Genomic DNA, 57,671 nt, shown 5'->3' with positions numbered 1-57,671 from the left:
AAATGAAGTTAATGACGCTTGGATTTTTAATGGAAGATCCCTATGTACAAAAGGCTGTAAGGTTGCAAACTCCTTTTTATTTAGCATATCCAAAATGTGAGGCAACAAGGAGTATCAAGCAAATCTTGTATTCTTATACGCCTGAGTGGGGACAAACTCATCAAGCTCCAATAAAAGGTATTAAAGGATTTTTTGAAAAAATATTATCACTTGGCAAAATGACATAGAGGTGTTGATTTGATGTCATCAAAATGGCGCCATCAAGCGATTTTGGGATTGTCCGCATTTCTGCTAACCTTTTTGTTCTCTATGTTTAATAACACTTGGATAACCGCTTTATTATGGGCAGCTATCGGGTTTCTACTCTTTTTCATATTGGGAAGTGTCATACGGCTCGTAATCCATCAATCTATTTCGAAGCAGCAATTAAATACAAGAGAATGTTTGAAAGTAGAAAAAACTCCAGAAGTGGAGACTCTCGCGAACGATAACATTGAGAATCCGATGAATGACACATCATTTCATGCTGTCCCACTAGATGCTTTACATGGGGGAGAAAAAACAAAAACGAAAGCACCTTGAAAAATAAGAATGGTAGATTTCTAGTATTTTGCACAAAGCAAATCAAGGGGGGATAGGCTTTGGAACCTTTAGTGAATGATCCCATTCCTCATTACCCATTATGGAGAAAGTATCGGGAAAATCTTGACTTTATTTCACAGGATCATTTAGTTAGGCAATACAGTTATTTAGTAGAGCAGATGGCTAATCGTATGAGCTCATGTATTCCTCAGCAGATTATTTCTAAGGAAGATTTAATGGGACTTGGTTATATCGGACTAATAGAAGCGATCAAGAAATTTGATTATAAAAAGGGATACCAATTTGAGACATTTGGGTTATGGCGAATTAAAGGGGCTATGCTCGATGGCATTCGAAAAATGGATTGGGTGCCTCGTGGTATAAGAGAAAAAGCCAAAAAAATGAATGCTGCTATAAGTCAACTAGAACAAAAATTAATGAGAACACCGACGGAAACAGAATTAAGTCAATTTTTAGAGATGTCCCTAGATGAAGTGGACCAAGTAATGTCTGTTTTAGCTTTATCCACTCTGCTTTCACTGGATGAACCAGTGAACACCAATGATGAAGATAGCAAACAACAAAGTCGTATTGATCAAATTAAGGATGAAACCATCGAGCCACAGGAGAAGGAATTGCAAAAGTCCGAATTCCGTGAACTGATTGCTGAATGTATCGACAAAATGCCTGAAAAAGAAAGGCTAGTGATCACTTTAATCTATTACGAGGGATTGTCACAAGTGGAAATATCCGAAGTCTTAAATCTGACGAAAGGGAGAATTTCTCAAATTCATTCGAAAGCCATTCTTCGTATGCGAAAGTTTTTAGAAGAAAAAGGATATTCCTTAGATTCGTTTATGTAACATTTGATCATCAATCATAGTGGAGTTTTTTAGGTTCATTTTTATGAAAATAAAAGATAACTTAACTAAAATCGTAGATTTTATTTTGAATCCTTTCGCGGAATCATATATAATTTCGGATAGGGAAACACCTTTTTTGGCTTTTCCTTACATAATTACATATGGTTAGGAGTAATAGAATGGAAAAAGTACTTATTTTCGGTCATAAAAATCCGGACACAGATTCTATTTGTTCAGCAATTGCTTATGCAGATTTGAAAAAACAGCTTGGCATGGATGTGGAGCCTGTCCGTCTTGGACAAATAAATGGTGAAACACAATATGCACTAAACAAATTTAATGCAGAAGCACCTCGCCTAGTAGAAAAAGTGGCAACAGAAGTGAACTCTGTCATCTTAGTTGACCATAATGAGCGTCAGCAAAGTGCGGATGATATTACTGAAGTTCGTGTTTTAGAAGTCATTGACCATCACCGTATTGCGAATTTTGAAACGAGTGATCCTTTATATTACCGCTGTGAACCAGTTGGCTGTACAGCAACTATTCTAAATAAAATGTATAAAGAACATGGCAAGGAAATTAAGAAAGAGATTGCAGGTCTTATGTTATCTGCTATTATTTCTGATTCATTATTATTTAAATCTCCAACTTGCACAGAAGAAGATGTTGCTGCAGCTCGTGAGTTGGCAGAAATCGCTGGTGTAGATGCGGAAAAATACGGGCTTGAAATGTTAAAAGCAGGTGCAGATTTAAGCGACAAATCTGTTGCAGAATTATTAAGCCTTGATGCAAAAGAATTTGATATGGCTGGAAATAAAGTAGAGATTGCTCAGGTAAATGCGGTTGATACAGATGAAATCCTTTCAAGAAAAGAAGAATTAGAAGCTGCGATCAACGAAAAAATTGCCGAAAAGAATTTAGATTTATTCTTATTAGTTGTTACTGATATTTTAAATAATGATTCCATTGGATTAGCTTTAGGTAGCAAAGCAGCTGCTGTAGAGAAAGCATACAATGTTACTCTGACAGATCATACTGCATTACTGAAAGGTGTCGTTTCAAGAAAGAAACAAATTGTACCAGTACTAACAGAAGCTTTTACTCAAGGGGTTTAATGGTTTCATGAAAAATCGTCCATAATCACTACGGTGATTTGGGCGGTTTTTTTTCCTTTCATTTAAAGAAACTCACTTTTTTGACTGATTAAGAAAACATGAACGATTCAAGTAAATCGGACTTCCCTCTTATGAATATTTTTCTAATCCTTTAATACCGATTAGGCTTTTTCCTATTTACATTCCATGAATGGTCATTATGAATCCTTTCACTTTTATATTTGTAAAGCAATGTCACCCAAAAAAAAAGGAAGGAAAGCTTTCTTTCTAATTGAAATGAGAGGAATGACTAATAATAAAAGCGGAAAAACGAATGGAGGTTATTTGATGAATCGTTGTGGCTGGGTAAATCAAGATCCGTTGTATATCCATTATCATGATCATGAATGGGGTGTTCCCGTATATGATGATCGTTTGTTGTTTGAGTATTTAAGTCTTGAAGGGGCACAGGCAGGCCTAAGCTGGTATACTATTTTAAAAAAGCGGGAGAATTATCGGAAGGCTTTCGATAACTTCGATCCAGAAAAAATTGTGATGTATGATGAAAAGAAAGTGGAAGAATTATTACATAATGAAGGTATTGTTCGAAATAAATTGAAGATTCATGCGGTTATTTCCAACGCAAAAGCTTTTCTAAAGGTAGTTGAGGAATTTGGGTCCTTTCAATCCTATATTTGGTCATTTGTGGGTGGAAAGCCGATCATTAACCATTATAAAGATTTAACTGAGGTTCCGGCTACCACGGAAATAAGTGATAAAATGAGCAAAGATTTAAAAAAACGTGGCTTTAAGTTTGTCGGTTCAACGATTTGTTATGCATTTATGCAAGCTGTTGGGATGGTTAATGATCATCTTGAGTCTTGTGATTTTAAATATACGGATGCAATGAAATAAAGCTCAGAAGATAAAAGCAAGATTCGAACTTGCATTTTATCTTCTTTATTTTATTAACCATTGTTCTTTTGAAATTGAACCATAAATTCACTGAATGCTTTACAAGCTTCATATGGAACGGCATTATACGTTGATGCACGGCATCCACCAATGGATCGATGGCCATTTACGCCAACAAAGCCTTCTTTTTTCGCTTCAGATAAAAATTTCTTCTCCAGTTCTTCCGATTGAAGATTGAAAGTTATATTCATCAGTGAACGACTATCAGTGCCAGCGTGGCCGATATAGAATCCATTACTTTGATCAATCACATCGTAAATAAGTTTTGCTTTCTCTTCATTTCGTTTAGCAATTTCTTGGATACCGCCTTGTTCCTGAACCCAGCCAAGAACCTCACCAAGCATGTAAATACCGAATGTTGGAGGGGTGTTATATAGGGAGTTGTTATTCACATGGGTACTGTATTTTAGCATTGTCGGAATATTGGTATTGGCTTGTTCCAACAATTCCTTTCGTATAATCACAACCGTTACACCAGACGGACCAAGGTTTTTTTGGGCCCCAGCATAGATTAATGCAAATTTGCTCACATCGATGGGCCTTGAGAGAATATCACTGGACATGTCTGCAATTAATGGTACATTTTCAGTGTTAGGAAAAACTTTCCATTGTGTTCCATAAATCGTGTTATTCGAAGTAATATGTAAATAGGCGTCAGACTGATCAAATATTAGATCAGATAATTTTGGAATTGTCCGGTATTTATCCTCCTTGCTTGACGCAGCTTGATAGGCTTCCCCAAATAATTTGGCCTCTTTAAAAGCTTTTTCTGACCAAGATCCAGTCATGACATAACTAGCCTTTTTACCACTTTGTAAAAAATTCATAGGAATCATTGAAAATTGGAGACTTGCTCCTCCTTGAAGAAAAAGAATTTCATAATTATAAGGAATCGATAATAATTCTTTCAAACGGGATTTTGCTACATTATGAACTTCTTCATAAGCAGCACTTCGATGGCTCAATTCCATTACTGACATCCCAGTCCCACGAAAATTGACAAGCTCTGCCTGCGCTTTTTCTAGGACAGATAATGGAAGGGCAGAGGGACCAGCATTAAAATTGTATGTCCGTTGAACGTCAAGTTTCATTGTTCTTCTCACTCCCAAAATTTTTCGTTTATATGAATATATCACATTTTTAAAGAATTGCGACAAAAATGTTTTAATGCTTTAATAAAAAAAAGCCCAGCATGAAAAAATACTGGACTGATTTTTATCATCTATTTAAAATTTTTAATTTGCAGGTCCTTCAAGGAGAAAATCCTTTTTGGGTAAGGTTATAATTTTTCCGCCGATTTGGACGTGAACGGTATCGTTGAAAATGGCTTTAACGATTCCTTTAAGTGAAATCGTGGAATTTACAGAGATTTTTTTTGATTCGGATTGATTGGCCATGTGAATCAACACCTTTCGAATAGATAACCTATATAAATTTACATTATAATATTCGGAAAAATATTTTAATATCCTTCTTTCCCATATAGGTTTTTCAAAAAAATGAAATACAGCTCATGTATTCATCATTTTAATGAAATTGGGTAAAAAAAGAGTTTATTATAACATGAACTATAGTTCAAGTATGACATGGGATAACAAACAATGTCAATAAAAATGTGAATTATGGTTCATATTTTTTGTATATGGTATTATTAGGATGAGGTGGTCATATGACAGAGCGTGAAGACCTGCTCGTCGGTAATTTTCCCATTGTTCCTAAGCAGAAAAGAGCACAACAAAAAAGGAAGGCTCTTTTAGAAAGTGGAAGAATTTTATTTATTGATAAGGGATATGAACAAACGACGGCAAAAGATATTGCCGCACACGCAGGAGTAGCTACGGGAACCTTTTATCGATATTTTTCAGATAAACGACAGCTATTAATGTCTTTATTGGAGGATAGAATAGAAGAATTTTTCCCTCCTGAGCCGAGTTGGTCAACGCCTGATCCTGTATCGTTATTAGCTAAGATGTTAGAAGAACATGGAAAACGTTTAAATAAATTGGGCCTTCACAGGGTCTTACAGGAATTATTACCAAAAGATCCTGAATTAGCAGAGGCAATAAGTGCAGCCAGGAGGAAAATTCAAACTAGAATATATTCCGGATTGAAACAAGCATTTGAAAAGGGATGGACTTGGAAAGATTTAGACTTTGATACCGTTTCATGGTCTATCATGACTTTAGTGGAAAATGCCCATGAAAAAGAGGTTCAAGGCGGGGGACATGTAGATTATTACCAGTTAGCAAAAGTGATATGTAGGATGGTTTTTCCACCTGAGGTTCATAAAGAATAACGTTCATAAAATAAATAAGCGAAGGTGCCCATTATCTGATTAAGGGCACCATTTTCATTAATCATAGAATTTTTTTAAAAGATGAACACATGAGTTGTGAAACCAAATAATCATGTTCTCTTCGTTTTTCGATTTCCAGCCTAATATCGTGATTTCGACAATAAACTTTATAGCAAACACCATGGGCACTAAGTAATGCTTTTTCCATTTCATTCGTGTAATTCAATTTTAAATTTTGGATAATAAATCCCTCCTGAATTTTTCTTAACAATTTGTTAAGTTGGGATTTATCTTACCATTTCATACGTTTACAAAACAAAGCCGAAATAAAGGTATATCCTATCACTACTTTAGCAGATGATGTTTCTCGTTATATTAGCTTTTTCATACTTAAAATAACAGCCAAATCCTTCCAATAAAACCTTGTTTGATTGTTGAAAGTTAATAAAAATGGAGAAAAATAATTTAAAAACCATATTTTATTGACAATATAGGGTAGGGGGGTATACTATACAAGTGTAAGGGTAAAATAAAAAATGAATTAAAATTTAATGGATTGGAGGAACCGCAAATGGGCAGCTCCATGAAAGAAGTACAACTACCCGTAGCCGGCATGACTTGCGCGGCTTGTGCTAAAAGAATTGAAAAGGGGTTAAATAAATTAGAAGGCGTTCACGACGCAAATGTGAATTTAGCCTTAGAAGAAGCTATTATCAAGTATGACCCAGAATCAATCAATATAGAAGCGTTTGTTAAAAAAATCAATGATCTTGGATATCGGGTTGTGACGGAAAAAACGGAGTTTGACATATTTGGGATGACTTGTGCCGCATGTGCATCAAGAATTGAAAAAGTTCTGAACAAGATGGACGGAGTAACAAACGCGACAGTCAATTTGGCACTTGAATCAGCAACAATAGAATACACTCCTTCGCAAGTAACCATTCCGGACATGGTGAAAAAGATTGAGAAGCTTGGTTATAAAGCGAAAGTTAAGCAAGAGAAAACAGTGGACATTGCTGATCATCGCCAAAAAGAAATGGAAGAACAAAAAGGGAAATTTATTTTTTCACTAATACTTTCAATCCCGCTTTTGTGGGCAATGGTAAGCCATTTTGAGTTTACCTCCTTTATCTATCTTCCAGAAATGTTTATGAATCCATGGGTTCAATGGGCACTGGCAACCCCTGTTCAGTTTATTGTTGGAAAACAGTTTTATGTTGGCGCATTTAAAGCATTACGAAATGGTAGTGCTAACATGGATGTATTAGTATCCCTAGGAACATCAGCTGCTTATTTCTATAGCGTCTATTTATTAATTAGTTCCATCGGTACGGATTCGCATATGGTGGAACTTTATTTTGAAACAAGTTCGGTTTTGATTACATTAATCATTTTAGGAAAATTGTTAGAATCACGAGCGAAAGGACGTTCGTCTGAAGCCATTAAGAAGTTAATGGGTCTTCAGGCAAAGACAGCAACGGTCATTCGTGATGGGAAAGAATTAGAGGTTTCACTCGAAGAAGTTGAAGTAGGGGACTTTATCTATGTTAAACCAGGGGAAAAAGTGCCGGTTGATGGGGAAATCATCGAAGGACGCTCTGCGATTGATGAGTCCATGTTGACGGGAGAAAGTGTTCCAATTGATAAATCCGTTGGAGATCATGTTATTGGTGCCACGATAAACAAAAACGGCTTTTTAAAAATCAAAGCAACAAAAGTAGGCAAGGATACGGCTTTGGCACAAATCATTAAAGTAGTAGAAGAAGCGCAGGGCTCTAAAGCACCTATTCAACGGCTAGCAGATCGAATTTCAGGGATTTTTGTACCGATTGTCGTAGGAATCGCTGTCATAACTTTCTTGATTTGGTTTATCTGGATTAATCCTGGAAATTTCGGAGAAGCATTGGAAAAAATGATTGCTGTCCTTGTGATCGCTTGTCCTTGTGCTTTAGGTCTTGCCACACCGACTTCCATTATGGCAGGATCCGGTCGTGCTGCAGAAGCCGGGGTATTATTTAAAGGTGGCGAGCATTTAGAGCTGACCCATCGAATTAATACGATTGTTTTAGATAAAACAGGAACAGTTACTAATGGGAAACCTGTGTTAACAGACGTTTTTGTAGAAGAAAATTGGGATGAGAAAACATTTCTCAAGCTAGTAGGTTCCGCTGAAAAGCAATCCGAACACCCATTAGCCGAAGCGATTGTTAGTGGGATTAAGGAAAAAAATATTTCTCTCACAGATGCATCAGAATTTGAGGCAATTCCAGGGTATGGAATTAAAGCTTTCATTAATGGGGAAGAAATACTAATTGGTACAAGAAAATTAATGAATAAATATGGTGTTTCATTCGAATCCTCCGTAAAAAAAATGGAGGAACTTGAGGAAAGCGGAAAAACAGTCATGCTTGTGGCAATTAACGCGGAATTTGCAGGTATGATTGCTGTTGCAGATACGGTAAAAGAAACATCAAAAGCAGCCATAAAGAAATTAAAGGATATGGGACTTGAAGTGATTATGATGACCGGTGACAATATCCGAACAGCTAAAACTATTGCACAAGAAGTGGGGATTGAAATTGTCATCGCAGAGGTACTGCCGGAAGGAAAAGCGGAAGAAGTGAAAAAGCTTCAAAAACTAGGTAAAAGAGTAGCCATGGTGGGGGATGGTATCAATGATGCACCAGCTTTGGCGGTTGCTGATATCGGTATGGCAATTGGAACTGGAACAGACATCGCAATGGAAACGGCGGATATTACCCTAATGCGCGGGGATTTAAATAGTATTTATGATGCTATCTATATGAGTAAAAAGACAATTCGAAATATTAAACAAAATTTATTCTGGGCATTTGGTTACAATACATTGGGTATTCCAATTGCAGCAATGGGATTTCTTGCACCATGGCTTGCCGGTGCGGCAATGGCTTTCAGTTCAGTATCGGTGGTGTTAAATGCATTAAGATTACAAAAGATAAAGCTTTAATCCATTCCTTTTATGAAAAACAGAGGAAAACGACATTGAATATAGGAGGTGAAGATTAAATGAAAAAGTGGGTAATTTCAGCTGTTATATACGTACTTGTCGTGGTGGGGGGATTTACAGCTTATGACGGGTATTTTGCCAAAGAAGTGGCCAACAGTGATTCAGCAAGTCAAAAGACTCACGAAACATCTGAACATGGACATGAATCAAGAGATTCAAAGGATAGTGAAGTGAAGCCATCCCTCTTTTACAAAGATGGATTGATCACCATCACATTAGAAGACCAATACGGAAAACCAGTTGATAATCTTCTAATAAATCATGAAAAGCTACTACATTTAATTTTAGTAAATGAACATTTAGATCAGTACTATCATTTGCATCCAGAAAAAACAGGGAAGGGAAGGTTTGAAATTCTCCTTGAATTAGAGGAGGGCGACTATAAAGCCTTTATCGATATTCAACCGGAAAAACTTAGCTATCATGTCAACCCACTTCTTTTCTCAGTAGGAAAACATAAGCGATCTCATGATCATCATCCACTCCTTGTAGATCAAACTTTAACGAAAACAATAGATGGTAAAACTGTGGAATTGTCTGTAAGCTCTCTTAATGCAGGGGAACCTGTTACACTTTCCTTTAAAATGGATGAAACAACCTTGGAACCTTATTTGGGGGCAACCGGTCATGTTGTCATATTAGATAAAGATGCCAAGCATTACTTGCACGTACATCCGATTAATACCGAGAAACCGATTTTTGAAACGGAATTTCATCAGCCAGGGATTTATAAAATTTGGGCTGAATTTAAACAAGAAGGAAAAGTTCGTGTATTTCCTTTTATTATCGAAATAAAATAATAGAATTACGATGAGGGTACGAGGCTATGATATAATGAAGCAAAGGAGGCATTGGGATGTCTTTCAATGAAGAAGAAGTATTGGATGAATCCTGCTGTACAACAGCAGCAAACCAACGGAAAAGCCATCATTCTACACAGACGAAGAAGAATCTAATAACAAGACTTAATAGAATTGAAGGTCAGATTCGCGGTATTAAAGGCTTAATTGAAAAAGACACTTATTGTGATGATGTTATCCACCAAATTGCCTCAACGCAATCGGCTTTAAATAGTGTGGCAAAAATCCTCCTTGAGGGACATTTAAAAAGCTGTGTTGTCGAAAGGATTCAAGAGGGCGATTTGGAAGTTATTGATGAAGTATTAGTTACTATACAAAAGTTAATAAAAAAATAAGGGGGAAACAAATATGGAACATGTAACTTTAAATGTAAAAGGAATGTCTTGTAATCATTGTGTGAAGGCAATTGAAAGCAGTGTAGGAGAACTTGATGGAGTAAAGAATGTCTCTGTAAATCTAGAAAAAGGACAAGTGGAAATTGAATTTGATTCAAGTGTTGTTACTTTAAGTACCATTAAGGAAACGATCGATGACCAAGGTTATGATGTAGAGTAATTAAAAACACTCAGGTGTGCTCACCTGAGTGTTTTATTACGTAAACAAAGTGTAATCTCCATTATTGATCGAGCGATGTATAAGAATTTGACGGTGATAGATGATTGGTTTCCGGAACTTTTATCAAAATGATCGCCCCAATGATAAATAATACAATTAAACTGAATACACCGCTATTGGTGTTTCCAGTCATTTGAGCTGTGAGCCCTACTAAAAACGGTCCCAAGATGGCAGCAAATTTATAAAAGATACTGTAAAAACCAAAGAATTCATTGGCATTTTCTTTTGGAACTAGTTTGGCAAAATAAGAACGACTTAGTGCTTGAATACCTCCTTGGGATGAAGCGACAAGCATGGCTAATATCCAGAAATCCAAAGTTGTTTTTAGGAAATAAGCATAAGTACATATGATGATATAGATGAAAATACCAACAAGAAGCATATTTTTCCCTTTGTATTTATCAGCCAATCTTCCATAAAGGTAGGCAAAAGGGGCGGCAACCAATTGTGTTACAAACAAAATGATTAATAGATTGGTTGAATCGATTCCTAAATCTGAGCCGTAAGCAGTAGACATCGTGATAATGGTGTGAACTCCATCGATATAAAAAAAATAAGCTAGTAGAAATAAAAATAATGGACGGTATAGTTTAATTTTTTTTATGGTTCTAAACAGCTGTTTGAAACTGTTAGAGACCGGGTTTGACACTCGAGCTTTATAATATACTTGATTCACATTTTTTAACATAGGAATGGTAAATAATCCCCACCAAAGGGCTGTAATGGCAAAGGCAATTTGGCTTGCAACTGTAACGGAGAGGGGAAAAATGTTCTGTTGAGCGAAAATGATTAATGTAATCCCAAGAATAAAAGGGATCGTACTACCAATGTAGCCCATAGAAAAACCAATTGATGAGATTTTGTTCATCCGATCTTCACTAGTGACATCCACTAAAAAAGCGTCATAAAATATGTTTGTACCACCAAATCCGATTACAGTCAAAATATAACAGATTAATAGAAACAACCATTGATTACTTGGCACAATCGCCAGCATGAAGGTGAAGATAATCCCTAACGCAAAGAAAAAGGTGAAAAACCGCTTCTTAAACCCTTTAAAGTCAGCAATACTACCTAATACAGGTGCACAAATGGAAATTAACAATGTAGCAAACGAATTTGCATAACCCCAATAAGCTGTTGAAGCAGATCCCGCCAATCCAGCTTCTGACGCGGCAGCCTTAAAGTATAATGGAAATACAGCCGTCGTTATAAGAAGTGAATAGGCAGAGTTGGCCCAATCATAAAACACCCAGCTTTTTTCTTGTTTGGACATCCGTCTCATAAAATTCCCCCCAATATGGATTATCATTTATCTTTTTTGTCTTCAATTAATAAAAAGTCAAATAAGCCATCAACTTCTTTTTCGGCTTATTTTCCACTAGGTAGCCAACCATTCAATAGCATTAGCTGGGTTTTCAATCTTGTTATTACCAATTTAACCATTCGGATGATTAAAGTTTGAGAAAAAAGAACTATCTATTTCCATTGTACTATAAGCAAATATGAATTGTTTCTTTATTTTTTAAATTTTCTAAAGGGGTGTAAAGTTGGGAATTTTATAATATTAATTCTAGAAAATGTCCAAAAAAACCATAGAGTATCTCCCTATATGCTACAATTAAAGAAGAAAGGTAATGTTAAATGGGGGAAGTTTCATGGAAGGAAAATGGTTGATTGCAGATCGGGATTTAAATGAACGTGAGGGGTTAAAGTGGCTGCTCAAAACATCCTCAATTCCAGTTACGAGCATTTTTATGGCATCAGATTTCCAGGAATTTCGTCATGTTTTTGAGAGAGAAGTACCACATATCGTGTTAATCGAACTTGATATGATCGGAAAAGAGGATTGGTCCAATTTTTGTGACCTAATACAAATCTATGAACCTATTCTCCTTTTAACAAGTGCCGAAGCAACATTTGAAAAGGCACGCTTAGCGGTTGATTTGCAGGCTTTAGATTTAATGATTAAGCCTTTTTCTGCAAAAAGAGTGAAGACTGCATTACAAAAGGCTTCTAGAAAACTAACAGTTACTCATTCACAGAAAAAAAGTATTTATTCAAATTCGTATAAAGAGAGGTCTTTTGAATCACTTTTTTTACCAGGTGCGGCTATAGAGGAAAATTACTTTGTTGCAGCATGCAAGACTGAAAGTATTGATGCTCTTCGTACGCTTTATTCATTTTTGTCAGAATATCCTTTTAAAGATGTACGAGGAATTTTTGGTTTGAATGATATGGTTATTTTACTATTCACGGAGCATTGTAGTAATGTAACGGAGCAATGTCAAAAAGCGTTAAGGCGCTGGGAGGAAGAGTACTCTGAACCGCTTGCTATCGTTGTACAAATAGACAAATCTTCCAAGATGACCTTATATGAAAAATACAAAGAAACACGAAAAATGTTGGAAATAACCTATTACAAAGGTTACCGACAAGTCGTAGCATTTAACGAATCACCAAAATGGGTTCAGCGAGACCCATTTCTGGCGCCACCTGAACAGCAAGCCTGGATTGAAATGCTTCATAATTTTAGTTTGGACGAAATAAAGGACTGGCTTTATGATGAGTTTCTACAATTAACAATGCCTTATCCTGACCCGGGGTTAGTTCGAATTAGATTAACCAGCATACTGGCTCAAGTCCGAAGATTCATGAAAACGTATCATTTGGATGAAAATCTTGCTTATGAGAAGGAATACCATCATATCTTCAATTCCATTTTATACGACACGGTCCTTTATCGTACCGTTCAAAATTTCATTTTGTTTTTACAAAATATCTTTGAAGGGGCCAAGTCCAATATTCGAAATGTCACACAAGATCCCATTGAACGTGGAATTATGTATATTGAGGCGAATTATTCAAAAAGCAATTTGAAACTCAAGGATGTTGCCGAATACGTGGAACGGAATCCTTCTTACTTTAGTCATCTTTTAATGTCTAAAACAGGTCTCAGTTTTAAAGATGTTTTGACTAAAATAAGGATGAAGGAAGCTAAAAAACTATTAATCGAAACAAGTAAGCCGATTAAAGAAATCTCTAAACTTGTTGGTTATCAAAATTCAAATTATTTTAGTCGGATGTTTAAAGAAACGACCGGAATTTCGCCAAAAGAATTTCGGTTACAAAAAATGAATCCTTGAAATATATAAGAAATTCCTAACCATCTTGGTCAATGACGTTTAGTCTTCTCCCTTACACAACCGCTTTCAGGTGTGTGTTGTATAGATAGCAGAAATCCACTTTGAAGTGTAACTCAATACGAGACGCTTACACTTTACACTTCTCGATGGCGAAAATATATGTTCTTTTCTAGAGAAAATGACCCATTACTCTATAAGGGTCTTTTTTTTGTCCATTCCATATGGACAAATCGAGATTTTTGTCCACGAGCCGTGTATGAGACCATCTTTGAATTTGATGAAAAGTGCCTACACCATTCTGAACATAGTTGAATTAACTATATTAAGCTATGAGGTTATATGGAATAGGTGTATGTATAGGGGAACTATCCATTTAGATTATTGTTTTTTCTTTGTTGAAAGGGGAGGGAATATATGGATATAGATTTTTTGAGAAAAGAGTTAAAAAAAATTCATATCCGAAATGTGCCTAATGCGGATGTAGAAGTAGTGAATGACAGTTCATTAAAGATGATAGGTAAAGGACGACAGGGAGCGGTATTTGCAGTTACGGATGATATTTGTGTAAAGGTATTCGGTAATGAGGAGGATTGTGAAAGAGAATATCAAGCCCTTTCCATGGGGAAACATACAAATCTTTTTCCAAAAGTCCATGATAAAGGAAAGCTCCATATTGCCATGGATATGATTAAGGGTGTAGATTTACGGGAATATCTACAATCACAGCCGTTGACACCGGAGCTGTCAGCTAAATTAATTGAGATGTTATTGACGTTTAAAGAAATAGGATTTGAACGGATCGATCACCATAAACGCCAAATTTATTTATTGGAAGACGGTAATTTAAAGGTGATTGATGTGGCAAGGACGATTTGGCGTGATAGGGTATATCCATATCCACGGAAATTATTGAATTCTTTTGGGGAAGAAATAAAGCAACAATTTCTCTCTCACGTTAAAGAACTGAATCCCAAATTATATGATGAGTGGCTTCATTATATACGGATGGAGGAGCTGTCTAGACAAATTTGTCAAGTATTAATGAATGAATCTACTAAAAAACAAAATCTAGATAAATTATGCGAGAAGTTATTAATTAGAGACAATGAAAAGGAATATATTAAACATCTTCATGGACTAGTGCATAAAGTTTTTAAAGAAGAATGGGTTAAAATGATGATACTTAAAGGAATGGACCCTGAGAAAGTGATGCAAAAAATAGATGAACACTGGGATTCATTAAAAAGAGAGGAACTACAACCATCTAAGAAAATACGAGAGACTAAAAAGAGCAAAGTTAAACTGAGAGAGGCGAACCATGTAGGAGTACCAAAAAAACGGTATGAGGGGGCAGTTGTTGGAATAAAAATGAAACCTCGTCGTTTTTATTAAGATGAGAATGAAAAAATGTGGATTATATAATAAGTGAGGTGAGACTGACTTGAAAATACTCGTTATTTGGCGTCTGCTCACAGTAGGCGGGGTAAACGCTGGATGGCGGAACCGTGCCATATATTTTAAAAAACATGGAATTGAACTTGAATTTCTATATACCACTGACCATGGTGGTTACCATATTATGGAGGATGTAGCAAAAGTTTATTTAACGAAGGACGATAAGAAAATTATTAAAATTATAAAACGGAACAATTATGATGCGATTATTGTAGTGGATACAAGTGCTGCATATAAGTGGATTCGGAAAGCCAAGTATAAAGGTCCTGTCATTATTGAAGCACGCACACCGGAATTAATAAAACTACAACCTCATCTTAAGTCTTTTAAAGGCATTACCCCTCAATTGATTATTGTTCCATCAGAATACCAAAAACGGCTTGTATCTATCCTTGTAGAAGGAATACCGATTAAGGTTATTTACAATGGGGTTGATACCTCATTTTATCGGGCAGTTCCCGCTGATGAGATTGATTATTCAAATGAACCTTTCTTACCAAGCGATAAGAAAATTATTGGCTGGATTGGCCGAGTTGATAAAAGAAAAAATTGGCCAATGCTCGTAGAGGTGGCTAAAAAAATCAAAAGTGAACGAGATGATGTGGAGATTTGGTTAATAGGTGGTGCACAAAGTGTTCAGCGAGACGAATTCGCTGAAGTATGGAGACAGGAAGAACTTACTGATATTATAAAGTGGTTTCCGGTTATTCCATATCAGCAAATGCCCCATGTTTATGCAAAAATCCGCGAATCTGGTGGATGTACTTTAGCAACGACAAAATCAGAATCATTCGGAAATACTTTTATTGAATCGATGGTGAGCGGTGTACCTGTTGTAGCCTCCAGAATTAGACCGATTACTGAATTGGTAGTACATGGAGAAACTGGGCTGCTATATCGCGGTCAAAATGTCGATGATGCGGTAAAGCAACTATATAAAATTATTGATGATCCTATATTACATCAAAGTATGTCAGAGGCTGCTATTAAACGTGTACATGAAAAATTTGCCATCCATGAAGTTGCAGAGCAATATGTCCAGTTACTCTTTAACATTATCGAACAATTCAGGAATCAGGTTGGTGAGGTGACAGAGAATGATTCAGCCAACGGATTATCAAATGAAGCTTGATGGGAAATCGAATAATCATTTAATTACATTTAGTGATGGTCATGATTATGCGGTTAAATTTTTTCAGCCCCAATGTAATAAGTCATTGGTGAATGAATGGGTAGGTTATTGTTTGGGGAGGTATCTTGGTTTACCAGTTCCTTTTGGCCGAATAGTAGAAATTCCTCCAGACTTTTCCCCCCAAATCCCCGAACTGGCAGAGATAAACTACACAAAGTATCAATTTGCTTCACGTTATATTCCTAACTGCTTAAATGGGCATCAGGTGTTGGATGTTCAACAGATTGTGAATGAATCATCATTAGCTGGAATCATTGTATTTGATTATTGGGTAGGTAATTTGGATCGGACTAGAAAAAATATATTATTGAGGGAAGAACAGCCTAACACCTATTACTTGTGGATTATTGACCAGGCAGAAATATTTGGAGGGTTTGATTGGAGGATAGAGGATTTAGAAAATTTGCCCTCAAATATCATTTCAAGCGCGACCCACAGACTTATTGCAAAGCATGTAAAAGATGAGGAGCAATTTTTTGCGCAATTGGAGCTGATCCAAACGCTTCCTATTTTATTAATGGAAGAAATTGTTACCTTGATTCCTGAGGAATGGAATGTTTCGAAAGAAGAGAGAAAGGCAATCGTTACGGCACTTATCATCAGGCGTAACAAAGTTTTACCTAAATTAATTGAGATGTTTATCCAGAAAGTATATCGACCATTACATGGGATAGAAGGATCATCATAGTTAGGTGTTGATGAATAAAATTGCTGAAAGGCAGATTGGTAAAACAGAAAAATTAGTATTAAGATTAGCCGGTCTTTGAAGCCTGCAGACATGAAGTCTGGGGCTTTCTTTTAAGAAAAATGTATATTTTCGGCTTTAAGAAATTTCAAGCCCCATCTTCAGAATGACGAACACCCTTTGTTCTCTGTCTTACGATCTGTCAACATTGACTTTCCTCTCCACTCCTCGTGTTTCTGTTTTCTCATTTGTTGATCACCATACGAGAGCATCCGCATCGCACGACCGAAAGCCATAGCTTTTGGAGGAGGACAAACGCAGCTAACCAGGCGTTTTCACTTTTCTAAGAACGAGGTTTCTTTTATTTGCATATAAAGAATTAAGGAGTTAAGTGGAAGGGAGACAGATTATGAGAGTCCGAAAGGCCATTATTCCAGCCGCAGGTCTTGGTACGCGCTTTTTGCCCGCTACAAAAGCGCAACCAAAGGAAATGCTGGTTATCGTTGATAAACCCGCGATACAATACATTGTTGAAGAAGCAGTTGATTCTGGAATTGAGGAGATTATTATTATTACCGGTAGAGGGAAAAGGTCGATCGAGGATCATTTTGATAAATCCTACGAGCTGGAAGATACCCTCTTAAAAAGAAATAAAGTGAAAGAATTAGAGGAAGTTCAAAAAATATGTGATTTGGCAAATATCTATTATATTCGTCAAAAAGAACCAAAGGGGCTTGGTCATGCAATCCTTTGCGCCAAAAGTTTTATTGGGGACGAGCCATTTGCTGTATTGTTAGGTGATGATATTGTCATGTCTGAAACCCCATGCTTAAAACAGTTGATAGATGTATATGAATTTTATCATTCTTCAGTATTAGCCGTTCAAGAAGTACCTAAAAAGGAAGTCAGTAAATACGGCATTATCGAACCAAAAGGAGCTATGATCGAACCAAATTTATATCATGTCAATTCTTTAATAGAAAAACCGAAAGAAGAAACAGCTCCATCAAGACTAGCAATCATGGGAAGATATGTATTAAGATCAGAGATTTTTCATATATTAGAGAACCTTCCATACGGAAAAAACGGTGAACTACAGCTGACAGACGCTATCAATGAATTAAATAAACAACAATCTGTCCTTGCCTACAATTTCCAAGGCAAGCGTTTTGATGTTGGAAATAAAACCGGTTACATTCAAGCAACGATTGATATCGCCCTGCAAAGACCAGACACTCACAATGAAATTTATGAATTCTTGAAAGGGATAACAAAAAATTTACAATAGATGTTTGGCCCTATATAATGATATAACGCTAAAGTGTCCATTCTTCATTTGGACATTTTGGCGTTTGGCTCTTATTTAATGGTGTATTTTCCAATTATTGCTTGGGAAAGCGCAGGATTAGACATATTTCGTCTATGTGGTTATATTGGCTAATGTAATTGTTGGAATGTCTATGAATAAGTTATATATACTTAAGTAGATGAAAGGAGTAGTTATCCATGAGTAATCCGGTTATTGTATATACTACGAATGATTGTATTGAATGTTTGATTGTAAAAAAAGTCCTTTCTGAGGAAGGAATTGATTTTGAAACACGTAATATTGCTGAAAATCCGCAGTATCAAAAGGAAGTGGAGAAGTACGGTTTTCTCGGAGTACCTGTTACTGTTTTGGGAGATAAGGCCGTCAAAGGAGTTAACAATGAACTAAAGGAATTAATCAATCTGGCCAAATGCCAAATGGACGCTTAACACGTACTTTTTCTTCAAGGAAAATGATAACTATAAAAATATGAAATGCTACATAGTTCTTTACAATTCTAGTTTTTAGGTTTAACATTGTAATTAATTGAATATGTTTAATTACTACTAGGGGTGCCCTGTGATCGGGCTGAGAGAAAACGAGAACGTTTTTAACCCTTTGGACCTGATCTGGGTAATTCCAGCGTAGGAAAGTAGACCATGTGAAATTTGACGGTTTCTCATTCTAAATATCCAGGTCCATTTATTGGACCTGGTTTTTTTATAGTTAAAACGAATATTTTCGACAACGATAATGTTCAAGCGTAAGCACTTTAGCGCCTCGTGTCCTCCGCTCACACCCTATGATCAGTCAACAGTGAAAAGCAAATAGATTTTCGTGTTATCGTTCTCTCGGTCGGAGCGCACCACAAGATAGCTTTGTATAAAAGCATTCCATGACTTAAAGCGGTTGCTTAGGAGGAGGCCATACGCCTAACCACTGTGCTTGCGCTTTTCTTATGATTTTTTTAGAAATGGGGAGGTTCTATTGGATAAAAAAGTTTTATCAGAAACTTTACAAAAAGTAAGAGAGGTAAACCCGTTAGTACATAATATCACGAATGTGGTTGTGACAAATTTTACAGCAAATGGATTGTTGGCGTTAGGGGCTTCACCGGTAATGGCCTATGCGGCTGAGGAAGTGAAAGAAATGGCACAGCTTGCTAGTTCACTCGTTTTGAATATTGGGACTTTAAACCCGCAAACAGTTGAATCGATGATTTTGGCAGGAAAGGCCGCGAATGAAAAAGAAATACCTGTTCTTTTTGATCCAGTGGGAGCTGGAGCCACCAACTACAGGACAGCAACTGCCAGGAAAATTATGAATGAGGTAAAAGTCTCTATTGTTAGAGGAAATGCGGCTGAAATTGCAAATATTGTTGGGGAAAACTGGAAGATAAAAGGGGTGGACGCAGGAGATACCAGTGGGGATGTGGTTAATCTTGCCATTAAAGCTGCTCAAATATTAAATTGCGTTGTGGTCATTACGGGAAAGGATGACGTCATAACCGATGGCACTACAACCTTTCTAGTATCCAATGGCCACCAATTATTAACAAAAGTAACTGGAGCAGGATGTTTATTAACTTCTGTCATTGGGGCATTTGCTGGTGTGGAGAAAGACTTGCTACTTGCCTCAACGGCCGCTTTAGCCTTTTATGGCATTGCAGCGGAAAAGGCAGCTAATATTACAGCGAAACATGGTCCGGGTAGTTTTCAAATCGAACTAATCAATCAGCTGGCGATGGTTACACCGGAAGAAATCACTCAATTAGCGGTTTATGAAAAATTACAAGGAGCTGAGTTAAATGTATAAGGCATTAACAATTGCTGGTTCCGACAGTGGTGGCGGCGCGGGAATCCAGGCGGACCTAAAAACATTTCAGGAGTTAGAAGTTTTCGGTATGTCTGCGTTAACCGCAGTAACTGCTCAAAATACATTAGGTGTTCACGGAGTTTATCCAATGACAGTGGAGGCAGTTTCTCAACAGATCAAAGCTATTGGTGAGGACATGGGTACGGATGCTATTAAAACTGGAATGTTGTTTAATGCTGAAATCATAGAAGCTGTCTCTGAACTTCTAGTAACCTATCAATGGAAAAATGTGGTGGTAGATCCCGTTATGATTGCTAAAGGTGGCGCCTCTTTACTTCAACAAGATGCCATTTCCGCTTTGAAAAAATATTTATTACCTCGTGCCTTGGTAATCACACCTAATATTCCAGAGGCTGAGGTGTTGACCGGTATGTCCATTCGAACTGTGCACGATAAACGAGAAGCGGCGATGAGACTGTTTGATTTAGGGGTGAAAAATATTGTCCTTAAAGGAGGACATGATGAAGATCCTTCCGAATCCGTCGATTTACTTTTCGATGGTAAAGAATTTTATACATTTTCCAGCAAACGAATTTCCACGAAAAATACCCATGGAACCGGTTGTACGTTTTCTGCCGCAATAACCGCTTGGTTGGCGAAAGGTTTATCTGTATTGGAGGCCGTGACAAAGTCAAAAGATTTTATTCAGGCTGCTATCGAAGTGGAAATTAAAATTGGCCACGGACATGGACCTACAAACCACTGGGCGTATCGAAAAAGGAATAAGGTGTTGATCGACTCATGAACCATTTAAGAGAAATGCTAAAGGTCTATTTTATTCTGGGAAGTACCAATTGTTTTAAGGATCCACGAGAAGTATTAGCAGAAGCGATCGACGGTGGAATCACCATGTTTCAATTTCGGGAAAAGGGCGATGGAGCGCTAACTGGAGTTGAAAAGTTTAATCTGGCAAAAGATCTACAATCTTTGTGCCGGAAGAAACAAATTCCTTTTATTGTTAATGATGATATTGAACTAGCACTTGCCTTGGATGCTGATGGTGTACACATTGGGCAAGAGGATGAACCAGCAAGTGTAGTAAGGGAAAAGATAGGAAACAAAATCTTGGGCGTTTCTGTCCATTCAATGGAGGAAGCATTAGCTGCTTTAAAGGATGGTGCAGACTATTTCGGGATTGGCCCGGTTTTTCCGACAAAAACAAAAAAAGATGCAAAACCAACACGCGGGACAACACTTATTGAAGAACTTAGGAGAAAAGGTTACAGTACTCCAATTGTAGGAATTGGTGGAATTACAACCGAAAATGCTTCTACTGTTATGGCGGCAGGGGCTGACGGAATATCTGTCATCTCAGCTATTAGCCATGCAAGTTCACCATACGAAGCTGCCAAAATCTTAAGGAAAAGAGTGGAGTCAGGAGAAAAGGGAATATAAATTGGCAGCGAGCTAAGGCTGACTAAATTTTATTCATAGAAGCATGTAGCATGAATTATTTGAGTATGAAAGAGGCAAAAAATATATGAATAACACATATAAGTTGACATTGACAGCCATGATGATTGCAATCGGAACACTTTCAAGCAGTTTAATTGTAATCCCGATTGGATTTACAAAAATTTTCCCAGTACAACATTTCTTAAATGTGATATCAGCTGTTCTATTAGGACCTTATTATGCTGTCGCTCAAGCGTTTGGCGTGTCTCTGCTAAGAAATCTTATGGGAACCGGTTCTGTTTTTGCCTTTCCAGGTAGTATGGTTGGAGCATTGTTAGCAGCACTACTATTTTGGAAAACTAGGAAACTATTTATGGCATTTTTGGGAGAAGTAATTGGAACGGGAATTCTTGGAGCCCTGCTTTCTTATCCGATTGCTACATTATTACTTGGGCAAGAAGCAACTTTGTTTGGATTTATTCCGCTTTTCATTTTTAGCTCTTTTGCTGGAGCCCTGCTTGGGTTTATTATTTTAGGTATTTTCTTAAAGAAAAATGTCTTGTTTTCTACTAAAGAGGACGCTGTCCAACATGATCAAAATTAAAGTACGAAACACTGGGGGTAGCCATATTGGCTTGAGATGGAACAATTGAAGTTCCGAACCCTTTGAACCTGATCTGGTTTATACCAGCGGAGGGAAGTGGCTTGCTATTTTTAACCCGCTCCCTGTCTGTCCTAAAGGTGAGCGGGTTTTTCATATTTGATTAAGGAGGAAAAACATGCCCATCGTTGTGAATCAATTGGCTGAAGCAATTTCGCAAGAAGTCGAAGCTAGAAAAGATGAATTAATCAACTTGTTAAGTAAACTTATTGCATTCCCGACCGTGAGTCCTCCCGGACGGAATACCACAGAAATTCAAGAATTTATTAAAACCTATTTAGAAAATTTAGGTTTTCAGACGGATATGTGGGAAGTTTATCCTGGTGATCATAATGTTGTCGGTATTTTACAGGGAAAAGACTCAAAAAAATATAATAGCTTAATTATCAATGGACATGTAGATGTAGCCGAAGTTGGCGATGATTCAGAATGGAGTTCATCCCCATTTACTGCTAGAATTACAGATTCTTATGTTTATGGCAGAGGGACTTCAGATATGAAGGGAGGCATTGCTGCATCCTTAATTGCTATTAAACTTTTAAAAGAACTTGGCATCACTTTGCAGGGAGATTTGCAATTTCAATCTGTGATTGGTGAAGAAGTTGGTGAGGCCGGCACCTTATCTTGTTTGGAGAGAGGCTATACAGCCGATTATGCTGTAGTGGTCGATTCAAGCAATTTACATATCCAAGGTCAAGGTGGAGTCATCACAGGTTGGATCACCATTGAAAGCAAAGAAACTTATCATGATGGAATGAGAAGAAAAATGATCCATGCAGGTGGAGGTGTAAATGGGGCAAGTGCAATTGAAAAAATGATGAAAATTATCGCTGGCCTTCAGGAACTTGAACGTCATTGGGCGGTAACGAAACGCTATAAGGGGTTTCCTCCAGGAACAAATACGATTAATCCTGCTGTTATTGAAGGTGGTAGACATGCGGCATTTGTCGCTGACAAATGTTCCTTATGGATAACCGTTCATTTTTATCCTAACGAGGATTATGAAGATATCATCCAGGAAATAGAGCAGCACATCATGGCTGTTGCAGCATCTGATCCTTGGCTTCGGGAAAATCCACCGCAATTTGTTTGGGGTGGAAAATCAATGATCATTGACCGCGGAGAGATTTTTCCTTCATTAGAGTTGGATCGAGATCATCCTGGTACTCGTCTATTGGTCGAATCTTACGAAAAAATGATTGATCAAAATCCAATTGTGGGAATGTCGACAACGGTTACAGATGCTGGCTGGTTAGGTCGTGCAGGTATTCCAACATCAATCTTTGGTCCGGGAACATTGGAGGATGCACATGTCGTCGATGAAAAAGTTGAAATACAGCAATTGTTAGATTTTACAAAGGTGTTGGCCGTCTTTATAGCTGAGTGGTGTAATACCTGTAAGCAAGGGAAGGAATGACTCAAAATAGATTGGACACGAATGATGGAAAAGGAGGATGTTAGTGATGAAATTTTCACATAGGCTTCATGAAAAAGTAAAAGGGATATGGGATAAAACACATGAGCATCCGTTTGTTGTCGGGTTAGGTAAAGGAGATCTTCCTGTCGAATCATTTATTCGTTATATGAAACAGGATTATGTGTTTCTTATCGATTATTCAAAATTATTTGCGTTAGGTACGGTAAAAGCCAAAAACATTGAAACGATGGCGGCTTTTGCAAAACTACTCCACGAAACATTGCACGGTGAAATGGACCTGCATCGGGCCTATGCAAAAAGATTTGGTATTACCGAACAGGATCTTGAGAATACGAAACCAACACCGATTAACTTGGCCTACACTCGGTATATGTTAAACGTTGCTCAAAATGGTTCTCTTGAAGAATTAATCTCATCCCTCCTACCTTGTATGTGGAGCTACTGGGAAATTGGCAAAAGGTTGGTAGAAACTTATCCAGATTCGATGAACCATTCATTTTATGGGGAGTGGGTGAAAATGTACTCATCTGATGAATTTGGTTCTTTAGCACAATGGCTAATTGATTTAATCGATCATTTGGCAGAAGGTAAACCAGAACGAGAGTTGGTTGTCTTAGAGGAACACTTCCTAACCACATCTAGGTTTGAATACATGTTTTGGGATATGGTTTATGACGGAGGTGATTGGCCTGTCTGATTTATCCATTCTTCGTATTAAAAATTTGAGTTTTTCGTTTAACGGTAAGAGCAAACCTATTTTTTATCAACTTTCTATGGATGTAAAGGCTGGTGAATTTGTTTCCATCATTGGTCCAAGTGGAGCAGGGAAGAGTACTCTTTTTAAATTAATTAATGGTTTACTTGAACCTGATGAGGGAGAAATCCAAATCAAAGGAAATAAGTCCGGCTCGCGTTTAGGAAGTGTTGGTTATATGCCACAGAAAGATTTACTGCTTCCATGGCGGACCGTATTAGAAAATGTGATACTTCCATGTGAAATTCTCAAAGAAGATTGGAGAAAGAAAATGCCTGTTATACAGGAATGGTTATCCCGTTTTGATCTTTCTCAATATGAAAATGCTTATCCAGATGAATTGTCAGGTGGAATGAGGCAGCGCATAGCCTTTTTAAGAACTCTCATGACAGGAAGGGATTTATTGTTATTAGATGAACCATTTGGTGCACTGGATTCGATGACAAAACGGAACATGCATAGATGGCTATTAGGTTTGTGGGGAGAATTAAAAAAGACAGTATTGTTTATCACTCATGATTTAGAAGAAGCAATTTTATTAAGTGATCGAATTTTTCTAATAAAAGATGGTCGTGTATATGAGAGGAAAGTCCATTTAGCGAGACCGAGAAGTACGGAACAAATTTATCATTCAGAGTTGATAGAAATGAGAAAAGAACTGGAGAAATTGATACATCATGACAACTAATTGGAAAAATTGGATAAGTGAATATGGTTTATTTTTATTGGTGGCTATTTGCTTGATCAGCCTATGGGAATGGGTAGTTGTCAAAGGGATGGTGCCATCGTTTATTGTACCTTCACCTTCGAAAATATGGCATGCACTCGTTGAAAATATTCGGCTTTTAATGATAGAACACGTACCTGCCACGTTATACGAAGTACTGATTGGTTTTGGGATTTCTTTATCAGGGGGACTTTTGTTAGGAATCGGAATGTATTTTTCTAAAGTTTTAGAGAAAATACTTTATCCTTTCCTTATCATCTCACAAACGATTCCACTGATTGCGATTTCTCCCATTTTCATTATGTGGTTTGGCTATACCATTTGGAGTAAAGTAGCGGTTACAATTTTAATTGCATTTTTCCCGATTGTGGTTAGTACATATGATGGTTTGAAATCAGGCGGACAAGAATACCGTGAATTATTAATGACAATGGGGGCAAACCGCTGGATGATATTTAAAAAAGTTCAGCTCCCAATGGCATTGCCATCCATTTTGTCTGGTGTGAAAATGTCGGTTGTATATAGTGTGGTAGGTGCCACGATTGGCGAATGGCTCGGGGCGAGCGAAGGATTAGGGTATTTTAGCCGTAGAATGTCAAGCAATCTGCAAGCAGATGCAGTATTTGCTGCGATCTTCCTCCTTTCGTTAATGGGACTATTATTATTCTTGTGTATTACTTTCATAGAAAAACAGATTTTAAAGAAAAAATTACGTTAGCTGCAAGAGAGGATGCTTTTGATGAAGAAAATAATGCTGATTATAGTGAGTTTAATATTGTTGGTAGTTAGTGCCTGTGGGAAAGAGAATACAAGTCAGGCATCAGAAAGTGGCAAGTCCAAACTTGAGAAAGTAACGTTGATGTTGGATTGGTACCCGAATGCCGTTCATTCCTTTCTTTTTATGGCAAAAGAAAAGGGATATTTTAAAGAACAGGGGCTTGATGTAGATATCCAAATGCCTGCTGACACAAATGATCCGTTAAAACTGGTGGCGGCAGGAAAAGTCGACATGGCCATTAGTTATCAGCCACAGGTGATTGTTGCGCGTGCGGAGGACATTCCAGTTCAATCTTTTGCTGCTATTGTACGCAAACCACTTAATCACATTATGGTTCATGATCATAGCTCGATCCAATCACCAAAGGATTTAGCAGGGAAAAAAGTGGGCTATCCTTCAATCCCGTTGGACGAAGCGATTATTCAGACCATGGTTGCAGCGGACGGTGGAAATGCGGATAAGGTAGAAATGGTTGATGTCGGTTGGGATCTCATTCCTGCGTTGGCAACAAAGAAAACAGATGCATTAATGGGAGCTTACATTAATCATGAAAAATTATTACTAGAAAAAGAAGGATATCCTATTCGTACGTTTGATCCGGTTGACTATGGGGTTCCTAACTACTATGAATTAGTAATGGTTGCCAGTGAGAAAGGGTTACAGGAAAAACCAGATGTATTTAGGAAGTTTATGAATGCCGCTGCGAAAGGACAAAAGTATGTAACAGAACATCCTGATGAAGCATTGGAATTATTAATAAAACAAGAGGACAAATCCTCTCCACTAGATAAAGAGATCGAAAAGAAAAGCCTTGAAATATTGATACCACTGATGGACGCAGGAGAAAAATCATTCGGATACCAAGACCCACAAACTTGGGAAAATGTCACCCAGTGGCTACAAAAATATAACATTATAAAAGAAAAAGTAAACTCAAAAGAAGCCTTCAAAAATCTATAATAAGAACCATAAAGGTGTCAAATACCATGTTAAAAATCTCATGGTGTTTGACACCTTTCTTCATTTATTAGGAAAAAAAGTATGGATAGTATGGTCGGGTAATAAGATTCATAAGGTAGGCGGATATTTCGGAGTTTGGTTTTCTTTTGGAATTGAGGAAATGGATGATGGTTGCTGCGTCACGGATGCCCACTCCATGACCATAGTATTGATCATTTCCAAAAAAGACGACATTTTCGGCACGCCAATGCGCTTCTTTTGGTGAAAAATCCGGATTATTAAAATGCAAAACGTCACCTGGGAGAAAATCATCACCATATTTATGAATGACAGGAAGGTCATCATCAAATTCCCAATCTCTTAAATATAGTCGTCTATACAAGCTATCAAATTTAGCGCTTCCAATTGAGTAGAGAGCTGCTAAATATAAGACAATTGCGATTCCTGTAGCACATTCAGTAGCATAAAGTGAACCGTTTTTTAAAATGTCAAGTATGGCGATGGAAGGTCGAACATTTGGTTTGAGCAAAAAGCCACCACTACTAGTACGATCCCAAAATTCTCGATTGCAAAACGAATATTGGAAAGTTGCAAATTTCAAACCGCTCTCATTTAGATCTCGAGCAGCTTTCATTGTATTACTTCTAAAGAATAATTCAAATCTTAACTGATTGATTGTTGGATAATCATAAATGACTTGGTAAGTAGCCATTTTTTTAATGATGTTTTTATGTTCACTTTTTGTAAAAACTCTGTTTAAGTCTTCAGGTTTCACTATCATCCCATTAATTCTGATCATATTTCTCCCCCAATTCATCCATTTGTCTTTTTAAAGAATATGAATGCCTTGGCTTGGTTTATTTATCAATAGGAAACAATCTCTTCCTAATAAAAATATTTTTGGGGTTTTGTTTATATTCATTTCATATTCAAATGGAGGAATCTGAATGCGCTAAAGTAGTTCGTCACATTTTTTGTTCAATAAGAAATTTTTTCTTAAATTTAATGGAATTTCGGTATCCTAAATATTTTTATTAATAATTGTTTCATCAATTGTATACCATGCTATAATGGAACCACAAATCAAGTGGAAGGACGTGTCATCGTTGTCAATAGAGAAATTGAAAGTAACTCAATACATCCCTCCTAAAGGAGACTATGAAATTTTTCAAGATGAGAACCATTTTAAAGAAAAATTGAAGGAATGGGGGCTTCCTGTTGCCAAAAAAGAATTTTGGTACAAGGATCGCCATTTTCAATGTCATGTTACGATAAAAGGGTATGAAACATATGGAAATAACAATAATACTCTCATTATTGAATTTCCAGATGGTGAGATTAGCTGTATTCATCCGGCCTATTTAAAAGAAATGCAGCAAGCTAGCTTTGGGAAAGAAAGTATGATCTTTGCTGAGGATAAACCAAAAATAATGAATGAATCAGAAGTGAAAACCACAAAAAGTTCGACTAAAGTACAAAAGGTAAGACGAGTAGAAACTTCTCCATCTGAAAATACAGCATACAGTAAAGAAAAGGAACAGTCTCAGAAGATTGATTTGCCTACAGAAAAAGTTCACTTTACTGCAACCGTTAAGCAATTTGCATTAACTTATAATCCTTTTAGTGAAGAAAATGATGAAGTTGTTGTTCTCGAAAATGTACAAATCGAACAGGAAAACCCCTTGGAACTAGGTCTTGCTTGGTGTAGCCATAGTAAAACATTGAAAAAATTTGAACTGGCAAAGGGAGATTTGCTAGAGTTTGACGGAAAAGTGGTCTCCAAAAAGCTTGCAAAAGGAAAAGATACTCCAGAGGAATACATAGTAGATATTCCAGTCCAATATAAAATTAACAATCCTTCCAAAATCGCCAAAAAATAATGTGGACTTTTTCAGTCCCATTTTTTTTGGGTAGTTTACAAGGAAATTTTTTCCACATTCAAGTGTAATCATTTAGATCATTATTTCCATTGGTAAGAGCATAGGGGGATAACTTTTGTATTCCAATTTTTGGGGTAGTCATTTTTTATGGTTATAAATTAAAATAGTATGTTGCATTAAAAATTTATAAGGAGAATTGGTCATGAATCAGACCTTTACACTAAAAGAGAAAACAAAACAAATTTTCCTTCTGTTGATACCTATTTTAATTACGCAACTTGGGATGTTCTCCATGGTATTTTTTAATAACATTATGTCTGGAAAATATCATTCCTCTGATTTGGCAGGAGTGGCCATTGGTTCATCAATATGGAGTCCAATCTTTACCGGATTAAGTAGTATCCTTATGGCAGTGTCTCCAATCGCCGCGCAAAATTTAGGACAGAAAAGAAACCAAGAGGTAACTTCTGTTATTCGTCATGGAGTTTACCTTTCTTTATTCATAACAATCATTATTATTGTAAGTGGTACGTTTTTGTTGAACCCCATACTAGAAAAAATGAATTTAACTCCTCGTGTTCAATCAGCAGCTTATGATTATTTAGTTGGCTTAAGTTATGGTATCCTTCCCTTATTCGTTTATAACGTTCTTCGTTCTTTTATTTATGCATTGGGAAAAACACGAGTGGTTATGGTTATTTTGCTGTCTGCTCTTCCGCTTAATTTGTTATTTAATTATGTACTGATTTTTGGAAAATGGGGTTTTCCAGAACTAGGCGGTGCAGGTGGAGGCTATGCCACTTCTATTACTTATTGGGTAATTTTGCTTTTTACAGTGATCATCGTCAAAACCAAAGAGCCATTTTGCAACTATAAGGTTTTTTCTAATATGCAAATGTTCTCTTGGGAGAAATGTAAGGAGATATTAAAAATCGGTATTCCAATGGGGTTGTCCACATTTTTTGAAACGAGTATGTTCGCGGTCGTTACGATTTTAATCAGTAAATACAATGTTACGACCATTGCAGCCTATCAATCGGCACTTAATATTGTATCGTTTTTATACATGATTCCGATTAGCATTTCTATGGCACTGACGGTATTGGTTGGATATGAGGTTGGAGCAAAACGCTTTAAAGATGCCCGTACCTATAGTTGGTTAGGGATTGGAATATCGGTCATCATCGCCATTGTTACGGGATTATTGGTTGTGATATTCCGATACGAAGTTGCCGGATTCTACTCTAATGAGATAGCTGTGATTAATTTAACGGCACATTTTTTAATCTATGCTCTGTTTTTTCAGATTTCCGATGCGATCCAAGCAACCGCACAGGCAGCTTTACGGGGATATAAAGATGTGAATCTCGCCTTCATCATGACTTTAATTGCCTATTGGCTTATTTGTCTTCCTGCGGGATACTTTCTATCACACTATACGGGACTTGGAGCAAGAGGCTATTGGATCGGGCTAACACTTGGACTATTAGCAGCTGGCATTGCGCTATCTTCAAGGCTTATTTACATCCAAAAAAACAAATTTACATCTGTAAGACTTATAGACTCATAATAGAAGAAAAGACGCCATAAAATTAATGGCGTCTTTTTTAATGTGCAAAGGTATGATTATAGATAACGAGAATAGTCTATAGCATCTTAGTAGCGAGATTTCTTAGTTCACCACAAGATTGGATTTCAGTAGAAGCATGATATGTCTAAAAACGATTAATTTGTAAAGAGGTCATAGGCTGTATTGTATTAATAAAATTTTTTTATACCTAATAATTTTAACAATGGATTTTGGTTTTTGTCTGTTATTTTTAGTTCATCCATAATTAGTTTATCTTGGTTATCTGCAATCCATTTCTTTAATTCTTGTTTATCTTTACATTGTGTATAATATGTTTCCCCGCCCTTACCGAGAGCATTGACAACATATCTACAAGTGTTCCCCATAATGCCCACCTTTAATATGTGTAATGTATTCTATACTATTGCATTATAGCAGGCTTTAAAAAATAGTCCATCGTTATTTTATTACAAAATCATACAAAAAATCTTCTGATATTTTAATAAAATCGTATTTTTATTTGGAAGGGATTTCCTACATCATTCTTATTACTATTAACTGCAACTAAAATACAAGCTTGGGAATCGGTATGATTTCGAAAGAATAGAGGAATGATAAAAAAAGACCAATTTAAATTTTGAAATTCATTCTATTAGGTGAAAAATAATGTCATTACTCAATTTGGGAGAAAGCAGTCTATACTACAATGTGATGGGTGAGGGAACTCCAATTATATTTATTCATCCTCCATTATTAACAAGTGCCAATTTCAAATACCAAGTGGAAGAATTATCAAAGAAATTTAAGGTGATTACTTTTGATATAAGAGGTCATGGACGGAGCACTTTTTCCAATGAGCCAATTAACTATTGTCTAATTGTAAATGATATGAAAATGCTATTGGATCATTTGGGGATTCGAAAAGCGTACGTGTGTGGATATTCTACTGGTGGATCGATTGTCTTGGAATTTTTATTATCTCAACCTGACAGAGCATTTGGCGGCATTATTGTTAGTGGAATGTCAGAAATATATGATTTGTATAACGAAAAAAGAATTTGGCTCGCACGGACACTTGCGAATGCAGGAGCAATTGGTTTTTTGGCATTAGGCATTTCATGGGGGAATGCCAATACAAAAGAAATTTTTACAAATATGTACCAAGAAGCAAGAAAAGGAAACGCTAAAAATATAGCCCAGTATTATAATTATAGCCTAAAATATAATTGTACGAATCAATTACATACGATCCATCATCCAGTGTTACTTGTATACGGAAAAAAGGATAAAGCATTCCATAAATATGCAAGAATTTTGCAAGAAAAATTGCCAAGCAATGAATTGAAATTCATTAAAGAGAAGCACCAAATACCTACGAAATCTGCTGGAGAGTTAAACAGGTTAATTACAGAATTTATCGAAAACCAACAGTAAAGTTAAAAATGGTGGATGTCAAGTCAAATAAAGAAAGAGGAGCGGCTAAATGAAACAACATTATGTTTTTGTCTATGGGACCTTAAGGAGACATGATAAATATCATGATTTACTTAAAGATTCCGTCTTAATTTCTGAGCAAGCTTGGACAAAAGGAAGACTTTATGATACAGAAGATGGTTACCCAGCATTAATGGAATCGACTGAAGGTACGGTTTATGGTGAATTATATCTTGTAACAGATGAACAATTAAGTAGATTAGATAGATTGGAGGAATATGAAGAAAACAGGGATAACAACTTGTATGATCGGAAAAAGAAATTGATTTATCATGACCGAGGGGAAACAGAGGCTTATACTTATTTCATCACTAAACAGAATGAATTCATGCTGAAAATAGCTATACCTTCAGGTGATTGGAGAATTTATCAATTTGAGAAGCAAAAAGGGAATGTTCTTTACTATGCCTATGGTAGTTGCATGGATCATGCACGGTTCAAAAAGGCAAATGTGGATCATTACTTCCAAAAATTGATAGGAAGAGGGATCCTTGAAGGATATAGTTTGCGTTTTACAAAAAAGCTTCCTGATGGTGGCCGGGCGGACATTGTAGAAAATGGTGGAATTGTGGAAGGAAAAGTTTATGAGGTCCCACGTGAATGTCTCGATTATTTATATCAACGCGAAGGAGTCGAAATCCGTCTCTATCGTCCCGCTTTAATTGATGTGAAAATGGACGGACAAATTGTTAAAGATGTATTAACTTTTATCGTAGTAGATAAGGAACCGGAAACAGCTCCGCCTGATCATTATTTAGAGGAAATTATTCGTGGGGGAAGAGGTATTTTAAGTGAAATGTATATAAGTAGATTAATAGAACATGTGCGCACCCTTGCATAGATAGAAATATTAGTATACACACATTGGGTTAATAGGTTATTTTCTGGTTATTAATTTTAAAAAACATTTTATTTTTTGAATATTCAAGAAGGAAAACGTCATTCCTGACTCGTATATGGTTATTAAAAGCTTTTTAATAGTAAGAAGATAATGAAACGAACAACCAGTGATGGAGGTATGGGAATGACGATTGAAAAGGTGGAAGGAAAATTATTATGGGAGCCTAGCCAACAATTTAAAGATGCATCAAATATGAAAAAATTTATGTTGTGGCTTAAGGAAAATCGTGGATTATCCTTCGAAACCTATCATGAATTATGGAAATGGTCAATTACATCAATCGAAGCTTTTTGGGCAGCAATTTGGGATTTCTATAAAATCCAGGCGAAAACGCCGTATGATGAGGTTTTGACTGGAAGGAAAATGCCAGGAGCACAGTGGTTTCCTGGAGCGACTTTAAATTATGCCGAACACATTTTTCGTAATGAAAGGGCGGATAAGTCAGCGATCATCTATGAATCTGAGATTCGAAAGCAAGGGGAAATCACTTGGGGTGAACTGAAACGACAAACAGCAATCATAGTGAATTACTTAAAATCTTTAGGCGTAAAACAAGGAGATCGTGTAGTAGCCTATGCCTCCAATATTCACGAAACAATCGTGGCATTTTTGGCGTGCTCTACTTTAGGAGCCATTTGGTCAAGCTGTGCACCTGAGTTCGGTATTATGAGTGTCATAGATCGTTTTAAACAAATTGAACCGAAAGTATTAATTGCGGTGGATGGGTATCGTTATGGTGGAAAAGACTTTGACAGGATTCCACTGATAAAAAAAATCCAAGCCGAGCTGCCAACTTTAGAAAAAACGATAATAATTCCATATTTAAATAAAAAACCAAATATGGAAGAACTATCAAATGCTGTTCTTTGGGAACAATTAATGCAAGCAAATGCGGAAAAGCTTGTGTTTGAACAGGTTCCGTTTAATCATCCGCTTTGGATACTTTATTCATCTGGAACAACTGGAAAGCCTAAACCTATCGTTCAAAGTCATGGCGGAATTTTACTTGAACATTTAAAAATGATCGGTCTGCATATGGATTTAAAAACGGACGATCGTTTTTTCTGGTATACAACTACCGGATGGATGATGTGGAATGTGGTTGTTAGTGGATTACTTGTTGGTTCCACAATTCTCTTATATGATGGAAACCCAGGTTATCCAAACTTTCATACCTTATGGCGGTTTGCTGAAACGACTAAAATGACTGTGTTTGGAACGAGTGCAAGCTATATCACTTCATGTATGAAAGCAAATATTCATCCGAAAGAAAATTTCAACCTATCTCACCTTAAGAGTATTGGTTCAACAGGATCTCCTCTTCCTGTAAGTGGTTTTGAATGGGTATATGAAAAAGTGAAAGAAGATATATGGCTCGTATCAACAAGTGGAGGAACGGATCTTTGTACAGCATTTATTGGTGGTTCACCTTTACTGCCTGTACATTCAGGAGAATTACAAGCTCCTTCCCTAGGTGCAGCTATAAAAGCATTTAATGACTTAGGACAAGAATTAGTAGATGAAATTGGGGAACTCGTCATTACGGAACCAATGCCTTCGATGCCGATTTATTTTTGGAACGATAAAAATGGGGAACGATATAAGGAGAGTTATTTTGATGTATATCCTGGAATTTGGCGGCACGGTGACTTCATCAAAATAACCTCGAGAGGGAGTGGCATTATTTATGGCCGCTCGGATGCGACCATCAATCGTGGAGGAATTCGGATGGGGACAAGTGAGATTTATAGTGCACTTGAAAGCATACCAGAGGTAATGGATAGTTTAGTAGTGGATCTTCCTATTCGTAAGGATGAATCCTATATGCCATTGTTTGTGGTATTGAAGGAGGGGGCAGAGCTTTCTGATGAACTCAAAACCCGGATCAAACAAGCCATTCGCCAATATTGTTCACCTAGACATGTTCCTAATGACATTTATTCAGTAGAAGAATTGCCGAAAACACTAAATGGAAAAAAACTCGAAGTACCTATAAAGAAAATATTAATGGGAACTCCTGTTGAGAAAGCAGTAAATATGGGATCATTATTAAATCCTGATTCAATCAAGTATTTTGTTGATTTTAAGCAACAATTACATCTGATTTAAGGAAAAATTTGAGTTGTGAACTTTAAATAATGAAAGATTATTAATGACACAAGATACTCATTTCATGAATCATTATTCATTCATTTTTTTAAGGAACATCACTATTGATTTAGTGGTGTTTTTTTATGCCCTCTAATCCCACTACCGTTTCATTACGATGTTAAAGGGAAATAGAGAACCCTTTGTATTTTAGGGCGAAGAAATGAAATAATTAGCAAAACTTGTAGGTAAACATGAAAAAATCATATAGCATTAGACACGCTCCAAGAATGTTTCATTAGGTGGGATACCATTCATGGTGAGTTTTGTTCATGTAGACATGGCTTAAAAGTACATAAGATTCGATGTGTTTGATACAACATTAGCCCTTTCGGCATAACATATAACAGCTACACATATTGGGGAGGGGTCATCATCGTTTAATAATCAGGATTGGTGTGAAAAACTTGTTTTACAATTAAGTTTAGTTATCACCAACTGAGATGTAATATGCATAAGGATTGTAGTTGTACGAGAAAATAAAAAACTACAGAAAGCTAAAAATTAAATAATAAAAGAATCAAAAAAAATAAAAAATTCAATAACCAAACAAATGAATGGACAGATGACAAAATATGACATTGGTAAAATATTAGAATATAAACCTATTAACAGGAACAGGATTCAATTCATTGGATGAATGAAATGGAGCTAACTAGTCCGTATAAAATATATAGTTATGGGGTGAGTTCATGAATAAAAATAGAAATAAAAAAAATAATAAAAGGCTTTACGTTACCCCTCTTCTTCCTCAAGAACAAATTGATTATAGTTATGAAACCTTAAGTAAATTTAAATATAAGCCACCTAATAATACGGGAGTAATTTTAGGTATTATTGGGGGTGCATTAGCTACTGTAGGAGATGCATTAGCAACTATTGGATCAATTATTCAATTGGACATCGATGTTGAGGCCGACTTTCAATCACAATTAGATGATTTTAAATCAGATCAAGAAAAGGAAAAGATGCAGGAAGAAATTGATACGCTTAAGGGACAGGTGAAAGAGATTGAGGATCTGAAAGAACAGTTGAAACAACTTGAATCTCTAATAAAGAGTAACCAAAATTAGGAGGTTACTCTTTTTATTTTGTACTAGTTTGTATGAATGATAGGCGCAATTTAAAAAATCAGCAAAAAGTTTATGGGAATTTTTGTCGAATTAAAGATTTTCTCGTCTTTTTAGCACTTGTTTTATCGAAACCATTCAATTTCGGTTGGAAAATGATATAATTCACCTTACGTATGATTGTTTAATAGACAAACTTAGTGGGATTTCGAGGTGTTTAATGCCATGCGCCAAGCAGAATTTTTAGAAGAGGCTATTAGAAAGAAAAGAGAAGAAATGGTGTCAATCGGAATGGTGAAGGGATTGCAAAGTAAAGAGACGATTATTTGCAGTCAAGAATTGGACAACCTTATGAATGAGTACTATAAGGTCTTGATAAATTCCAAAGAATCTAGAACGGTTTTAGATTTCCATGACATTTTATTAACTTCTGCATAGATATTTCTCCAAGATTTTACCAACAATGATTTTTTCTTCGTTCATTTCATCCATAGATTTTGCCTATTTTTTTACAATTAAATTTGAATTAAAAGATGTTCCATATTGAGATAAATTTTTAGATTCGATTGGTTTACGAAATGATTCATACCACCATTTCCAAATATTGAAAAGTGAAATATCACAACTTTCCGTTTCTAAACTCGATTTAACAATAGCCATCTAATGTTCATTCAAGTAAGCTTTAATCAGAATCTGGAGGTTAAACTTAAAAGAATATGAAAAATTGGGCACCCATTATTGGTGCCTATTTTTTTTGACCCAATTTTATCTACTTGTTAGGTAGATTGATAATGTAGTGGTAGGTATTCTCGTTTTTGGAAACAAAAAGTAACAAAACAATTACTTATTTGTTGAGAAAATTCAGATTAATTACAGAGGTTTTAAAAAGGTCAAAAATGTTTACAGCTTATCGTAATCTATAGATGAATTAAAATAGGTATGGTAGGATTCTGAATATAGGAGGTTGATCATGAAAACAAGGGACGCATATTATGACAATGCGAAATTCTTGCTAGTTTTCTTCGTTGTTTTTGGTCATTTCATTCAATCCTATATTGAAGAAGATAAATTATTCTATACCATATATACGACCATCTATACTTTTCATATGCCAGCATTTATTTTAATTTCTGGCTTTTTCGCAAAAGGGTTTCAAAAAAAAGGATATATTAAAAAGTTATTTAAAAAACTGATTATTCCGTATTTAATCTTTCAAGGAATTTATTCCTTTTATTACTATTTTATTAATGAAGTCAAAAGTATTGAATTAGATCCACTAAATCCACAATGGTCATTATGGTTTTTAGTTAGTTTATTTTGCTGGAATGTTATGTTGTATGTTTTTACAAAATGGAAGGCCGGAATTGCCTTACTCGTATCGGCAGCATTGGGAGTAGCTGTTGGTTATTTTGATGAAATTAACAGCTATTTAAGTTTGTCTCGGACCTTTGTATTTTTTCCATTCTTTTTGCTCGGTTATTATTTGAATAATGATTACTTTAAAAGGATTCGAGAGAAAAAATTTCGGTTTACATCATTTATTATCTTGATTTCCATTTTCATCACTATTTATTTAGTTCCTGAATTTGAGTATAAATGGTTTTTTGGTTCCAAACCGTATGATTCTTTGGAACCTAACCATTTAAATGGCGGGCTAATCCGTATAGGGGTTTATTGCTTGACTTTATTGGCTACACTTAGTTTCTTAGCATTAGTTCCAAGAAAAAAATTCTTTTTTACCCAGTGGGGAACTAGTACACTTTATGTTTATTTGTTGCACGGATTTTTTATTAAATTTTTCAGAAACAGTGAACTAGTAGACATCATTAATCATTCTGAGCAAATTATTGTATTAATCCTCTTGTCCATTTTTCTTGTCATCTTTCTATCGAGCAAAATGGTCAGAAGAATTTCTCAGCCGATCATCGAACTGCGATTTTCCTTTTTTAATAATACAAGCCATCAACAGAGGTAATTATTCCGTTTACATGAAGGCAGATGCATCTGGGCAAACTCCTAATAGGTTACTATTAGGGGTTTTTCTTATGAAAAAAATATTATGGTTGTTCTTCATCATGATCATCTATACTTCGACTAATTGTTCCAGTGCCTCTGCTAAGGAGATTCATTTGACTGCAATCGGTGATTCTATTACTTATGGTACTGGAGATCCTTCAAAAAAAGGGTATATTGGCCGTCTTCATGACGCATTGGAAATGAAAACTAAGGTTCCTGTGACTGTAAACAATTTTGCCATACCGAGATATACAACAGAAAATGTATTGAATCAACTTCAGGACAGACAAAGAAAGAACTCATTAAAACATGCTGACTATATTATATTATTTATCGGAACCAATGACTTTAGAAAAAGTGCAAGGTATCAATTTAATCAGCTGAATTTAAAGAATATGAATAATGGAAAAGTACGGTTTTCTGCAAATTTAAGGAAAATTTTATGTGTGATTAGAAATGAAAATCATTCAGCCCCCATCTTAGTTTTGGGACTATATCAACCTTATGGGGAATATCAAAATCAAAAGGAAATCCTTACTGTTATTGAAGATTGGAATAAGGAAATAATAAATGTACTTGGACAAATCGAGAAGACCTACTTTGTACCGACCATTGATTTATTTTTAAATAAATCAAAGAAAAAGTATTTTAGTGATTCCCTTCATCCGAATGCCACTGGATATCAGTACATTGCTAACCGTGTCTTTCATCATTTAGTGACGATAAAAAATGGTATATAATCCATTGAAAAAGACCATCTGACATGGATGGTCTTTTCCTATTTTTGTTAGCAGTAAGCAGCTCCTACAATAATTAACAAAATGAATAATACAACGATTAAAACAAATCCGTAATAGCCATAACCATATCCATATCCATACCCACCACAACCGTAAAACATATACAGAATCATCCTTCCTTTATATTTATTTCTTGCTTGGTGTTAATACCAACCTCCACCAAAGCCCCCAACATATGATGATCCAACGATAATGAGGAGAATAAATAAAACGACGATTAACGCAAATCCTGCTCCGTAACCATTAGCACCTTTTGTCACTAATTAGGCACCTCCTTATCATATGGTACTTTTACATTATGTAAAAACACCTAAGGCTGTACGGGCGTTTAACCTAGGAGGAAAGGAATTGGGCGAAGTAAAGAGGGGAGCGTTGAACTGCAGAAGCATGTATGAATGGAAAAAATATCCAATTGTTACCTTCGGAACTATTAATATATGATGAGTAAGATTTAATTAATAGATTCGGAGGTTACTAACTGGATGCAAAAACTCATCTCGGTTGTTTTAATACTCATGTTGCTACCCATTCCTCTTCCTTTAGAGAAGGGAAATGATCAAATGAAAGAGCCAATTTTGAAAGTCAAGCTAGTAAATTTTCTAGGTAATAAAACTGAAATGAAGCTAAAACCGAGTGTTAATTATAAAACTAGTGATTCAAACATCATCCTGCAAACTGGTGTTACTTATATAGTAAAACAAAAAAACGGAAAGTTATTTTTATATAAAGGCGAAGATTTATTGAATACTTATGCAATATTTAAGGTACAACCGATGGATAATAAAGGTTATATTCAAATCAATGATCGCCCATACTTGGGTAGTTTTGAATTTATAGTGGAAAATGGGCAATATGTTCGACCGATCAACTCAGTGGATATGGAGGATTATTTAAAAGGTGTAGTTCCAATTGAGATGTATCCATCTTAGTATATAGAAGCCTTGAAAACTCAGGCCGTATCAGCAAGAACGTATGCCTTAAGTTATATGAACCGAGAGCTAATTGATGATACGATAATGTATCAGGTATATGGTGGGTATATTTGGACTCCCGATACGACGAAAGCGGTAGATGAAACGAGAGGACAAGTCATTCAGTATAATGGTCGCTTGATTGATGCAGTTTATTCGGCGAGCAATGGCGGAATAACAGAATGCAATGCAAATGCTTGGGACTCAGCCTCAGTTCCTTATTTGACAGAAAAAGAAGATATTTTTGACCCAAAATCTGTTTGGAATTTTTCTTTTCATAAAAATCAAATCAACGTTTCTCAATTGAATTTATCCAAACAAACTGAATGGTGGACCACTGTAAAGGAAGCTGATACAACCGTTTCTAATAATATTAAGATGTGGTTAGATGTTAACGATTATGCAAATAAAGAGATAAAAGTCATTGCTATTCCTGAATTTAAGCTTCATTCTCCAGGTTCTGGTGGACGGATGAGCAAGAGAAATATCACAGTGGAATTTTTCGTGAAGGATATATTGGATGTAAATGGAAATTTAGCCGTTCAGCGTGTCGTATTACAAAATGTTAACATTTCAAAAATCCGGGCGATGCTAGGAACTCGAGTGATGCTTAGTTATTTAGTGGATAAAGTGGACACAGATGATCGTCTCGTAAAAGTTAGTGGACGAGGTGATGGTCATGGAGTAGGTATGAGTCAATGGGGAGCCAAATACAGGGCTGACGCTGGTAAAAAATATGAGGAAATTTTAAAATTTTATTATAATGGAATATCGATTGTTACCATGTATGATGAATCGGAGTCTATTGTAAGCTCGCCGAATGGAACTGTACCCGTAAAACAGACGGGATGGGTTCTGGAAAATGGAAAGTGGTACTTTTTGCAAGCCAATGGAGCGATGGCAACTGGTTGGCTAAAGGATAAAAATAAATGGTATTATTTAACATCATCAGGGGCTATGGCAACTGGCTGGATCAAAGACAAAAACAAATGTTACTATTTATCAACTTCAGGTGCAATGGTAATGAACCGCCAATATATTAATGGGAGATGGCATCTTTTCCATTCTAGAGGAAATTGGCTTGGTTATATTTAGACATTATATTGAAATAGCTTATTTTTATGAAGTCCGCCATGATTTTATGGCGGACTTCATTTTTTTCGCAATCTTATTTTAGTGCAAAGTTTTTACCATTCACCTTGGCATTTTGCTATAATGATTTAGTAAATGCATCAATTGTTAAATTTAGGAAATAGACTACTATAGGAGGTCATTATGGGGAAAAATCGATATGTGTTTTGGGGACTCGTGGTCACGACCCTCATTTCAGCTTTAGATACAAATATCATGCAAACGGCTAGTCCAACAATAGTAAAACAGCTTGGAGGCAGAGAGTTATTTGCCTGGATATTTGTCGTGTATATGTTGGCTAGTACCGTTACTGTGCCCCTTTACGGTAAACTATCAGATATGTATGGCCGAAAAAAGCTTTTGATGATTTCTGTAGCTTTGTTCACGGTGGGTTCCATTCTTTGTGGATTGGCGAATTCAATGGTTTCCTTAATAATTTATAGGGGAATTCAAGGATTGGGTGCAGGGGGAATGGTTCCTCTGTCAATGATTATCGTTGGAGATTTGTTTACAATTGAAAAACGTGGAAAAATTCAAGCCGTTTTTAGTAGTATTTGGGCAATATCCTCCATTGTTGGTCCTATTATGGGGTCTTTTTTTGTGGAAACTTTAACATGGAGATGGATTTTCTTTATTAATATTCCAATCGGGCTTTTGACTATTCTTTGTTTAATTCCCTATAAGGAACAAATTGAATTTAAGAAAACCCATATCGATTATAAAGGATTTTTCCTATTTGGCGCATCCATTACTCTGTTGTTGTTAGCAACGAATGTAAGTGAACCTCTGTGGTATGCCGTTGTTGGGGTTATCGGTTTAGTTCTCTTTGTTTTCGTAGAAAGGAAGGAAGCTCAACCGTTTTTACCTGTTACATTATTTAAAAATAAAGGGATACTGATGACTAATCTTTTCATGCTTATTTATTGCTTATCATTTTTTGGAACTTCCAACTATATTCCCTTGTTCCTTCAAGAAGGCGCCCATATGAATACTTATAAAAGTGGGTTAATTTTATTAAGTATTGCACTTGGTTGGATGTTTGGTAGTACCCCTGCAGGGAAATGGATTATTCGCTTTGGTTATAAGAAATTATTTATTATTGGTAGTGTTATTACAGCGATTTCAGGGCTTGCGTTGTATATTTTTATTAAGGCGATCACTTATACGAATTTGTTTATGATTTTGACAGTACAAGGATTTTCCTTTGGTTTATTATTTGCACTCGGTACAATTGCCTCACAGGAATTTGCAGAGCCAAATATTAAAGGGTTGTCTACCTCATTGCAAATGTTTTTAAGAAATATTGGAACCTCTATTGGGGTCATGATCATGGGGATAATCATTAATCATACTGCAAGTATTGTCATTGGTATGCAAAACGTATTTCTCTATTGTTTTATCTTAAGTATAATCACCGTAATACTTAGCTTTTTTATCCCAGTCAAAACACCTACATCAAGCCAGAACGAAGATTTGGTTAGTACGAAAAACAAGATAGAAGTAGGTGTCTAAAATAGAAAAGGGCAAGCGCGATGAAAAGAGGTGCGCTAGACTTTAAGTCAAAATAATACACCCCAAATGTTTTTGGGGTGTATATTTTGACTTATATAATTTTGATACAAAGTTGTTAGAAAAATCCATCTGGAAGCTTTTCATTTGTCTGGACTATATTTAAAGTGTTTCTTTTCACTCATCTTCATTTTCAGGGCTTCTGACATCTGGTTTAACTGGTGTTAATTCCTCTGAAGCTTCGGTTTGGAATTGTGTTCGGTTCGTACGGATTGTTTTGCGATCATCCGACTCATGAACAAGGAAACGGTGAAAAAAGTATTCGAATGCCGTTACCGCTACTGCTGAAATAAGAGATGCTGAGAAGAGGTCATCTTCTATTGTTATCGCCCGTCCCATAAACCAAACAACTAGAAAAGTCAAACCGAAGTCAGCTGCTGAGGCGATAAAATTATTGCTTCTTCTAAGCAATAATAAATCCCCTAAAAAATAACTTAGTAAACCAAGAACTGCCGAAATCAATACGACATCTCCAAAACTAAAATCATAAAACATTCCAAGAATAATACCCAATACAACTAGACATGCAACAAATTTAACCACCAGTCTTACACCATGCTGCATATAATTTACCTCCTTTTGGTAGTAAAATCCCCCAATTGTTATGAGATATACGCCTAAATAGAAAAAATTCACGAATCTTTCTAGTTGAGTAATAAAATCATCATTGCTTTGCTTATGATCAGTTCACAGTAAAATATACTCTTGGAATATCATTTTCCTCTGCATTAAAAGATATTGCCTATACAATGATTAAATTGATAGAAGTCAAATGATTTAAACATGTAAGCGCTTTAAAAGTTATCTAAATATAAAAAATAGTCGAAATATATTGACACATATTTTGTCCGGTGGTAACCTTAATAAAAAATTAATCTTGAATCGATGAAGAGAAGAGTAGGGTTTGTTCCTAGTCTATAGAGAGTCGACGGTTGGTGAGAGTCGATGACAGGACTTGCCTGAAGATCATCTCTGAGATGTGCAGCTGAACATTGTAAGTAAGCTGTGCCGGATGGTTCCCCGTTATATTGGAGCACATACTTTATTTTGTAGTATGTAATCGAGAGCCGCGGTTTTATTTTTTCTGAAAATAGCTGCGGAAGTAGGGTGGTAACGCGAGCAAAAACTCGTCCCTATCTTTGGGGCGGGTTTTTTATGTTAATACGACAATTTCATATGGAACACTTCAAGGAGGGAAAGAAACGATGAGTCAACAGGTTAATAACAAAACTTTTAATGTGGAGGATGTGATCATTGCAAGTCATACTATCAAGGATATGATTGCACCGACACCATTACAGTATAATCATTTGTTATCTGAACGCTACGGCTGTCAACTATATTTAAAACGGGAGGATTTACAGATTGTCCGCTCATTTAAAATTCGCGGTGCCTATAATAAAATTAAAAAGCTAAGTTTGGAAGAATTACAAAATGGGATTATTTGTGCAAGCGCGGGAAATCATGCCCAAGGTGTTGCCTATTCCTGCCATCAATTAAAAATTAGTGGTAAAATTTTCATGCCTAGCACGACACCAAAACAAAAGGTAAATCAGGTTAAATTTTGGGGTAAGGATAGCGTAGAAATTGTTCTAGTTGGTGATACATTTGATGATGCCTATGAAAAGGCAATCGAGTGTAGCCGGGTAGAAAATCGAACGTTCATTCATCCGTTTGATGATTATGATGTCATTGCTGGTCAAGGTACTGTAGGAGTGGAGCTGTTAAACGACTGTCCGGATAAAATTGATTATGTCTTTGCTGCAATTGGTGGTGGCGGACTGCTCGCGGGTGTCGGTACTTACTTAAGACATTTTTCACCTGAAACTCAACTAATTGGAGTCGAACCACAGGGTGCACCTGGGATGAAAGAATCAATGAGAAAAGGAGAAGTAGTAACGCTAAAAGATATTGATCCTTTTGTTGATGGAGCGGCCGTAAAAACAGTTGGTACAAAGACTTATCAAATCTGTAAAGATATTGTGGATGATATTGTTGTTGTTCCAGAAGGTAAAGTTTGCTCGACACTATTATCGTTATATAACGAAAATGCGATCGTAGTGGAACCAACAGGCGCCTTGTCCATCGCTGCATTAGATACATATGCAGAACAAATCAAAGGGAAAACAGTAGTCTGTATTGTAAGTGGAGGAAACAACGATATTGGCCGAATGCAAGAAATTAAAGAGCGATCCAAGCTGTATGAAGGTCTACAACATTACTTTATTGTTCAATTCCCACAACGCCCTGGGGCATTACGTGAATTTTTAATGGATGTACTTGGACCAAATGATGACATCAGTCATTTTGAATATACGAAAAAGAATAATCGGGAGACCGGACCTGCCTTAGTTGGAATTGAATTAAAGGATAAAGAGGACTATTATCCATTGATGGAAAGAATCAAGGCAAAAGGATTTTTATACCGTGAAGTGAACAAAGATAGTACTCTATTTCAAATGTTAGTATAATAATTATTGGCCGAACCGAAATGGTTTCGGTCAATTTTTCGTTCTAGTTTGGTAAATCTCTTAACAAATAGAGCAATTTAGGTATAATATTATTTGTGTATTTAAAATTAGCCCTATATTTGTTTTTATAAAACAACAAATGCGGGACAGATTTAATTTTGAGAAAGAGAGTGTTCTTATGGGTCGTAAATGGAACAATATTAAGGATAAAAAAGCAGCAAAAGATGCTAATACAAGCCGAATATATGCGAAATTTGGCCGCGAAATTTACGTGGCTGCGCGTCGAGGCGAACCTGATCCGGAGTCAAATCAAGCGCTAAAGTTTGTTCTTGAACGGGCGAAAACTTACAATGTTCCGAAACATATTATTGACCGTGCCATTGAAAAAGCTAAAGGTGGTTCTGATGAAAATTATGATGAACTACGTTATGAAGGCTTTGGTCCAAATGGTTCTATGATCATAGTTGATGCATTATCCAACAATGTAAATCGTACCGCTTCCGAAGTGCGTGCTGCCTTTGGGAAAAATGGCGGTAACATGGGTGTTAGCGGTTCTGTTTCCTATATGTTTGATTCAACTGCAGTTATTGGTGTGGAAGGTAAATCAGAAGAAGAAGTGTTAGAGATTTTAATGGAAGCAGATATCGATGTTCGTGATGTGGTTGAAGAAGATAATCAAGTCATTGTATACGCAGAGCCTGACCAATTCCATGCTGTACAAGAAGCTTTTAAAAACGTTGGTATTACAGAATTTACAGTAGCTGAACTGACAATGCTTGCTCAAAACGAGGTAACTCTTCCTGAAGATGTTGTTCCGAAGTTTGAAAAATTAATTGATGCTCTAGAAGATCTTGAGGATGTTCAGCAAGTTTATCATAACGTAAATTTAGGTGAATAACATATAAAAAGACCTTCACAGTAATGTGAAGGTCTTTTTTGGGCATTATAAGACTTCATGATTACTTTTTCATTGCTGATAAGATAAAGATGGTTGCTATGATTGCTAACGATCCAATCCATTCCATGAGTCCAATTGGAACCCCAAGCCAAGCTACTGCTAAAAATGCCGCAGACATTGGCTCTACGCAGGCTAGAAGGCTCGCTTCCGATGCACTAATATATTTCAGGCTTTCCATATAGCAGAAAAAGGCGATTAATGTTCCAAAAATGACGACAAATACAACGGATACAAATGAGGTAAAGGACCAGTCCCCTTGGAATTGCCATGGGGGGCTGAAGAAACTAAAAGCTATACCACCGATCATCATCCCCCAGCCAACAGTAATAAGGGAGCCCCATTTCGAAAGCAGGTTTGCTGGATAAAGGGTATAAAAAGCAAGGGCAAATGCTGAAAGCACTCCCCACACAAATGCTGGGACAGAAATGGATAAAGCATGGATATTGCCTTTAGTCACAAGAAGAAAAGTTCCACCCAAGGCAAAAAATATAGCTGTCAATTCATGTTTGGCTGGCCATGTCTTACCTCGAAGACAAAGAAAACTAGCGATAATGACGGGTGCCAAGTATTGCAAGACAGTTGCTGTTGCAGCATTTCCGTGTTCAATCGCTGCAAAGTAGGTGTATTGTACACCCCACATCCCCAAGATTCCGAATGTAATTAACTGAAATAAATCCTTTTTATTTTTCCATACATGCCAAATATTTTGCTTTCCCATTGTTTGAGCAAAAAATAATAAGCCTGCTCCAGAAAAAACGAGCCTGATCACGACAAGCCAGCCTGTTGTAAAACCTTTATGGTGAAACAAGTATTGTGCAACTGTTCCTGAAACTCCCCAAAAGATGGCGGCAATAATAACGAGAAAAATCCCCTTAGCACGAGGGTAGGGCATGATGGCTCCTTGTGTGTTCAAATTATCCCTCCTATGAAACTAAAACTATCTTAATATTACAGAAAATTTAACAGATTTAACAGAGATAATTTATAGCACGGATCTATCTTATCTTTTAATCTAAAGATGATAAATCGTATAGTTTGTATAATTGTGGAAATATGGTATGATACTACATAATTTCAATATGGAAAGGGTGCAATGTCAATGTCTTTGGAGAGTGTGAAGGAACATTTAAAACAGTGGGGCAGGGAGAAGGATGTAATGGAGTTTGCCACGTCAAGTGCAACAGTGGAGTTGGCAGCCAAGGCCATTGGTGTTATTCCAGCACGTATTGCCAAAACGTTATCTTTTAGAGGAAAAGAGGACAAGGCAATTTTAGTCGTCACTGCCGGTGATGCGAAAATCGATAATAAGAAATTCCGACAAACGTTTGGTTTTAAAGCACGTTTTCTCAGTCCTGAAGAAGTTCTTGAACAGACTGGACATGCTATCGGAGGTGTATGTCCATTTGGACTGAAGAATCCACTGGATGTTTACCTAGATAATTCTATGAAACGCTTTGAGACGGTATTTCCTGCTTGTGGCAGTTCAAACTCTGCCATTGAATTAACATGTGAAGAAATTTTTCAATATTCATCCGCCAAGGAATGGGTTGATGTATGTAAAGGATGGGAGGATAATGCTGAACAAGAGAATGAATCTGTGTATTTGAACGTGAATTCGTAATGTTTCATTATTTATCATAATGTTTTGAATATAAAAATAGAATTGCCCTTCATGAAGGTTGGGAAAAATCGGTCATGAGTGTATAACCAAATCAAAAACCGCCAATTGTAGAATTGGCGGCTTAGTTTTTTTCATAAAAAATAAATTAATTAAGTTTTTTTAAAAATACATAGCTAACCTTGTCGTAATTCATCTTGTCTTCATAAAATCTATGAGCGTCTTTCCGCTGAAGACCGGAAGAAAGGGAGATAATCGGGTAACCATTTTCTTTAGCCCAATTTTCAATATAGGATAAGAGTGATTCTCCATGCCCTTTTGAACGTTGGGACGAATCTGTAACGAGATCACATACCCAAATAAATTTTCCATTATAAAGGGTAATCATTGGCATGAAGCCACTGACAGCTACTATTTTTCCATTTTCATATAAGGCAACCATTCTGTAGCCTTCTTTTTGTACCGCTTCTTCTACGAGCTTGAGATAACTTTCTTCGTCCAAATGTGTCCGGAGCTGCTTCATGACAGGGAAGGCATCCATCCATTCCTGTTTTGTTGTTAATTCTTTAATAGTAATAGATTGGCTGGTCGTCAACATGATCTCTCCTTTTATCTTAAATGAAACTTTCATCAAGGCGTTTTGAAAAGAGATGGAGTTCATGAAACCTATTTTCGCATGATCCGATTTCATCGATTGTCAGTAGAATTTCGTGTTGGTGATAAAACGACAAATTCCAGTTGAAGATATGTAAATGATGAAAATACGAGATATAAAAAAATAAAAAGCCTGTCTTTAAGGAAAAGATAGGCTTTCTTTGTAAAAAAATATATCGGAAAGACAGGATTCGAACCTGCGACCCCTTGCACCCCATGCAAGTGCTCTACCAAGCTGAGCTACTTCCCGATTTTTCCTTAATTAAATTATATAAAGATTTCCAATTTTCATCAACCAAAATATTGATCAGATTCCAAATAATTATTTATTTTCCTAAAGAAGGAAGGTTAATTTACCGTATTTTTAGAATTCAATTTTTCGAACGTTTCCTTATCACAGATCACAAACAATTGGGCGTTATCCGGAATAAATTGATCCAACTTTTGGTTAATATGTAAGTCACCACGGTCCGCGACTAAAGTAGCTCCATTATTTAGTAAGTCTATAAATGCATCCCTATATGTTTTCCATTCACCACGTTTCGGTATTTCATACATCGTTTCATTATATTTTGTACTCATCAATTCAGAGTACATATTTGTAACCCCATGAGAAAATAATGACCGGACAGCTGCATGCGAAATCATTTCTTGGGATGGGATAAATTCATCCACATTCACATACTTAAAAAATGGAATATGTTTTTCATTAATGACCTCGGCAGTCACGTGAATTTCTCTATCTAATCTATTTTCAATGGTTGAGATGGCAGTGGCTATTAATAAGGTTTTCCCGTCTACAAATAATGGATCTTTCGTCGTAATATTTTCTCTAAGAGATTGATCGGCAAATATGATAACACCTTTTGCTTTTGGCAAATTTGCATTCAGTAACGTTTCTTCTGCCGTAGCATCGCCTCGGATGTAGTACAGCCGTTCTTCGGTTAATGGAGCTTTTTCTAAATCATCGATGATGACAATATCAATTTTTTTATCGGACTTAAGAATTTCTCGAATGGCTAATTTCGATTTTGTACTCCAGCCAATAAGGATGATATGATTTTCACCAGTGTACTTCATTTTTCCTCCAATCTTCATTTTATCGATTAAATAAACAGAATTTATAAATCTCCCTATAAACAAGCTTAATAATCCAATTCCTGTTATATAAAGGAAAATGGTATAAACCTTCCCTAGGTCAGTTACAGGTACATAATCACCGAAGCCTACTGTTGCAATGGCAGTAATTACCCAATAAATCGAAGTCAAATAGGATTTAAATGTTTTTGGTTCTATCAAATAAATCCCTAAAGCGGCTAATAAAATGTATAAAAGGACAAATGGTATGAATATTTTTTGCCTTACCTTCATTAAGTTATAGAGCCATTTTATAACTTTTAATCCCATCTGAATCCAGCCCCATCATAATATCCTACATCTTTATTATTCCCAAGCAGCATCAAAAAAGTATATTGTGCCATGATTATAATAAGGGAATTTAGATACGGGAAATAGATATATTCTCAATCTCTAACATGTAATAGTGGGAAATTTACGATACATTTGATCTTAATACTGTGAATTACTCACTTTTTTCTAAAAAGGTGATTTTCAGGATTTTGTTAAGTTTCGATGTTTTAACATGAATTAAAAAAATAAAAAAGAAAGCGGTATGACCGCTTTTATAAAGAAGGAAAATTTAATGGGTTAGTATAAATATATGTTCAAGCTTGGACAAGTTGTAGGTAACTTGTCCATTTTACATTTATTTTTTTAAGCAGAATAAAAAAAGTATATCGTGTTATAAATTTGGGAGGGGAATGAAGATATGGGAAATTAGAATGACCCTCAATCCCTAACATGTAATACGAGCATATTTATGATTCGTTTAACTTCCAAACATCCCTGGTAAAATACTCCCTTTATTAAAAATCTAAAATGTTGATTTTCCTATCTTTGTTAGACTTTGATGTTTTTCATCTGAATATAATGGAATGATAAAAAATGAAGTAAAAAAAGAAAGCGGTAATAACCGCTTTTATTAAGAAGGAAAATTTAATGGGTTAGTATAAATATATGTTCAAGCTTGGACAAGTTGTAGGTAACTTGTCCTTTTTTACAAAAATGGGCACTAACAAATTTTTTGAATCAGTTCAATGGAGTTATTTTTAGTTGAATTCACTAAAGATGAAACTTGATAGGCTTCCATTTGGTTTGGATCAAACGGGACAAGAAAGTCCTTTAGTAATTTCGTATCTTTTATGGTAGGATCTAACCAATCTTTTTCATCTTCTCGTTTTAAGATGACCGGCATTCGGTTATGAATATCTATCATCAATTTATTCGGTGTGGTAGTAATGATTGAACAAGTGAAGACAGATTTCCCATTAGGAGATTTCCATTGCTCCCAAATACCCGCCATTCCGAATAAAGAATTTGACTTTAATTTGATTCTCATTGGTGTTTTTGAATGGTCACTATTTCGCTTCCATTCGTAAAATCCGTCTGCAATAATTAAACATCTTTTATTTTTAAAAGCATGGCGAAAACTTGGTTTTTCAGATATTGTTTCAGCACGAGCATTTATCAGTTTATTGCCGATGGACGGATCCTTCGCCCATGGGGGAATCAGGCCCCATTTTAAGAACCCCATTCGGTTAAATTTCCCATCGTTAATAATTGCCAGGACATTCTGGGATGGTGCAATATTATAATTAGGAGCAAAATTTTCTTCATCTAGGAAAGCTTGTATATCAAAACGATCCATAATTTGTTCAATCGTCGCAGTTAAGGTAAAACGGCCGCACATCCAAGCATCACCTCATCCATAAATTACTGTCATTTTAACACAGTAAGTGAATAAGAGTAAAAGGGTTGGAGGAGTATGAAAATGAGGGAATTAAATAAACTGTTTCGGGCAAGAATAGGTTTTTCCGAAAACGAAAAAATTACTTTTGACAAATTGTCTGATGTATTAGAAAAAACGGCAAATACAATCCCATTCGAAAATATTTGTATTATAAACAAGAATATGAAAGACGTTTCTAAAGTAAATGTCGTGGATAAAATCTTAAAAAAGAAAGAAGGAGGACTTTGTTATGAATTAAATTCGATTCTATATTATTTTTTATTGGAAAATGGGTTTGAAGTGGAACTAATTAGTGCGGTTGTTTTTGAACAAACATTGCAGACTTTTAGTCCAACCGGTAGAACGCATGTTGCGATTTTATTAACTTTTAATGGTGAACAATATATCATTGATACGGGATTTGGGGGAAATTTACCTCTAACACCTGTTCCAATGAATGGTCAAGTAGTTTCATCGAGAAATGGAGATTTTCGCGTAAGAAAGATGGTTACTGACCATGGTAATTATGTAATGGAGATGAAATTAAAGCATCGCCATTCTGATTGGGTTCTAGGTTATGCCTTTGATCCATCCATACGAATCGAAAATGAACATGAATTAAATGAAATTCAAAAAATCATTGTCGAGCATCCATTTTCACCTTTTAATAAAAAGTTCCTAGTAACCAAGTTAATAGATAATGGGGTAATGGTGTTAACAGACACGTCTTTTACACAACGGATAGCTGGAAATGAATTAAAAGAAGAGGTAACTTTGGATAAATTTAAATTGTTGGCAAAGCAATATTTTGGATTAACTATATAGAAAAGCGTAAGCGCCCTGGTCAGTGGCGTATGACCTCCTCCCAAAAGCTATCGCTTTCGGTCGTGCGATGTTATGCTGCCGGAGCCTTCCTTGTGGAGCTCTCCAACTGAGATAAAGGAAACACGAAGAGTGAAAGAGATTCAATGTTGTTTGAATAGTAGGGAGAGAGCACAAAAATTTCCCTGCTGATTATTCTTTAATGTCGAAAGCAAACATATTTTTCATTAAAAAAATGACCTCCATCCAGTGGAAGGAGGTCTAAAAGATTTTACCTTTGCGGTCTACGTGCAAAGTCGACAAAGCGAAATTTGTCTGGCCGATGTCGCGATTCGGTATATTGAAAAAGGCTAGCATCGTCGAGGTATACATGGCTTTTAATCACCACGACATTATGAAACCCATCAAGATCTAATAGTTCGCGATCCTCCAGTGAAGGTTCCTGAACCACAATTTCTTTTTTGGCAAAGCTGATGGCCAAATTTAATTCATTTTCAAGATATTGATAAATAGAATCGGAACAGATTTCTTCTGTCAAAGAAGGAACATATTTATAGTTTAAATAATCTTTGTCTAAAATAATTTTTTCTCCGCCAATTTCCCTTGTCCTAACAATCTTCCAAACTTGATCCTTTCCCGAAAGCTGAAGTTGTTGACGAATAAAGCTGTCCGGTTTAATTAATTCAAGCTGGTTGACAATAGTCTTTGGCTTATTTGCCATTTTTCCTGAAAGTTCTTTAAAACTTACTAATCCGGACACAGGAAAGTCAAATTTTGAGACGTCAATGACAATCGAACCTTTCCCTCTAACCTTTTGGATATACCCATTTTGTGAGAGCAAATTTAAGGCTTTTCTAATTGTTTCCCTTGAAGTTTGATATTGTTCACTAAGTTCATTTTCAGAGGGAAGTAGTGTCTGAGGTGGAATTTTTCCACTTTTGATTTGCTCAATTAATTGGTTATATATGGTTAGATACTTGTTCGTCATACAGGATCTCCAATCACTTTTTTAAATAATACACAATGGATTCATACGGACGAAGAAGAAGTTCCTTTCTAAGCTCCGAAGAATCATTATAATTAGAGATTAACATTTCACTCTTCCATTCATCAAGATTTAAAGAAGAAGGGAGAACGGCTTTTGTTTCTTTACCATAAAAATTGTTTATGACTAACAGTTTTTCTGTTCCATACGTTCTGACATAGGCAAAAATATCATTACTGTCTTCTAATAGTAGTTCATAATTACCTTCGGTTATCACATCATACTCTTTACGTAATTGAATTAATTTTTGGTAATGATAAAAGATAGAATCTGGATCTTGCAATGCTTTCTCTGCATTAATTTCTTTATAATTATCTGCTATATCAATCCATGGAGTTCCTGTCGTAAATCCGGCATTCTTGCTGGAGTCCCACTGTACAGGTGTACGAGAATTATCCCGTGATTTTTGTTTTAAAATTTCAATAATCTCTTTTTCTTCAAGACCTTTTTGTTTCAGGATATGAAACATATTTAATGATTCAACATCACGATATTTTTCAATAGAATCAAAGTTTGGATTCGTCATACCCAATTCTTCCCCTTGATAAATATATGGGGTACCTTGCATCATATGAATGGCGGTTGCTAACATTTTCGCCGATTCAATGTGATATTTTCCATCATTCCCAAAGCGAGAAACAACACGTGGCTGGTCATGATTACACCAGAAAAGGGCATTCCAGCCACCCCCCCGATTCATTTCGATCTGCCAATCTGACAAAATCTTTTTCAATGCTAAGAAGTCAAAATCAGCCTTGGTCCATTTTTCTCCATTAGGGTAATCGACTTTAAGGTGATGGAAGCTAAATGTCATGTTAAGTTCTTCACGATCCGGGTTAGTATACTTGATACAATTATCAATGGAGGTAGAAGACATTTCACCGACCGTAATCATATCGTATTTTGAAAAAACTCTCTCGTTCATTTCATGAAGGAATTCATGAATTCTTGGTCCATCTGTATAAAATTTTCGTCCATCCGTGTCATCTTCAGGAAATTGTTGATCTTTTGAGATTAAATTAATAACATCAAGGCGGAACCCATCAACCCCTTTTTTGAGCCAAAAATGCATCATTTCATATATGGCTTCACGAACCTTTTCATTTTCCCAATTGAGGTCTGCTTGTGTAACATCGAACAAGTGTAGGTAATACTGACCCGTGTGTTCATCATATTCCCAAGCTGATCCACCAAATTTAGATTGCCAGTTCGTAGGAGGTTGTCCATTTTTTCCATCTCTCCAAATATAAAAATCACGATAAGGATTATCTTTAGACGACCTTGATTGTTTAAACCATTCATGTTCGGTAGATGTGTGGTTGACAACGATATCCATCATGATTTTTAGCCCTCGTTGATGGGCAGCCTCGAGTAGGGCATCAAAGTCTTCCATTGTTCCATAATCTTCATGAATGGAATAGTAATCACTAATATCATATCCGTTATCTCTTTGTGGTGATTTATATATTGGCGTCAGCCAAAGTACGTCTACACCCAATTTCTTTAAATAATCGAGTTTTTCAATGATACCACGGAGATCACCAGTTCCGTTTCCTGTAGTATCTTTAAAGCTTTTTGGGTAGATTTGATAAACGACAGCATTTTTCCACCATGTTGCTGACACTTTAAACACCTGCCTATTATTTTAATGTGAAAAGGAGGGAGATGTTCTCCCTCCTACATGGAGTTTTATTTTTTAAATGAAAATTTGTTCATACCGGTTTTTGCAAAAACAATTGTTAATAGGAATGGGACAACAATTGCAACAAGCATTGCAACAGCAAACATAATCATGTGCTGTGCTTGGATAGATAAAATACCTGGCAGACCACCAACACCGATGGAGTTCGCCATTACATTGGAACCAACTGATACAACTGCCGCTGTCATTGAACCAATCATTGCAGCGAGGAATGGGAATCCATATTTTAAATTAATCCCGAACATAGCTGGCTCTGTAACCCCTAAGTAACAAGAGATGGCAGCCGGTATGGATACTTGTTTTTCTTCTTCATTTTTACGGTTTAGATAAATCATTGCTACAACCGCTGAACCTTGAGCAATATTTGATAATGCGATCATTGGCCATAAATTTGTACCGCCAAATTCACTCATTAATTGTAGATCAATTGCATTTGTCATATGATGCAGACCAGTAATAACAAGTGGAGCATAAGCAAAACCAAAGATTGCTGCAAACAACCAGCCAAAAGCAGAAGTTAAGCTAGAGTAAACGATATCAGAGATCCATGATCCAACTGTCCATCCGATAGGGCCTAAAACTGTATGGGCAATTAATACAGTTGGAATTAATGCAAAAAATGGAACAACAATCATGGAAATAGAGTTTGGAACAATTTTACGTAATCTTGTTTCTAAGTAAGCTAATAAAAATCCGGCTAAAATCGCAGGAATGACTTGTGCTTGGTACCCAATCATCTCAACTTTAGCAAAGCCAAAATCCCAAACTGGGATTTCTTCTGCACCTGCTACGCCATACGCATTTAATAATTGTGGTGAAACGAGAGTAATCCCCAATACGATCCCAAGAATCGGTGAGGCTCCCATTTTTCTAGCAATGGACCAAGTGATGCCGACAGGAAGGAAGTGAAAGACTGCTTCTCCAATCAGCCATAGGAAGGAGTGAACTCCTGCCCAAAATTGGGATACTTCGATAATTGATTTTGTTCCATCTTCTAATAATTTGATATCACCAATGACATTTCGGAAACCGAGAATAAGACCGCCAACTACAAGAGCTGGAATTAATGGTGTAAAAATATCAGCAAGATGAGCAATCATTCGCTGAAGCCAGTTCATGTTTTGTTTAGCTGCGACTTTCGCTTCCTCTTTAGAAGTTTCGCTTACACCAGCAATTTTAATAAATTCTTGATAAAATGAAGCAACTTCGTTACCGATAATAACCTGGAATTGACCTGCTTGTGTAAAAGTACCTTTTACAAGTTTAATGGATTCAATTTTTTTTACGTCCGCTTTACTCGGGTCATTTAATACGAATCTCATCCTTGTAGCACAATGTGTGACCGCTGCGATATTTTCTTTACCGCCAATGTGTTGAACCAATTCTTTTGCAGGTTCAGTAAACTTTGTCATTAATTTTCCCCCCGTCAAAATGGGAATACTCCCAAGATTCTCCTCTTTTTTATAGATGTCTTGTACGTTTTACAGGCGAATGATTGCGGTTTCATGAACATTAATCGTTAACCTGTATATACAAGTTTTGATTACGTTTTCATTTTAACTTGTATATACAGGTTTGTCAATCACATTGTAATAACTTTTTAAAAATAAATAGGCATAAAGAATGATGGGGAATGGAGGGAATTGTAACAATCGAATTAGAATAATTCCGACTTTTGATTCACTTTTATACTTTACAGCTTTAAATGATGGATTGAATATTTAGAAAATGGTAAAATACATTTGTAAAAATTCTTCTGTGTTTAGACCTCCTACTTTTAAGAGAGTTTCCGTCAATACGTGAAGCTCTTCCTTTAACCTTTGACATATGCTCAAAGGTTCTTTTTTTACCTATAAAAGATTCCACCCAAGGAAATTGTTTTTGTACAAGAATTCATCAAATTCCGATCAAAGTAGAAAAAGATTGTGTGCATTTTATTGCTCTAGTATATCTCTTATGTTTGGAAGTAATCCAACATTCCTTTAAGCAAATATTTAAATTTAACTCCACTGATTGAAATTTTCCATGATGTCCAGGATTTAATTAATTAATGTAATAATAAACAGTAGTGGATGTAAATGAGGTATTTGTGATTAGATAATATTTTTCATTTTTCACAAACTAAAATGAAAAATGAAATGAAAGAAAGGTTGATGAAAATTGACAAAAGTATTATATATAACTGCACATCCACATGATGAAACGAAGTCATATAGTATGGCTGTAGGAAAAGCGTTTATTGATACTTATAAAGAAGTTCATCCTTCTCATGAAATTACCCATATAGATCTCTATAAGGAATATATCCCTCAGATCGATACGGATGTATTTAATGGATGGGGAAAGCTAAGAGAAGGGAAGGCGTTTGAGGAGCTATCCACTGATGAGAAAGCCAAAGTAGGGAGACTGTCTGAAATTTGTGATCAATTTGTTAATGCGGATAAATATATCTTTGTCACACCATTATGGAATTTTTCATTTCCACCGGTTATGAAAGCTTATATTGATGCAGTAGCTGTTGCTGGTAAAACCTTTAAATATACAGAAAATGGGCCGATTGGTCTTTTGACAGATAAAAAAGCTCTTCATATTCAAGCTAGGGGAGGATTTTACTCAGAAGGCCCTGCAGCGCAAATGGAAATGGGCCATCGCTATTTAGATATCATTATGAAATTCTTCGGAGTTCCTTCTTTTGAAGGTTTATTTGTGGAAGGTCATAATGCGAAGCCGGACCAAGCAGAGGAAATAAAAGCCAATGCGATTGCAAAAGCAAAAGACTTAGCTCATACTTTTTAAAAGTATGAGCTAATATAACAAAGTTTGGATATATATAAAAAGCAAATCAAAAATTTTTTTTATTATTAATTTCAATAATATGGTATTATTGGAATTAATATATATTCTTCCTTTGTAGAGGTGAACGGGAAATGATTGAAGCATTGGGGAGTTTTTTCAGCGCTATTGCCACGGCTTTATTCGGAAAGACTAGGAAATATCCCAATAATTAAACTAAAGATTATTGAAGTAGTTGATTTTTGCAAAAAAGTATCGCATTTCAAAAGAAAAAAGACCATTCAATGGTCTTTTCAGATTGTAGACAAAAGGCATTCCGAATAAGCTTAATTCGAAATGCCTTTTCAAATTTTAAGCAATTTGTGGTCTATATAAACTTTAATTTGACCCCTACGGGGTCAATTATTATACCATTTTTGGACTAGTCCAAGTCCAGTTTGCCAGTTTCTTTAAATTCATTGCAGCAAAAGTAAGCATCGCCTGCATGGACAATTTTTTAAG

Annotated in this window: 58 protein-coding genes, 1 tRNA gene, 2 riboswitches and 1 other annotated feature (1 of these 62 running past the window's edge); of the genes, 42 read left to right on the top strand and 17 right to left on the bottom strand. The window is 36.0% G+C overall.

Translation table 11 applies throughout. From position 1 onward, the window contains the following. The 5 genes from G4Z05_RS03915 to G4Z05_RS03895 form a co-directional block, all read left to right on the top strand. Positions 1-227, top strand: the final stretch of a protein-coding gene (locus tag G4Z05_RS03915) for a MinD/ParA family protein (RefSeq protein ID WP_163250563.1). It extends 658 nt beyond the left edge of the window; the window shows 227 of its 885 coding nt (coding positions 659-885); its start codon lies off the left edge, out of view; the stop codon is at positions 225-227. Positions 228-240: 13 nt separating this feature from the next. Further along, a complete protein-coding gene (locus G4Z05_RS03910; protein WP_163250562.1) occupies positions 241-582 on the top strand; it encodes a hypothetical protein in 342 nt (113 codons plus the stop codon). A gap of 59 nt (positions 583-641) precedes the next feature. Next, complete coding sequence (locus G4Z05_RS03905) at positions 642-1,445, top strand: sigma-70 family RNA polymerase sigma factor (RefSeq protein WP_205597431.1); 804 nt, start codon at positions 642-644, stop codon at positions 1,443-1,445. A 179-nt stretch (positions 1,446-1,624) separates the two neighbouring features. Beyond that, on the top strand, positions 1,625-2,560 hold the full coding sequence (locus G4Z05_RS03900) for a manganese-dependent inorganic pyrophosphatase (RefSeq protein ID WP_163250561.1): 936 nt from the start codon (positions 1,625-1,627) through the stop codon (positions 2,558-2,560). 327 nt (positions 2,561-2,887) lie between these two features. Continuing rightward, entirely contained in the window at positions 2,888-3,454 is a 567-nt protein-coding gene (locus tag G4Z05_RS03895) for a DNA-3-methyladenine glycosylase I (protein WP_163250560.1), read from the top strand. Positions 3,455-3,507: 53 nt separating this feature from the next. Here G4Z05_RS03895 and serC read toward each other — a convergent pair whose 3' ends face one another. Beyond that, on the bottom strand, positions 3,508-4,605 hold the full coding sequence (gene serC, locus G4Z05_RS03890; protein WP_163250559.1) for a 3-phosphoserine/phosphohydroxythreonine transaminase: 1,098 nt from the start codon (positions 4,603-4,605) through the stop codon (positions 3,508-3,510). A gap of 144 nt (positions 4,606-4,749) precedes the next feature. Beyond that, on the bottom strand, positions 4,750-4,911 hold the full coding sequence (locus tag G4Z05_RS03885; protein WP_163250558.1) for a hypothetical protein: 162 nt from the start codon (positions 4,909-4,911) through the stop codon (positions 4,750-4,752). Between the two features lie 272 nt (positions 4,912-5,183). On the opposite strand from G4Z05_RS03885, the gene G4Z05_RS03880 reads away from it, so the two are divergent. Next, a complete protein-coding gene (locus tag G4Z05_RS03880; protein ID WP_163250557.1) occupies positions 5,184-5,810 on the top strand; it encodes a TetR/AcrR family transcriptional regulator in 627 nt (208 codons plus the stop codon). A 61-nt stretch (positions 5,811-5,871) separates the two neighbouring features. Here the strand turns inward: G4Z05_RS03880 and G4Z05_RS16775 are convergent, their stop codons facing one another. Next, entirely contained in the window at positions 5,872-6,018 is a 147-nt protein-coding gene (locus tag G4Z05_RS16775; RefSeq protein WP_477505076.1) for a YuzK family famiily protein, read from the bottom strand. Between the two features lie 363 nt (positions 6,019-6,381). Between G4Z05_RS16775 and G4Z05_RS03875 the strand changes: the two genes are divergently transcribed. From G4Z05_RS03875 to copZ, 4 genes are read left to right on the top strand one after another with little or no spacing between them, the layout of a single operon-like run. Then, a complete protein-coding gene (locus tag G4Z05_RS03875; protein ID WP_163250556.1) occupies positions 6,382-8,799 on the top strand; it encodes a heavy metal translocating P-type ATPase in 2,418 nt (805 codons plus the stop codon). Between the two features lie 59 nt (positions 8,800-8,858). Next, a complete protein-coding gene (locus G4Z05_RS03870) occupies positions 8,859-9,659 on the top strand; it encodes a FixH family protein (RefSeq protein ID WP_163250555.1) in 801 nt (266 codons plus the stop codon). 56 nt (positions 9,660-9,715) lie between these two features. Next, positions 9,716-10,054 carry a metal-sensitive transcriptional regulator gene (locus tag G4Z05_RS03865; RefSeq protein ID WP_163250554.1) on the top strand — a complete coding sequence of 113 codons (339 nt, stop codon included), beginning with the start codon at positions 9,716-9,718 and terminating at the stop codon, positions 10,052-10,054. A gap of 13 nt (positions 10,055-10,067) precedes the next feature. Beyond that, positions 10,068-10,274: a copper chaperone CopZ gene (gene copZ / locus G4Z05_RS03860; RefSeq protein WP_038535054.1), complete on the top strand. Its 207-nt coding sequence runs from the start codon at positions 10,068-10,070 to the stop codon at positions 10,272-10,274. 61 nt (positions 10,275-10,335) lie between these two features. Here copZ and G4Z05_RS03855 read toward each other — a convergent pair whose 3' ends face one another. Then, entirely contained in the window at positions 10,336-11,619 is a 1,284-nt protein-coding gene (locus G4Z05_RS03855) for an MFS transporter (RefSeq protein ID WP_163250553.1), read from the bottom strand. Positions 11,620-11,992: 373 nt separating this feature from the next. Here G4Z05_RS03855 and G4Z05_RS03850 point away from each other — a divergent pair, with 373 nt between their 5' ends. The 15 genes from G4Z05_RS03850 (at position 11,993) to G4Z05_RS03780 (ending at position 26,709) form a co-directional block, all read left to right on the top strand. Further along, positions 11,993-13,480, top strand: a complete 1,488-nt coding sequence (locus G4Z05_RS03850) for a helix-turn-helix domain-containing protein (RefSeq protein WP_163250552.1) — start codon at positions 11,993-11,995, stop codon at positions 13,478-13,480. Between the two features lie 414 nt (positions 13,481-13,894). Continuing rightward, positions 13,895-14,872 carry a serine/threonine-protein kinase gene (locus G4Z05_RS03845; protein ID WP_163250551.1) on the top strand — a complete coding sequence of 326 codons (978 nt, stop codon included), beginning with the start codon at positions 13,895-13,897 and terminating at the stop codon, positions 14,870-14,872. Positions 14,873-14,921: 49 nt separating this feature from the next. Beyond that, complete coding sequence (locus G4Z05_RS03840; RefSeq protein WP_163250550.1) at positions 14,922-16,067, top strand: glycosyltransferase family 4 protein; 1,146 nt, start codon at positions 14,922-14,924, stop codon at positions 16,065-16,067. Then, positions 16,033-16,815, top strand: coding sequence for a HipA family kinase (locus G4Z05_RS03835; protein WP_163250549.1), 783 nt, complete (start codon positions 16,033-16,035; stop codon positions 16,813-16,815). Before G4Z05_RS03840 ends, G4Z05_RS03835 begins: the two co-directional genes overlap by 35 nt. A 406-nt stretch (positions 16,816-17,221) precedes the next feature. Further along, on the top strand, positions 17,222-18,100 hold the full coding sequence (gene galU / locus G4Z05_RS03830; protein WP_163250548.1) for a UTP--glucose-1-phosphate uridylyltransferase GalU: 879 nt from the start codon (positions 17,222-17,224) through the stop codon (positions 18,098-18,100). A 218-nt stretch (positions 18,101-18,318) separates the two neighbouring features. Further along, positions 18,319-18,570, top strand: a complete 252-nt coding sequence (locus tag G4Z05_RS03825; RefSeq protein WP_163250547.1) for a glutaredoxin family protein — start codon at positions 18,319-18,321, stop codon at positions 18,568-18,570. Positions 18,571-18,679: 109 nt separating this feature from the next. Continuing rightward, a riboswitch (TPP riboswitch) is annotated at positions 18,680-18,789 on the top strand. Between the two features lie 319 nt (positions 18,790-19,108). Further along, positions 19,109-19,936, top strand: a complete 828-nt coding sequence (gene thiM / locus G4Z05_RS03820) for a hydroxyethylthiazole kinase (RefSeq protein WP_163250546.1) — start codon at positions 19,109-19,111, stop codon at positions 19,934-19,936. Beyond that, a complete protein-coding gene (thiD, locus tag G4Z05_RS03815) occupies positions 19,929-20,741 on the top strand; it encodes a bifunctional hydroxymethylpyrimidine kinase/phosphomethylpyrimidine kinase (protein ID WP_163250545.1) in 813 nt (270 codons plus the stop codon). The genes thiM and thiD overlap by 8 nt, the downstream gene beginning before the upstream one ends. After that, entirely contained in the window at positions 20,738-21,391 is a 654-nt protein-coding gene (gene thiE, locus G4Z05_RS03810; protein WP_163250544.1) for a thiamine phosphate synthase, read from the top strand. The genes thiD and thiE overlap by 4 nt, the downstream gene beginning before the upstream one ends. A gap of 85 nt (positions 21,392-21,476) precedes the next feature. Then, entirely contained in the window at positions 21,477-21,995 is a 519-nt protein-coding gene (gene thiW, locus G4Z05_RS03805; protein ID WP_163250543.1) for an energy coupling factor transporter S component ThiW, read from the top strand. Between the two features lie 3 nt (positions 21,996-21,998). Further along, positions 21,999-22,107, top strand: a riboswitch (TPP riboswitch). A 63-nt stretch (positions 22,108-22,170) separates the two neighbouring features. After that, a complete protein-coding gene (locus tag G4Z05_RS03800) occupies positions 22,171-23,469 on the top strand; it encodes an acetylornithine deacetylase (RefSeq protein WP_163250542.1) in 1,299 nt (432 codons plus the stop codon). A 46-nt stretch (positions 23,470-23,515) separates the two neighbouring features. Then, on the top strand, positions 23,516-24,187 hold the full coding sequence (gene tenA / locus G4Z05_RS03795) for a thiaminase II (RefSeq protein WP_163250541.1): 672 nt from the start codon (positions 23,516-23,518) through the stop codon (positions 24,185-24,187). Beyond that, positions 24,162-24,932: an ABC transporter ATP-binding protein gene (locus G4Z05_RS03790; RefSeq protein WP_205597430.1), complete on the top strand. Its 771-nt coding sequence runs from the start codon at positions 24,162-24,164 to the stop codon at positions 24,930-24,932. Before tenA ends, G4Z05_RS03790 begins: the two co-directional genes overlap by 26 nt. Continuing rightward, a complete protein-coding gene (locus G4Z05_RS03785; RefSeq protein ID WP_163250540.1) occupies positions 24,922-25,689 on the top strand; it encodes an ABC transporter permease in 768 nt (255 codons plus the stop codon). The genes G4Z05_RS03790 and G4Z05_RS03785 overlap by 11 nt, the downstream gene beginning before the upstream one ends. Before the next feature lie 21 nt (positions 25,690-25,710). After that, complete coding sequence (locus G4Z05_RS03780) at positions 25,711-26,709, top strand: ABC transporter substrate-binding protein (protein ID WP_163250539.1); 999 nt, start codon at positions 25,711-25,713, stop codon at positions 26,707-26,709. 67 nt (positions 26,710-26,776) lie between these two features. Here G4Z05_RS03780 and G4Z05_RS03775 read toward each other — a convergent pair whose 3' ends face one another. Beyond that, entirely contained in the window at positions 26,777-27,508 is a 732-nt protein-coding gene (locus tag G4Z05_RS03775) for a protein-glutamine gamma-glutamyltransferase (RefSeq protein WP_163250538.1), read from the bottom strand. A 307-nt stretch (positions 27,509-27,815) separates the two neighbouring features. Here G4Z05_RS03775 and G4Z05_RS03770 point away from each other — a divergent pair, with 307 nt between their 5' ends. Both G4Z05_RS03770 and G4Z05_RS03765 read left to right on the top strand, forming a co-directional pair. Further along, positions 27,816-28,589 carry a hypothetical protein gene (locus G4Z05_RS03770; protein ID WP_240465302.1) on the top strand — a complete coding sequence of 258 codons (774 nt, stop codon included), beginning with the start codon at positions 27,816-27,818 and terminating at the stop codon, positions 28,587-28,589. Positions 28,590-28,791: 202 nt separating this feature from the next. Next, positions 28,792-30,159, top strand: a complete 1,368-nt coding sequence (locus G4Z05_RS03765; RefSeq protein WP_163250536.1) for an MATE family efflux transporter — start codon at positions 28,792-28,794, stop codon at positions 30,157-30,159. Between the two features lie 188 nt (positions 30,160-30,347). Here the strand turns inward: G4Z05_RS03765 and G4Z05_RS03760 are convergent, their stop codons facing one another. Further along, positions 30,348-30,545: a hypothetical protein gene (locus G4Z05_RS03760; protein WP_038535090.1), complete on the bottom strand. Its 198-nt coding sequence runs from the start codon at positions 30,543-30,545 to the stop codon at positions 30,348-30,350. Between the two features lie 280 nt (positions 30,546-30,825). Between G4Z05_RS03760 and G4Z05_RS03755 the strand changes: the two genes are divergently transcribed. From G4Z05_RS03755 to G4Z05_RS03725, 7 genes are all read left to right on the top strand, one after another. Next, positions 30,826-31,593, top strand: coding sequence for an alpha/beta fold hydrolase (locus G4Z05_RS03755; RefSeq protein WP_163250535.1), 768 nt, complete (start codon positions 30,826-30,828; stop codon positions 31,591-31,593). 49 nt (positions 31,594-31,642) lie between these two features. Further along, positions 31,643-32,494 carry a gamma-glutamylcyclotransferase family protein gene (locus G4Z05_RS03750; RefSeq protein WP_163250534.1) on the top strand — a complete coding sequence of 284 codons (852 nt, stop codon included), beginning with the start codon at positions 31,643-31,645 and terminating at the stop codon, positions 32,492-32,494. A 183-nt stretch (positions 32,495-32,677) separates the two neighbouring features. Next, the gene (locus G4Z05_RS03745) at positions 32,678-34,663 is read left to right on the top strand and encodes an acetoacetate--CoA ligase (protein ID WP_163250533.1); all 1,986 of its coding nucleotides are present in this window, start codon (positions 32,678-32,680) and stop codon (positions 34,661-34,663) included. A 731-nt stretch (positions 34,664-35,394) separates the two neighbouring features. Beyond that, positions 35,395-35,775 carry a DUF3450 domain-containing protein gene (locus G4Z05_RS03740; protein WP_163250532.1) on the top strand — a complete coding sequence of 127 codons (381 nt, stop codon included), beginning with the start codon at positions 35,395-35,397 and terminating at the stop codon, positions 35,773-35,775. 222 nt (positions 35,776-35,997) lie between these two features. Next, on the top strand, positions 35,998-36,210 hold the full coding sequence (locus tag G4Z05_RS03735) for an aspartyl-phosphate phosphatase Spo0E family protein (protein ID WP_163250531.1): 213 nt from the start codon (positions 35,998-36,000) through the stop codon (positions 36,208-36,210). A gap of 532 nt (positions 36,211-36,742) precedes the next feature. Next, positions 36,743-37,747 carry an acyltransferase family protein gene (locus G4Z05_RS03730; protein ID WP_163250530.1) on the top strand — a complete coding sequence of 335 codons (1,005 nt, stop codon included), beginning with the start codon at positions 36,743-36,745 and terminating at the stop codon, positions 37,745-37,747. Positions 37,748-37,817: 70 nt separating this feature from the next. After that, entirely contained in the window at positions 37,818-38,528 is a 711-nt protein-coding gene (locus tag G4Z05_RS03725; protein ID WP_163250529.1) for a GDSL-type esterase/lipase family protein, read from the top strand. 47 nt (positions 38,529-38,575) lie between these two features. Here the strand turns inward: G4Z05_RS03725 and G4Z05_RS03720 are convergent, their stop codons facing one another. Then, entirely contained in the window at positions 38,576-38,689 is a 114-nt protein-coding gene (locus G4Z05_RS03720) for a YjcZ family sporulation protein (protein ID WP_163250528.1), read from the bottom strand. Positions 38,690-38,731: 42 nt separating this feature from the next. Then, positions 38,732-38,848, bottom strand: a complete 117-nt coding sequence (locus tag G4Z05_RS03715; protein WP_081905017.1) for a YjcZ family sporulation protein — start codon at positions 38,846-38,848, stop codon at positions 38,732-38,734. A gap of 222 nt (positions 38,849-39,070) precedes the next feature. Between G4Z05_RS03715 and G4Z05_RS03710 the strand changes: the two genes are divergently transcribed. The 3 genes from G4Z05_RS03710 (at position 39,071) to G4Z05_RS03700 (ending at position 42,202) form a co-directional block, all read left to right on the top strand. Further along, positions 39,071-39,517 (top strand): SpoIID/LytB domain-containing protein, encoded by a 447-nt coding sequence (locus G4Z05_RS03710; RefSeq protein WP_163250527.1) that lies wholly within the window; start codon positions 39,071-39,073, stop codon positions 39,515-39,517. Between the two features lie 12 nt (positions 39,518-39,529). Beyond that, on the top strand, positions 39,530-40,654 hold the full coding sequence (locus G4Z05_RS16590) for a SpoIID/LytB domain-containing protein (protein ID WP_276207622.1): 1,125 nt from the start codon (positions 39,530-39,532) through the stop codon (positions 40,652-40,654). 180 nt (positions 40,655-40,834) lie between these two features. Then, positions 40,835-42,202: an MDR family MFS transporter gene (locus tag G4Z05_RS03700; protein ID WP_163250526.1), complete on the top strand. Its 1,368-nt coding sequence runs from the start codon at positions 40,835-40,837 to the stop codon at positions 42,200-42,202. 174 nt (positions 42,203-42,376) lie between these two features. On the opposite strand, the gene G4Z05_RS03695 is transcribed toward G4Z05_RS03700, so the two are convergent. Beyond that, positions 42,377-42,823: a YndM family protein gene (locus G4Z05_RS03695; RefSeq protein ID WP_163250525.1), complete on the bottom strand. Its 447-nt coding sequence runs from the start codon at positions 42,821-42,823 to the stop codon at positions 42,377-42,379. 312 nt (positions 42,824-43,135) lie between these two features. Then, positions 43,136-43,397 (top strand) — a binding site (T-box leader). A 67-nt stretch (positions 43,398-43,464) separates the two neighbouring features. Between G4Z05_RS03695 and ilvA the strand changes: the two genes are divergently transcribed. Both ilvA and G4Z05_RS03685 read left to right on the top strand, forming a co-directional pair. After that, on the top strand, positions 43,465-44,730 hold the full coding sequence (ilvA, locus tag G4Z05_RS03690) for a threonine ammonia-lyase IlvA (protein ID WP_163250524.1): 1,266 nt from the start codon (positions 43,465-43,467) through the stop codon (positions 44,728-44,730). Between the two features lie 178 nt (positions 44,731-44,908). After that, the gene (locus G4Z05_RS03685) at positions 44,909-45,628 is read left to right on the top strand and encodes a YebC/PmpR family DNA-binding transcriptional regulator (protein WP_038535112.1); all 720 of its coding nucleotides are present in this window, start codon (positions 44,909-44,911) and stop codon (positions 45,626-45,628) included. A 61-nt stretch (positions 45,629-45,689) separates the two neighbouring features. On the opposite strand, the gene G4Z05_RS03680 is transcribed toward G4Z05_RS03685, so the two are convergent. Beyond that, positions 45,690-46,601 carry a DMT family transporter gene (locus tag G4Z05_RS03680; RefSeq protein ID WP_412758516.1) on the bottom strand — a complete coding sequence of 304 codons (912 nt, stop codon included), beginning with the start codon at positions 46,599-46,601 and terminating at the stop codon, positions 45,690-45,692. Between the two features lie 186 nt (positions 46,602-46,787). On the opposite strand from G4Z05_RS03680, the gene G4Z05_RS03675 reads away from it, so the two are divergent. Next, positions 46,788-47,309 carry a YbaK/EbsC family protein gene (locus tag G4Z05_RS03675; RefSeq protein WP_163250523.1) on the top strand — a complete coding sequence of 174 codons (522 nt, stop codon included), beginning with the start codon at positions 46,788-46,790 and terminating at the stop codon, positions 47,307-47,309. Between the two features lie 145 nt (positions 47,310-47,454). Here G4Z05_RS03675 and G4Z05_RS03670 read toward each other — a convergent pair whose 3' ends face one another. The 4 genes from G4Z05_RS03670 to G4Z05_RS03655 all read right to left on the bottom strand — a co-directional run bounded on the left by G4Z05_RS03670 (position 47,455) and on the right by G4Z05_RS03655 (position 50,769). Beyond that, entirely contained in the window at positions 47,455-47,904 is a 450-nt protein-coding gene (locus G4Z05_RS03670; RefSeq protein ID WP_163250522.1) for a GNAT family N-acetyltransferase, read from the bottom strand. Between the two features lie 232 nt (positions 47,905-48,136). After that, positions 48,137-48,210, bottom strand: a tRNA-Pro gene (locus tag G4Z05_RS03665). A gap of 98 nt (positions 48,211-48,308) precedes the next feature. Continuing rightward, positions 48,309-49,367 (bottom strand): ion channel, encoded by a 1,059-nt coding sequence (locus G4Z05_RS03660; RefSeq protein WP_163250521.1) that lies wholly within the window; start codon positions 49,365-49,367, stop codon positions 48,309-48,311. A 724-nt stretch (positions 49,368-50,091) separates the two neighbouring features. After that, on the bottom strand, positions 50,092-50,769 hold the full coding sequence (locus G4Z05_RS03655; RefSeq protein ID WP_163250520.1) for an SOS response-associated peptidase: 678 nt from the start codon (positions 50,767-50,769) through the stop codon (positions 50,092-50,094). A gap of 81 nt (positions 50,770-50,850) precedes the next feature. Between G4Z05_RS03655 and G4Z05_RS03650 the strand changes: the two genes are divergently transcribed. After that, positions 50,851-51,633 carry an arylamine N-acetyltransferase family protein gene (locus G4Z05_RS03650; RefSeq protein WP_163250519.1) on the top strand — a complete coding sequence of 261 codons (783 nt, stop codon included), beginning with the start codon at positions 50,851-50,853 and terminating at the stop codon, positions 51,631-51,633. Between the two features lie 268 nt (positions 51,634-51,901). On the opposite strand, the gene treR is transcribed toward G4Z05_RS03650, so the two are convergent. From treR to treP, 3 genes are all read right to left on the bottom strand, one after another. After that, positions 51,902-52,618, bottom strand: a complete 717-nt coding sequence (gene treR, locus G4Z05_RS03645; RefSeq protein WP_163250518.1) for a trehalose operon repressor — start codon at positions 52,616-52,618, stop codon at positions 51,902-51,904. 13 nt (positions 52,619-52,631) lie between these two features. Next, positions 52,632-54,299, bottom strand: a complete 1,668-nt coding sequence (treC, locus tag G4Z05_RS03640; protein WP_163250517.1) for an alpha,alpha-phosphotrehalase — start codon at positions 54,297-54,299, stop codon at positions 52,632-52,634. Positions 54,300-54,364: 65 nt separating this feature from the next. After that, entirely contained in the window at positions 54,365-55,789 is a 1,425-nt protein-coding gene (gene treP / locus G4Z05_RS03635; protein WP_163250516.1) for a PTS system trehalose-specific EIIBC component, read from the bottom strand. 748 nt (positions 55,790-56,537) lie between these two features. Between treP and G4Z05_RS03630 the strand changes: the two genes are divergently transcribed. Further along, a complete protein-coding gene (locus G4Z05_RS03630; protein WP_163250515.1) occupies positions 56,538-57,173 on the top strand; it encodes an FMN-dependent NADH-azoreductase in 636 nt (211 codons plus the stop codon). The last annotated feature ends 498 nt before the right edge of the window (positions 57,174-57,671 follow it).

Origin of the sequence: Neobacillus thermocopriae, from assembly GCF_010975035.1 — a bacterium.
In the GTDB taxonomy this organism is placed as follows: domain Bacteria; phylum Bacillota; class Bacilli; order Bacillales; family Cytobacillaceae; genus Neobacillus; species Neobacillus thermocopriae.
The sequence above is the reverse complement of the archived record's forward strand: the minus strand, read 5'-3'. Positions and strand labels throughout refer to the sequence as shown.

Bases quoted from the DNA above. Each gene is read 5' to 3' on its own strand.
- G4Z05_RS03910 (WP_163250562.1), top strand. From the start codon at position 241: ATGTCATCAAAATGGCGCCATCAAGCGATTTTGGGATTGTCCGCATTT.
- G4Z05_RS03900 (WP_163250561.1), top strand. From the start codon at position 1,625: ATGGAAAAAGTACTTATTTTCGGTCATAAAAATCCGGACACAGATTCT.
- G4Z05_RS03895 (WP_163250560.1), top strand. From the start codon at position 2,888: ATGAATCGTTGTGGCTGGGTAAATCAAGATCCGTTGTATATCCATTAT.
- serC (WP_163250559.1), bottom strand. From the start codon at position 4,605: ATGAAACTTGACGTTCAACGGACATACAATTTTAATGCTGGTCCCTCT.
- G4Z05_RS03885 (WP_163250558.1), bottom strand. From the start codon at position 4,911: ATGGCCAATCAATCCGAATCAAAAAAAATCTCTGTAAATTCCACGATT.
- G4Z05_RS03880 (WP_163250557.1), top strand. From the start codon at position 5,184: ATGACAGAGCGTGAAGACCTGCTCGTCGGTAATTTTCCCATTGTTCCT.
- G4Z05_RS16775 (WP_477505076.1), bottom strand. From the start codon at position 6,018: ATGGAAAAAGCATTACTTAGTGCCCATGGTGTTTGCTATAAAGTTTAT.
- G4Z05_RS03875 (WP_163250556.1), top strand. From the start codon at position 6,382: ATGGGCAGCTCCATGAAAGAAGTACAACTACCCGTAGCCGGCATGACT.
- G4Z05_RS03870 (WP_163250555.1), top strand. From the start codon at position 8,859: ATGAAAAAGTGGGTAATTTCAGCTGTTATATACGTACTTGTCGTGGTG.
- G4Z05_RS03865 (WP_163250554.1), top strand. From the start codon at position 9,716: ATGTCTTTCAATGAAGAAGAAGTATTGGATGAATCCTGCTGTACAACA.
- copZ (WP_038535054.1), top strand. From the start codon at position 10,068: ATGGAACATGTAACTTTAAATGTAAAAGGAATGTCTTGTAATCATTGT.
- G4Z05_RS03855 (WP_163250553.1), bottom strand. From the start codon at position 11,619: ATGAGACGGATGTCCAAACAAGAAAAAAGCTGGGTGTTTTATGATTGG.
- G4Z05_RS03850 (WP_163250552.1), top strand. From the start codon at position 11,993: ATGGAAGGAAAATGGTTGATTGCAGATCGGGATTTAAATGAACGTGAG.
- G4Z05_RS03845 (WP_163250551.1), top strand. From the start codon at position 13,895: ATGGATATAGATTTTTTGAGAAAAGAGTTAAAAAAAATTCATATCCGA.
- G4Z05_RS03835 (WP_163250549.1), top strand. From the start codon at position 16,033: ATGATTCAGCCAACGGATTATCAAATGAAGCTTGATGGGAAATCGAAT.
- galU (WP_163250548.1), top strand. From the start codon at position 17,222: ATGAGAGTCCGAAAGGCCATTATTCCAGCCGCAGGTCTTGGTACGCGC.
- G4Z05_RS03825 (WP_163250547.1), top strand. From the start codon at position 18,319: ATGAGTAATCCGGTTATTGTATATACTACGAATGATTGTATTGAATGT.
- thiD (WP_163250545.1), top strand. From the start codon at position 19,929: ATGTATAAGGCATTAACAATTGCTGGTTCCGACAGTGGTGGCGGCGCG.
- thiE (WP_163250544.1), top strand. From the start codon at position 20,738: ATGAACCATTTAAGAGAAATGCTAAAGGTCTATTTTATTCTGGGAAGT.
- thiW (WP_163250543.1), top strand. From the start codon at position 21,477: ATGAATAACACATATAAGTTGACATTGACAGCCATGATGATTGCAATC.
- G4Z05_RS03800 (WP_163250542.1), top strand. From the start codon at position 22,171: ATGCCCATCGTTGTGAATCAATTGGCTGAAGCAATTTCGCAAGAAGTC.
- tenA (WP_163250541.1), top strand. From the start codon at position 23,516: ATGAAATTTTCACATAGGCTTCATGAAAAAGTAAAAGGGATATGGGAT.
- G4Z05_RS03790 (WP_205597430.1), top strand. From the start codon at position 24,162: ATGACGGAGGTGATTGGCCTGTCTGATTTATCCATTCTTCGTATTAAA.
- G4Z05_RS03785 (WP_163250540.1), top strand. From the start codon at position 24,922: ATGACAACTAATTGGAAAAATTGGATAAGTGAATATGGTTTATTTTTA.
- G4Z05_RS03780 (WP_163250539.1), top strand. From the start codon at position 25,711: ATGAAGAAAATAATGCTGATTATAGTGAGTTTAATATTGTTGGTAGTT.
- G4Z05_RS03775 (WP_163250538.1), bottom strand. From the start codon at position 27,508: ATGATCAGAATTAATGGGATGATAGTGAAACCTGAAGACTTAAACAGA.
- G4Z05_RS03765 (WP_163250536.1), top strand. From the start codon at position 28,792: ATGAATCAGACCTTTACACTAAAAGAGAAAACAAAACAAATTTTCCTT.
- G4Z05_RS03760 (WP_038535090.1), bottom strand. From the start codon at position 30,545: ATGGGGAACACTTGTAGATATGTTGTCAATGCTCTCGGTAAGGGCGGG.
- G4Z05_RS03755 (WP_163250535.1), top strand. From the start codon at position 30,826: ATGTCATTACTCAATTTGGGAGAAAGCAGTCTATACTACAATGTGATG.
- G4Z05_RS03750 (WP_163250534.1), top strand. From the start codon at position 31,643: ATGAAACAACATTATGTTTTTGTCTATGGGACCTTAAGGAGACATGAT.
- G4Z05_RS03745 (WP_163250533.1), top strand. From the start codon at position 32,678: ATGACGATTGAAAAGGTGGAAGGAAAATTATTATGGGAGCCTAGCCAA.
- G4Z05_RS03740 (WP_163250532.1), top strand. From the start codon at position 35,395: ATGAATAAAAATAGAAATAAAAAAAATAATAAAAGGCTTTACGTTACC.
- G4Z05_RS03735 (WP_163250531.1), top strand. From the start codon at position 35,998: ATGCGCCAAGCAGAATTTTTAGAAGAGGCTATTAGAAAGAAAAGAGAA.
- G4Z05_RS03730 (WP_163250530.1), top strand. From the start codon at position 36,743: ATGAAAACAAGGGACGCATATTATGACAATGCGAAATTCTTGCTAGTT.
- G4Z05_RS03725 (WP_163250529.1), top strand. From the start codon at position 37,818: ATGAAAAAAATATTATGGTTGTTCTTCATCATGATCATCTATACTTCG.
- G4Z05_RS03720 (WP_163250528.1), bottom strand. From the start codon at position 38,689: ATGTTTTACGGTTGTGGTGGGTATGGATATGGATATGGTTATGGCTAT.
- G4Z05_RS03710 (WP_163250527.1), top strand. From the start codon at position 39,071: ATGCAAAAACTCATCTCGGTTGTTTTAATACTCATGTTGCTACCCATT.
- G4Z05_RS03700 (WP_163250526.1), top strand. From the start codon at position 40,835: ATGGGGAAAAATCGATATGTGTTTTGGGGACTCGTGGTCACGACCCTC.
- G4Z05_RS03695 (WP_163250525.1), bottom strand. From the start codon at position 42,823: ATGCAGCATGGTGTAAGACTGGTGGTTAAATTTGTTGCATGTCTAGTT.
- ilvA (WP_163250524.1), top strand. From the start codon at position 43,465: ATGAGTCAACAGGTTAATAACAAAACTTTTAATGTGGAGGATGTGATC.
- G4Z05_RS03685 (WP_038535112.1), top strand. From the start codon at position 44,909: ATGGGTCGTAAATGGAACAATATTAAGGATAAAAAAGCAGCAAAAGAT.
- G4Z05_RS03675 (WP_163250523.1), top strand. From the start codon at position 46,788: ATGTCTTTGGAGAGTGTGAAGGAACATTTAAAACAGTGGGGCAGGGAG.
- G4Z05_RS03670 (WP_163250522.1), bottom strand. From the start codon at position 47,904: ATGTTGACGACCAGCCAATCTATTACTATTAAAGAATTAACAACAAAA.
- G4Z05_RS03660 (WP_163250521.1), bottom strand. From the start codon at position 49,367: ATGGGATTAAAAGTTATAAAATGGCTCTATAACTTAATGAAGGTAAGG.
- G4Z05_RS03655 (WP_163250520.1), bottom strand. From the start codon at position 50,769: ATGTGCGGCCGTTTTACCTTAACTGCGACGATTGAACAAATTATGGAT.
- G4Z05_RS03650 (WP_163250519.1), top strand. From the start codon at position 50,851: ATGAGGGAATTAAATAAACTGTTTCGGGCAAGAATAGGTTTTTCCGAA.
- treR (WP_163250518.1), bottom strand. From the start codon at position 52,618: ATGACGAACAAGTATCTAACCATATATAACCAATTAATTGAGCAAATC.
- treP (WP_163250516.1), bottom strand. From the start codon at position 55,789: ATGACAAAGTTTACTGAACCTGCAAAAGAATTGGTTCAACACATTGGC.